We start from the raw sequence: 56,301 nt of genomic DNA, 5'->3' as shown, positions 1-56,301 counted from the left end.
CGCGACGGTGACAGCCGGGTGGCCGGGCACGCGGGCATCGCTGTGGCAGCAGGTGGGGCGCGCCGGACGCGCCGGTGGGCAAGGGGTGTCGGTGCTCGTCGCCTCGGACAACCCTCTCGACGCCTACCTCGTCCACCACCCGGAGGCCATCATGGGGGAGGTCGAGTCCTCGGTCATCGACCCGTCCAACCCCTTCGTCCTGGCTCCCCATCTGTGCGCCGCCGCCGAGGAGCTGCCCCTGACGGCCGACGACCTCCCGGTCTTCGGCCTGAGGGACACGCGGATGCTGGAGGAGCTGGAGTCCCAGGGGTACCTCCGGCGCCGTCCTCGCGGATGGTACTGGGACGCGACCCGCGGGGACCGCGCGTCGGACCTCACGGACCTGCGCGGCTCCGCGGGCGACGTCCAGATCGTCGAGGCCCGCACCGGCGCCGTCATCGGCACGGTCGACGACGGCTCCGCCGACGCCCAGGTGTTCCCGGACGCCATCTACATCCACCAGGGCCGCACCTACCATGTGCTCGAGCTGTCGGCCGTGCAGGAGGGCTCCAGGCAGCGCGTCGCCGTGGTCGAGGAGGTCCGCACGCGCCTGCGCACCCGTCCCGGCCAGCACGTCACGGTGGATGTCGTCGCGGAGCCCGAGCGCACGTGGCGCAGCCCCGATGCGACGGTGACATGGAACGTCGGACCCGTCGACGTCTCGACGAGGGTGACGGACTACGACCTGCTCCGCCTGCCCGGACTGGAGTTCATCCGCAACCAGGAACTCCGCCTGCCCACGCATACGCTGCCCACGAAGGCGGCGTGGTACTCGCTGGGCCCCTCCGCGGCGCGTGCCGCGGGCATCGACGAGGGAGACCTGCCCGGCTCCCTCCACGCGGCCGAGCACGCGGCCATCGCGCTGCTGCCGCTGCTGGCCACCTGCGACCGGTGGGACCTGGGGGGCCTGTCCTCCGCCGATCACGAATACGCGCACGCCCCCACGGTCTTCGTCCACGACGCCTATCGCGGCGGAGCGGGCTACGCCGAGTACGGCTTCGACCATGCGCGGGAGTGGATCCGCGCGACCCTCGACGTCGTGAGCTCCTGCGCATGCGAGGACGGATGCCCGGCCTGCATCCAATCTCCCAAATGCGGCAACGGCAATGAGCCCCTGTCGAAGACGGGGGCGATCCGGCTGCTCACGTATCTGGCGGACCGGTGCCCGCCCGCCCCTGCGAGCGCGGCGGAACCTCGGGACGCCCAGCCCCAGGATGGCGGCCGTCGGGCGTGATCCCCCGCCCGGGAATCTCCAGGAAACTCCGAGGTTCGTCCAACGGTATCCCAAGGGTCGGCTCCTACAGTCTCAGACATCGAGGCAAGAGGTTCCGGGTCACATGGCCGGAGGAACCGGAAAGGATGCTCCTGGGGAGACTCGCACTGTGTTGATGGGATGCTCGGAGGGGCCGGTCGATCGACCGGCCCCTCCGAGTGCGTGCGGGCAGGCCCCGGGAACCGGCGATCGTCCCTCGCGATGGGGCGCCGCCCCTCATCCGTCCTCGGGCCCGGCCCGGGCTCGGGCGGAGACCGTGACGGTCAACGCCCCCAGGTCGAGGCCCCGGCTCACCACCACCCGCGTGTCCGGGCCGACGACCTCGCACTCGGCCAGATCCATCCCGTTCACCGCGCTCACCTGACCGGCCAGATCGCAGGGCCGGTCGCCGACGGGAGACCACTGGGCCGTCGCGCTGACGTCCCCCGCCGCGAGCGCCGCCAGGTCCGCCACGGCCGAGGCCCGGACCGCATGCGCCTGCACGGCGCCGGCCAGCGCGAGCGCCCCTGCCAGGACCGCGGCGACCACGAGCACGCCGATGACGGCCATCGTCCCCGAGCCCTCCTCGCCGGGCGCCTCCCCTCCTGCGGGAGAGGGGATCGGTCCCGCACGGGTCTGCTCCCGGGCGGCGACAGGGGGCCGCCTGGGGGAACGAGGCTTCCGGGGCCGCGCCCGCTCGGTCATGGCACCGCCTGCTCGACGAGGGTCGTCGCCTCACATCGAGCCGTCGCCCCCAGTCCCCCGCCGGGGCCCGCCACGGGCGCCTGCCCTCGGACCGTCACCCACCGGCCGGCCCGGCTGACGGCGAGGTCCACAGAGCTGTCTGAGGCGCGGGCCGCGGCCGCGTGCGCGTCCCCGCCCACGGAGGCCTCACGGGCCGCCTCCCGCACCGCCTGGCATACCGAGGAGCGGGCCAGACCGGCCGCGGCCACGGACACGACGAGCACGAGCATCGCGACGACGGCGAGGAAACCGATGGCGAGTTCGACGGTCACCATGCCGGCGTCGGAGACCGGGCCCCAGCCTGGGCGCGGTCCCCGACACCTCTGGGAAGCGCGCGTCACAATGACAGCGCCCTCTCGATGATGCCCTGGAGCAGCCCCTTGACGGCTCCCGACTTGAGGACGACCACCAGCAGCCCCGCGAACCCCGCTGTGGCGATGGCGCCGATGGCGTACTCGACCGTGGTCGATCCCTCCTCCGGATGGGCCGTCGCGCCGTCCGTCCGCGCGTCGATCGCGCACCACGCCCCGATGACAGCCCGGTCGATCCTGTCCCTGATGTTCATGCGGCTCTCCTCCCGAGCAGTGCCGCCAGCCTTTCCGGCGACCTGACCAGCGTGTCGGCCCGGGCCGTCGCCAGCCACCCGCCCACCGCCTGTCTGTGGACCACCGCCGCTCCCGGCCGCCGACTGTGGACGGGACTGGGCCGCATCGGGCCGCGGCAGTTTGGTGGCACGCCCCGAACCAGGGGCAGAGGCAGCGCTCAGGACAGGCCGGACAGGCCGCCGGCCCCGAGATGGAGGAGCACCGGGACGACCCCGAGGGCCAGGAACGCGGGCAGCAGCAGGGCTCCCAGGGGAACGACCAGCCGGACGGCGAGCTCCTCCGCCTCAGCCCGCGCGTCGGAGATCCGTCTGGACCTCAGCTGCGCCGCTGCCCGGCGCAACAGGGGGACGGGAGACGTGCCGTCCGTCCACGCCGGCTCCAGAGTCCGGCCGACCAGCACCGCCTGAGCGGGGCACGGGTCCCACGCGACGCGCCAGGGCACTCCGAGAACCAGTTCCCGTCCGATGCGCCCGAGATCCGCCAGGCCCGCGGCCTCGCCCAGCGCCTCGAGGGCGGCGGGCGCGGACGCTCCCGACTCCAGTCCCGCCACAACCAGGTCGCACAGGATCGCGGGGTCGATCTCCGAGACCGCGCCGGCGTCGGATCCTCGCGCCGCGTCCCGCCCTTCCGCAAGGCGCAGCATCCGGCGCGACACGAGGTGCCCGGCCGCCAGGCACGCGACGCCGACGACCAGGCAGAGGGTTCCGACGCCGCCACCGGTCAGGCGCTCCAGCGGGCGCGCCCCCAGGGCCTCCCCGGCGGCGACGCCGACCAGCGGCAGGACGGTGAGGACCCGGGCGGAGGCCGCCGGGCCGGAGCGGGCGACCCGTCGCGCCTCCTCTGCGGCCGAGGACTCGTCGATGCCGTCGGCGACGACCTCCAGGACGCCCGCCAGCGGGGCCCCCAGCCGGTGCGTGAACCGGCAGGCGGCGACCAGCGCCGCGGCGGCGCGGCGTCCCGACCGCGAGCGCGCGGCGCCGGCGCGCAGCACGTCCCGGATCCCGAGGGCGAGACCCCCGAGCGACCGCCTCGTCGCGGGGAGCGCCAGATCCCTCCACCGCGGCCGCCGGGCCAGGAGGACCACCCCCTGAGGGGCGCCGCCCTCGTCAAGGGGGCCGAGAGGCCCCAGTCCCGGCGCCCGGGCCCACGCGGCCCGCCACGCCGCCTCCGTGGGCGTCCCCGCGCGCAGGCGCGCGGCGACCTCGGCGACGACGAGGGCGAGCGCCGCGCCGGCATCCCCCGAGCGCCGCGGCCACCGGGATCCGGACCCGGCGCCGGCGGCACGGCGCGCTATCGACCCGCCGGTCTCCGGCTCACCCGGCCGCGCCCATCGGCGCGCCAGGCGGATCCCGTGGCCCCGGTCCGCCGCCGAGATCAGGGCCAGGATGAGCACGCAGGTGCCGGCCAGCGCCGATCCCACCCAGTCGGTCCAGTCGGCGCCGATCACGGCGCCCCGGCGCCCCGGATCGTCTGCTCGTCCAGACCGAGGCGCCGGGCCAGGTCGGGCCACCCCGGTCCGGCGCGGACCCCCGCCGGGCGCACGTCGATCGCGACGACGCACTCAAGCTCCCGGTCGCGGCGGCGCAGCACCCCGATCTGCGCGACGCGACGCGCCCCCGCGATGCGACGCATCTGGACGACGGCGTCGAAGGCGGCGGCGGCCTGGGCGGAGACGGCGGCCTCCCCCATCCCCGCCAGCGCCCCCAGCGCGGACAGGCGGGCGGGGATGTCCTCGACGTCGTTCGCGTGGATCGTCGCCCATCCTCCGTCGTGGCCCGTGTTGAGGGCGCTGAGCACATCGCGGACCTCGCGGCCCCGGCACTCGCCCAGCACCAGCCGGTCCGGACGCATCCGCATGGCGGCGCGCACCAGGTCGGCGAGGGTGACCGCGCCGGCCCCCTGCACGTTGGGGCGCCGTTCCTGGAGGTGGACGACATGGGGATGGTCGGGGCGCAGTTCCGTGACCTCCTCGATGCAGACGATGCGCTCGTCGGGCGGAACCAGGCCGAGCATCGCCGACAGGAGCGTCGTCTTCCCCGCCCCCGTCGCCCCCGAGACCAGCGTGTTCGACCGCGTGGCGACCAAGGCCCGCAGAGGCGCCTCCAGGGCGGCGGGGACGGTGCCGAGTTCGACCATCCGACCCAGGGTCAGCGCCGAGGGCCGCGAGGTCCTCAGTGAGATCAGCGTCCCGCCCTCCGACAGCGGCGGCAGCACAGCATGGAGGCGCACGCCGTCGGACAGCGTGCCGTCGACGATGGGACTCGCCTCGTCGAGCCTGCGCCCGCATGCCGCGGCCATGTGGACGGCGAGGGCGCGCACCTGCGGCTCCGCTCCCAGCGCGACGCGCTCGCGTTCCAGCCCCCGCCCCCGGTCCACCCACACCTGGGTGGAGTTGACGAGCACGTCCGACACGGCCGGATCCGCCACCAATGGGGCCAGGTCCGGTCCGACGCCCCCGGACAGAGCGTCGAGCCGGCCGAGCTCGCGGACCATCTCCCGCGTCCCCGCCCCGGGCCGGGCGTGCCCGAGCACGGCCCGAGCGGGGGCCTCCCCCTCCGCGACCGCGCGCAGCACGCCGTCCGGGGACCCGGCCCGTGCGGGTGCCGGCCCCGCCCGGTCCGCCGCCCTCTGGCGCCCCTCGCGCAACGGCGCCCACCTGGGTCTGCCGGGCATGGTCATGGCTCCTCCCTCCACGACGCGATCCACGCGTCGGCGTCGCGCCGTCTCAGCTCCTGCCAGATCCGGCGGGTGCGCCGGGCGTCGGCGGAGGCGCGCCGGCCACCGGGCATCCGGCACATCCCGATATCCCCGCCCAGGTCGCGCAGCGTCTGCCCGAGGACCGGGGAGGGGCGTCGCATGGCGTGGGCGATGAGGGCCGGGACCACCACCGGGTGGGCGCCCAGGCTTCCCGCCAGGCGGATCGCGGAGTCCTGGTCGCCGCGCCCCGCCAGGCACACCGCGTCGACCGGCGATCCCGCCGAGCAGGCGGAGGCGGCGCGGTCGTCCCACCGTCCCAGGTCGACCACGACGTCGCCCGAGAGGCGGAGCGCCTCGAGGACGGGCCGCAGGCGCGGGTCCCCCGCGTGCGCACCGCCCCGGGGGTCGGGGCCGAGCAGGCGCACCGGTCCGACGCGGGGGAGATGGTCGGCCAGTTGGGCGCCGAAAGCGACCTCGTCGGCACGCAGATCCGCCCACCGCACGCCCTCGGGCGGGTCCGCGCGGGTGCCCCACGCGCCCGGCCCCGCGCCGGCGGCGTCGACCAGCGCGCCGCCGGCTCGGCGGGCCAGCAGCAGCGCGAGGCGCGTCGTCCCCGCCCCTCCCTGCCATCCGGCGACGGCGACGACGAGGGTGCGGAGGGGACCCGCCCCGCCTCTGCGGCCACTTGGGCCGGGAGCGCCTGCCACCAGCTCGGACACGAGGTCCCCCAGCAGGGCCTCGTCCCCGGGGATCCTCAGGGTGCCGCGCTCCCCCAGGACGACCACGGCGGGCGCCGACGGGGCCGGAGCCGTCGCAGCGGGCGTCCCGATCGGCCGGGACGCCCGACCCAGGGCAGCCCGCAGGTCGGGCACCCGCCCCGGATCCGCGGTGAGCGCCAGGACCACGGGACCGCCCGGCGCCCCCGCGGCACACGCCCCGGCGACCGGCCGCGCCCCGAGAAGGCGCACGATCTGCTCCGCGCGATCCGCGGTGGAAGGATCCAGCCCGTCGAGGACGACGCGCGGCGCCGACGGGGTCATCGCACCCCCGTCGCCCCGCGGCGCCTCGGATCGACCGGTCCACATGCTCCCAGCACACCCGCGCACAACCGCCCGCACCAGTCGCCGACCGCCCATCTGTGGAAGACTGGCGTGAGTGCCGGACCTGTGGACAGCCCCCGGAGGGCGGGGAGCCGACGACGAGGTCCCGCGGCGCCGTTGCCGACCAGGAGGATCACAGATGGAGCTGCTCGAGCAGGGGGACGCGATCCGCCGTGCCGGCGGTCCGGGCGGGATCGCGGCCGCGGCCTTCTTCGACCTCGACAAGACGGTCCTGTCGACGTCGTCCACCGTGGCCCTGCGCGAGCCCCTGATGCGCGCCGGACTGGTCACCCGCCGTGACGCGGCCATCGGCATGCTCATCCATCTGCCGTACCTGCTGCACGGCGCCGACGAGGCCCGCATGGAGCATATGAAGGAGGGGCTGGGAGAGCTCGCCCGCGGGTGGGACGCCCAGGTCCTGGAGTCCACCGTCCGCGAGGCCCTCACCCAGGCGATCGATCCCGTGTGCTTCACGGAGGCCCTCGACATGATCGCGCTGCACAAGGACGCCGGTCGCAGCGTCGTCATCGCGTCGGCATCGGTCCAGGAGATGGTTCGCCCCATCGCGGAGCTGCTCGGGGCGGACTTCTCGATCGGCTCCCTGGCCCAGACCGATGGCACCGGGGCCTTCACCGGCCGCATCGAGCGCTACAACTACGGCGCCGCCAAGGCCCGGGCCTGTCTGGCCCTGGCGGAGGCCCAGGGCTGGGACCCCGCTCATTGCTACGCCTATTCCGACTCCGTGACGGATCTGCCGCTGCTGGAGGCCGTCGGCCATCCCGCTGCCGTCAATCCCGACCGCGAGCTGCGCCGCGCCGCCGAGGAGCGCCGCTGGGAAGTGCTCTCCTTCAGCCACACCGTGCGCGTGCGCTCCAAGCCCGCGCGCATCGCCGTCCCGGTCGCCGGGACGGCCGCCGCCGTCGGTGCCGCCGCCTTCGCCCTGGCGCGCGCCCGACGTGCGTGGAAGGCGCGCTGACGCCTCTCCTCCGCCCCTCCTCCGGCACCGGCCGGCCCTCCCGCCGACGGTCCCGTCAGCGCAGCCGGCCCGCCTGGACGTGAAGGGCGACGTCCTCGCCCTCCTGGGCGCCGCGGGCCAGGCCGCGGGCGACGCGCGCGACCCAGGCGGCGGCCCCGTCCTCGTCCCCGCGCATCCAGGCGCCCAGCGCGCTGCCCGCGCCGGCGGGATCCTCCGCGTCCGCCAGTGAGAGGACGGCGACTCCCGTCGGATCGACGCCGCGCTCGACTAGGAGCCACCGCGCGAGGATCCCGCCGACGGCCAGGGAACCCGGGGTGAACACCTCCGCGGCGCGGAACTGCGCGAGCACCGCCGCCGCCGCCAGGATGGCCGGAGCGGGGGAGGCCGCGGCGGCCAGCGCCCGCCGGAGACGGGCAGGGTCGGTGGGAAGGGCGACCGACGAGGGCGCCACCAGGCCCGAGGCCAGCAGCGCCGAACAGACGTCGCGGTGGATGCCGGAGACGACGGCCGGCAGGGGAGGCGAGGTCCGTGCGGCCGGCTGACGGGCGTTGAGCGGTGCGAAGCCGTCGGCGAGCCGCCACTGGGCGCGCCAGATGCCCAGGGCCAGCGCCCGTCCGGGATCCGCGCCCCGCGTCCCCCCGGTGCCCGGCCCAACCACGGCGCCCCGGGGTCCCGCCCCCTCCCCCGCCGAGTCCCGCAGCGAGAGGTCACGCACGTCGTCAGCCGAGATGCGCACGCCCTCCAGCCGCGCCAACGCGGCCGCGTCACGCACGGCGGCCTCCGCGCGGGCCTCCGGCCAGCCGCGGCGCAGGCCCTCGTGGAAGCGCAGATGCGCGAGCGCGTCCTGGGCCTCGCGGACGGCGTCGCGGACGTCCCCGCGCCCCCACAACGCGGCCCACGGCCCGACCGCCTCGACTGGCGCGCCGTCGGGAGCCCCGGCCGCGGACAGCGAGAGGAAGGTCGGCATGCCGCCAGCCTAGATGGGCCCCGCCGCCTGATCGGTCCCGGGCGGCGAGGGCGTCGTCCGGTGGGACGCCGGGCCGGTCCGCACCGGAGCGACGATACTGGCACCATGACAGCCGACGCGACGCGGACCACGTCACCGACCACGGGCATCGGGGTGCCCACCCGGGTCCAGCACCTGCGCTCCGGCCTGTTCGCCTTCTTCTTCACGCCGATCGCGCTGGGCATGCTGGGCCTCGCCGTCACCGACTCGCAGTCCGTGGCGGCCGTGGGACAGCCCCTGTCGTCCTCGGTGAGCATGGCAGGCCTGCTGATCTCGACCGTGCTGCTGGGGCTCATCGCCGTCAACGCCGACGAGTCGCCCACCGGCATGGTCGTCATGACGGCCTGGTCCCTGGCCATCGGGGTCCTCCAGCTCCTGGGGCACACCCCGGTGCCCGCCGAGCTGTTCTCGTCGGTGTCCGGCTCGGACACCAGCGCCTCGATGCTGTGGTGCCTGTACCCGGTCGCCGTCTTCGCGATCTGCCTGGGCGCCACGCTGGCCACCGTCGAGGTCCGCCGGCGCGCTGTGACCGCCCTGAGCCAAGTCGACGCCGGGAACCCGGCGGCCGGGACGGAGGGGGAGGGGGCTCCGGCCCCGCGCGACGCCGACGCCCGTCTGGAGGTGGTGGCCGACGTCTACGCTCCCGGGCCGGCGCACTACCGCGAACGCGTGTTCGTCACCGTCTCCTCCGTGATCCTCGCGTGCGTCGCCGTCACGGCCCTCGTGTGGGCGGCGCCCTCGGACACCCTGCCCGTGGCGGCCCACGGGCTGGCGGGGCTGGTCCCCGCCCACCCCTTCGGGACCCTGGCCGGCCTGGTCGCGGCCGTGTGCCTGGGGGTGGTCGCGTGGGGGACGCGCTGGTCCCTGTTCGGCGCGGAGGTGGTCGCCGTGTTCCTCATGGTGGTCCCCGCCTATCTGGTGCTTCCGGTGTGGTCGACGCTGAGCGGACGGGTCGCGACGCCCGGAGCGTCGGTGCTCACCTCCTTGTCCATGGCGGCTCCGGTCGTGACCGCGCTGGGCCTCACACTGGCGGCCCTGGGCCTGGGGGCGCACTGGACGCGGCGCCGCCTCCGCGAGGACATCGCGCACGCCCTACGCGCCCATCCCGCCGACTGAGCGGAGCCGCGATCCAGCGGCCTGCCGCCCTCCTTGCGCCGTCAGCCGGGCGGCGCGCGCTAAGTTGGGCACCACACACAGGAGGAGCCATGTCTGAGCAGGACCACGATCCCCGTCCGTCGGACGACCAGCCGGTGCCCAGCGACGCCGACCTGGTGCTGGAACCGCAGGTCGACGACGTCCCGCTGCCCGGCGACGATCGGCCAGGCCCCGACGCCTTCTCGGCCGCGGCCCCGGAGGAGGACGAGGGCGAGGCCGCCCCCGCCGACGCCTCAGAGGACCAGCCGCTCCCCGATGCGCCCGACGACGGCTCCGGGGGCGGGATCCCCGCCCCCGAGACCCCGGCGGTCCCCGCCCCACACGAGGACAGCGACGCCGACAAGGCCACGCTCGCGGCGATGTGGGCCGCCGTGCGCGATCGCTCCGCATCGGCTCCCGCCCCCGACGAAGAGGCCCGCACGGAAACCGGCGCCCCGGCCGCCGGACCAGCGGCCGCCGAGCCCGGCCGGCCCCCCGCATCGGACCAGGACGTGCTCACCGGGGAGGAGGTCGCTCTCTCGGCGGGGACGGCCGACACCGCCGACATCGTCGGCACCCGTTCCGTCTCTCCCGTGGACACCTCGCAGGTCGAGCCCGTCGGCGCCGCCCCGCACACCGGCAGCATCCCGAGGATCCCGCCGATCCCCGCGTCCGCCGAGGCCGCCCCCGCGGACGAGCCGCCCGCACCGCCGGCGCCGCCCTCGTCCTCGTTCCCCCTCGCGCCGGAGAGCGACGCCCCGCAGGCCCCGGAACCCCATGATGTGCTGAGCCGCCGCGCCCCGCGCGCCCCTGACGACCTCGGGCCGGCCCCCGCCTCCCCGGCAGGCGGCGAGGCGCGCCCGGCGCCCGAGGCCCTCCCCCCGCGCGCGCCGGAACGGCCGCAGGGCCCCGACGGGGACCTCACGCAGACCGCTGTGCGCCGGCGCTCCCTGGTGACCCCCGCCGGCGGGGGGACCGGCGAGGAGGAGCCCGCCGAGGCCCCGTGGCATCCGCGCCCGGATGGCCCCGGAGACGGGGAGCGCGCTCGGCCCTCCCGCACGCCCACCAGCCTCGACGACGCGATCTTCGAGGGCGCGACCGTCGTGCCGGAGGTCCCCAGCCGCACGGGCGCGCACGTGTGGAGCCTCGTGCTCGCCCTCGTGCTCGTCCCCCTGGGGTGGTACCTGCTGGCAGACGCCGGGGCCCGAATGACACTGGCGACCGACAGCCCGATGACGACCGGGGCCCTCAACATCGCCGCTGTCCTCGAGCTCGCGGCCGGGCTCCTCGCGCTCCTCGTCATCGCGCTGGCGACGGCGCGGTCCTCCCTAGGCGCGCATGTGGCGGGCGCGCTCACCGCCTTGGCCGGACTCCCCTGGGTCGTGGCGCCGGGCTGGACGGCCGACACGATGTTGTCCCCCCTTCAGCGGCTGACCTCGTGGAACACCGTGGGGGCGAACCTGACGCACCACCTGCAGGCCTCCGGATACTCGGGTCGGCTGCTGGTGGTGGGCCTGGCGCTGCTGCTCGTCGGCGCGCTGGCCCACCGGGTGCGGCGCTCGGGCCGGGCGGAGGAGGCGCTGCGCGCCCAGGTCGAGCGCGTCAACCCCGAGGGCGCCTACCTGACCCGCCGCGAACGCCGCCGCGCCGCCAAGGCGGCGCGGTCGCAGGCCCGCCACTGACCCGCCCAATCCCGTCCCGATCCCAGGGAGCCATCCGTGGAGTTCCATCCCGAGGTCCCGCGCTCCGTCCTGGAGCCGCCCGGCCCTTGGACGCATCGCCAGGTCAGCGCGGGCGGCGCGGCCTTCCACGTGGCCGACGCCGGCCCCGAGGACCCGGATCACGCGATCGTGCTGCTCCACGACTTCCCCCTGTTCTGGCGGTCGTGGCGCGCGGTGATCCCGAGGCTCACCGCGCAGGGGCACCGCGTGGTGGCCATGGACCAGCGGGGATTCGGCACCTCCGACCTCCAGCGCGACGAGCCCGACCTCGTCCAGCTGGCCCGCGATGTCCGGGCGGTCGTGTCCGCCATGGGGATCGCGCAGTTCACCGTCGTGGGGGCCGGGATGGGCGGGGCGGTGGCGTGGATGCTGGGAGCGGCGGGCTCCGTGACGCTGCGCTCGGTGGTGACCGTGGCCTCCCCCCATCCTCTGGACCGTCCCGCCCTGCGCATGCCGACCCGGCTGTCGCGGGGCCGCCTCCTCGAGATCCGCATGGACGTCCCCCTGCGCCGCGTCCGCCTCCTGGAGAGCGGCCGGCTCGTCGACGGCCTGATCCGGGCGTGGGCCGCGCCCGCGAACCGGGACCGGCTCCTGGCCCAGGCCGGCCCCTACCGCACCGCCATGACGCGTCCGTTCGCGGCGTCGGCCACCACGGACTCCTTCTCCGCCACGCGGCACCTCAACAAGGCCTCGCGCCGCGCCCTCGCCCCCGCCGTCCGCGTCCCCGTCCTGTCGGTCCAGTGCGCGCAGGACGGCGGCCTGTCCCCCCGCGAGTTCGCCGGCGACGCGGCACGCGCATGCGGGGGGTTCTCCCAAGCGGTCCTGCGCGACTCCGGGCACTTCGCCTCCGAGGAGTCGCCCGAGGAGCTCGCCGACCTCATCCTCCGCCACGTCGCCCGGGTCCCGCCCCGCGCGCAGTGAGGGGGACGGGCGCGCCCCCCTCAGCCCGCCCCTCAGCCCTCCGACCCGGCCGACGGACACAGATCCGCGATCACGCACCGCTCGCACGCGGGCCGGCGCGCGTGGCAGACGGCGCGCCCGTGCCAGATAAGGACATGGGACAGCCTCGTCCAGTCCACCTCCGGCATGAGGGCGCAGACATCGCGCTCAACGGCCCCCGGGTCCGACGCGCGGGTCCATCCGAGACGTCGCGAGAGGCGCCCGACATGTGTGTCGACGGTGAGCGCGGGGATGCCGAAGCAATTGCCGCGCACGACATTGGCGGTCTTGCGGCCGACCCCGGGCAGGGACTCCAGCTCCGCGGACCCGCGCGGCACCTCGCCCTCGAACCGCTCGCACAGGGCGCGCGCGACGCCGACGACCTGCCCGGCGCGACGGTGCTGGAATCCCAGCGGGCGGATGACCGCCTCGACCTCGGCGGGCGGGGCGCCGGCCAGGTCCTCCGGCGCCGGCCAGCGGCGGAACAGCTCGGGGGTCACCGTGTTGACGCGGTCGTCGGTCGTCTGGGCGGACAGGACGGTGGCCACCAGCAGCTCGAAGGGGTTCCGGTGGTCCAGGCGGGTACGGGCGTCGGGGTACTCGGCGCGCAACCGGTCCCAGACCTCCAGGGCCTGCGCCGGGACTGGTGGATGAGGCACTGCGGCATAATAGGACGGCTGGCGCAGCCACACACCGGTCAATGTCTGGTGGCGGAGGTCACAAGTGCGCCACAATGAACGCGAGGACAGAAGAGTCGGCACCACCCCGGCTCGCACGGCAGACACGAACGGAGTTTGGTGAGACATGATCGCTGACGGCAACTTCATCAGTCAGGTGCCCCTCTTCGACGGCCTCGACGAGGCCCAGCAGGAGTCGCTCCAGTCCAAGATGGGCCACACGACGCTCCGCCGCGGGGAGACCCTCTTCGACGAGGGCGACCTGGGCGACCGGCTCTACATCATCACCGAGGGCAAGGTGAAGCTCGGCCACACCTCCAACGACGGCCGCGAGTCGCTGATCGCCGTCCTGGGCCCCGGGGAGATCATCGGCGAGCTCACGCTCTTCGACCCCGGCGCGCGTTCGACCACCGCGACGGCCGTGTCGCCAGCATCTCTGCTGTACCTGGACCACGAGGACCTCATGGGCATCCTCGACGCCAACCCGACGCTGGCCAAACACATGCTCAAGGCGCTGGCCCAGCGTCTGCGCCGCACGAACGAGTCCATGTCGGACCTGGTGTTCTCCGATGTCCCCGGCCGCGTCGCCAAGGCGCTGCTGGACCTGGCCGACCGTTTCGGGACCCCCACCGACGAGGGCGTCCACGTCCCCCACGACCTCACGCAGGAGGAGTTGGCGCAGCTGGTGGGTGCCTCTCGCGAGACCGTCAACAAGTCGTTGGCCGACTTCGTCTCCCGCGGATGGATCCGGCTGGAGGGACGCGCCGTCACCCTGTTGGACGTCGACCGCCTGGCGCGCCGGGCCCGCTGAGGGGATCCCGGCCCCGTCCTGCCCCGCATCGACCGGGGACGTCGCCAGTTCAGTGGCGTCCCCGGATCACCGTCTGCGGGGCGCTGTCCGCCGCGTGCGGACCGGCCGCCGAGTCAGTCAAGCGGACGCTTGAGGTAGGCCACGAGGTTCTCCGACCCGGTGGGCCCGGGGACCACCTGGACCAGCTCCCACCCGTCCTGGCCCCACTGATCCAGGATCGCCTTGGTCGCGTGCGTGAGCAGGGGGATGGTCGCGTACTCCCACTTCGTCATGCCCGCATCCTACCGCCGCAGGTTCCCGGAACGCCGGGCCGCTCCCGCGTGCGCGCTCACCCCTACCGCCGGACGCGGGCGAGGACGCGCGGCACCTGGGGAGAGCGGAGTTCCTCGGCCAGGGGGTCGTCGGAGTCCGCCAGCCACTGCGCCCAGTCCTCCACATCGGGATGGAAGCGCAGCAGCGCGCGGCGCTCTCGCTCGGTGAGCCCTCCCCACACCCCGAAGTTCGCTTGCGACTGCAATGCGTCCGCCAGGCATTCCAACCTGACCTCGCACTCCATGCACCTCAGGCGCACTTGCCGCTGCGAGGCTCCCTGGACGAAGAGCGCATCGGGTTCACCCGAGGCGCATAGAGCGCGAGCCGCCCAGCTCTGGTCGTCATTGACACCGCTCATGTTCCTACTCCGTATCCGGTCACCGCTGACCCTTCACACACTGTGACCATACACACATCTCATCAGCAACTCAAAGCCAGCCGATCGTGCTCGCGATGTCAACCGATGCGCCGGATCCGCGCGGGCACAGGAAACACCCAGCCCCTCCCCGAGCGGCGGCACGTATCCTTGTGCCATGTCGTCTCCACGCTCGCGCGCCGTCACCCCCGTGCAGCTGGTCGCCCTGCTGCTGGCCTTCCTCAGCATCTCCGGGTTGACCGGGGTGCTCGGGGCGGGCCTGTTGGTCCCGGCCGCGGGCTCCGCCGGCGAGGTCGCGAAGGCGGTCCCGACCGTCTTCGACGGGCTTCCCGACGACCTCCAGATCGTCGAGCCGGCCGTCGAGTCGACGATGCTCGACGAGGACGGCAACACCATCGCCACCTTCTTCGACAAGCGCCGCATCGTCGTCCCCTCGGACAAGATCGCCGACATCATGAAGCAGGCGATCGTGGCGATCGAGGACAAGAGGTTCTACGAGCACCACGGGGTCGACCCCGACGGCGTGGCCCGGGCGCTGGTGTCCAACCTGTCGGGGGACAGCGGCACGCAGGGCGCCTCGACGATCACCCAGCAGTACATCCGCAACATGCTCATCGAGAAGGGATACCTCGAGGGCGACGCGCAGATCGTCGCCGACGCCACGGCGCAGACACCCGAGCGCAAGCTGCGCGAGATGAAGTACGCGCTCACCCTGGAGACGAAGATGTCGAAGGACGAGATCCTCACGGGCTACCTCAACATCGCGCCCTTCGGCCCCACGACCTACGGCGTGGAGGCCGCCAGCAAGCTCTACTTCTCCAAGTCCGCCAGCCAGCTCACCATCTCCGAAGCCGCCCTGCTGGCGGGGCTGGTCCAGGCCCCCACCGACTACGACCCCCTCACCTATCCCGATGCGGCGCAGTCCCGCCGCGACACGGTGCTCGGCGTGATGCTCGACCAGGGCGTCATCACCCAGGAGGACTATGACGCGGCCGTGGCCGTCAACGTCTCCGACATGCTCCACCCGGACGTGCAGACGTCGGGATGCTCGGGGGCGACGACCACGATGGAGTACTTCTGCCAGTACGCCATCGAGCAGTTCCTCAACGACGAGACCTTCGGCGCCACTCAGGGCGAGCGCAACCAACTGCTCCAGACCGGCGGCATCGAGATCCGCACGACGATCAACGCCTCGAAGCAGCAGGACGCCTGGAACGCGCTGACGGCCGCCCTGCCGGTGGACAACGCGAACGGCGGGGTCGGCCTGGACGACGCGCTCACCTCGGTGGAGCCCTCGACCGGGAACGTCCTGGCGATGGCCCAGAACACGACCTACGGCCAGGGGGAGTCCACGCGGGAGACGATGGTGAACTACAACGTGGACAGCAACTTCTCGCCGGGATCGACGTTCAAGCTCTTCACGCTCATCCAGTGGTTCAAGGAGGGCCACGGCGCCTACGACACGGTCGGGCGGGCGAACCGGACGTACACCACGGGCGAGTTCAAATGCTCTGACGGCACGTACGTCCCCGTGGACAACGGCGCGTGGACGGTCAACGACCTGACGGGCAAGGACGGCCCGATGCAGGCGATCCGCGCCCTCGGCCTGTCCGTCAACCAGGCGTTCATCAACATGTCGACGAAGGTCGACTTCTGCGCGATCTTCCAGGACGCGAAGGACTTCGGGATCACGAAGGCCGACGGTTCTGCGATCGACCCGCTCCCCTCGAACATCATCGGCTCGGGCGAGGCCTCCCCCCTCAAGCTCGCCACCGCCTACGCCGCCATCGCGAACAACGGCGTGCTCTGCCAGCCCAACGCCATCACCACGGTGACGGACCGCAACGGCAACGTCCTCAAGGAGTACAAGCCGAACTGCAGCCAGGTCCTGGACTCGACCGTCGCTCAGAAGGTCTCGACGATGCTGCGCAAGGCGAATGCGCAGTACTACGACTTCGCGCTGGACGGCGGACGGCAGTTCGCCGCGAAGACCGGAACGACGGACAACAACTCGAACACCTGGACAGCCGGTTTCACTCAGGAGATCGCGACCGTGGCGTGGATGGGGTACGCGAACAGCTCCTCCCAGCAGGTTGAGAACTTCTCCATCGCCGGGACGACCCTGGCCGTGCCCTATGGCTCGACGGTGGGGGCCTACATCTGGGCCCCGTACATGAACGCCGCTCTCGCGGGGACCACGGGCACGCCGATGGCCGACGTCTTCATCGGCGACGTGCCCCGGCCCTCCCCCAGCCCCACGCCGTCGGCCACGGACACCGGGTCCTCCTCCGACAAGCCGGACACCGACACCGGCGACAATGGCCAGGGGCAGGACAATGGCGGCGACTCCGGATCCGACGGGAACGACCGGTGATCCCGCCTCTGCCGCCCGGCCTGGACGCTCTGGCCGACCAACCCTCGATCGCGCCGCGCGGCGTCATCGCCCGGGGCCGGGCCCTGGGGCTGTCCGCCGCCATGCTGGCCGCCACGGGCGCTGCCACACTCGCCTGGGGCCAGGTCGAGCGTCGGCTGCCGGCCGTCCGCCACGTCCACGTCCCGGTCGAGGCCTCACGCGGCACGCGGGAGCTGCGGATCCTCCAGATCTCCGACCTGCACCTCTACCCCGGCCAGGAGTTCCTCGTCGACTTCCTCACCCGCGTCGCCCGCACGCAGCCGATCGACATGGTCCTGTCCACGGGGGACAACTTCGGTTCCGCCGACGGCCTGCCCCTGGTCCGAGCCGCCCACGCGCCCTTCCTCGGACTGCCCGGCGCCTTCGTCCTCGGATCGAACGACTACTACTCCCCACGTCACAAGAACTGGGCGCACTACCTGCGCCGCGACCCGCGTGTCTCGGGAGACCCGCGGCTGGGCCTGTGGAACGGCTCCGAGGACGAGTTTGGCACGCCCTCCCGCGGTCTGCCGCACTCCCTGGACCTGGGCCACGACGACCAGATCCCGGACCTGCCGTGGCGGGCCTTCGTCGCGGACCTGGACGCCGCCGGATGGGCGGACCTGTCGAATCGCGCGGCCACCCTCGACATCGCGACGCAGGGAGGGGGCGGCGTCCAGAGGGTGAGCCTCATCGGCGTGGACGATCCCCACCTGGGACGCGATCGCCTCCCCGCCCCCGACGCCTCGTGGACCGATCCGCGAGCCCTGCGCCTCGCGGTCACGCACGCGCCGTACGTCCGCGTCGTCGACGCCTTCGCCCACCGCCATCCCGATGTCATCGTCGCCGGTCACACCCACGGCGGCCAGGTCGCCCTCCCGTTCCTCGGGGCGATCGTCACGAACTGCGACCTGCCCCGCCGTTTCGCCAGGGGGCTCCACATGTGGACCGCGGGAGACGACGCCGCCCTCCTCCAGGTCTCCGCCGGCCTGGGGACCTCGCCGTTCGCCCCCGTGCGCGTCGCCGCGCGCCCCGAGGTCACCGTCATCCATCTCATGCCCGTGTGACGGAACCGGCGCCATGCCGGTTTGGTCGGCCCAGCCGCCCACCGGTATACTCGTCGGGTCACACGGGGTGTGGCGCAGCTTGGTAGCGCGCTTCGTTCGGGACGAAGAGGTCGTGGGTTCAAATCCCGCCACCCCGACTCGTGTGAGTGCCCCCGGTCTGCGAAGACAGGCCGGGGGCTCCGCTCATCCCGGAAGAACGGCGAGAAGGCCCGCCCGGTCTCGGCGCCAGGCCCCGCGCTCTGACGCGGGTTCGACGCGACCGGCAGCGCCGAGAGCGAGGTTCAGTGCAATATGAGGGCCCTGACGGGTCCGTTCCGGCGCCGAACCTCGCGACGGGCGCCCTCGACGCGCGCGAACCACGCCTTCAGCGCCCTCACCGGGTCCGCCCCGCTGCGGGATCATGCTGCAGGAGGCCCGTTAGGGTGGGCCCATGACCCCTCCCGGACCGCGGCCGCACCGATCGACCAGGCGGCGCCTGGTGGCCCGGGGCTGGATCACGGATCAGCATGGCGCCTGGCCGATGGCCACCGTGCCCATCGTCGTCGGCGCGTTGACGGGCGGCGCGCGCTGGGAACATCTGGCGCTGCTGGCCGGGTGGGTCGCCGGCTTCCTGTTCTTCAACGCCGCCAGCCTGTGGCTGAGAGCTCCCCGCCGGGCACGGTACCGGCCCGCCCTGCTGGCGTGGGCGGGGGTGGCCGCGGGATTCGGCCTCCTCCTGGTGGTGCTCGCCCCGCGGCTCCTATGGTGGGTTCCCGTGTTCGCCCCCCTGGTCGCCGTGGCCCTCGTGGAGGCGTGGCGACGACGAGGGCGTTCCCTGCCGTCGCGCCTGAGCGCCGTCATCGCCTGCGGACTGACATGCGCGGTGGCCTACGACTGGGCGACGGGACTGGTCCGGCCCGAGGGCGCCTGGCGGGCCGGCGAAGCGTGGCCGTGGCGCGACGCTGCCGCCCTGACGGGTTCCGCCCCGGCCCCCTCCACCGGGTGGACCCATGCGTGGATCGTGACGGCGCTGCTCACAGCCTATTTCATCGGATCCGTGCCCTATGTCCGATCCCTGATCCGGGAACGCGGGGACCGGCGATGGATCGCAGGCTCCGCGGCCTGGCACGCCCTGGCGACCGGAGGCGCGGTGTCGGCCGCCGCGCTCGGAGCCGTGTCCTGGGCCGCCCCCGCTCTGTGGGCACTGCTCACCGCGCGCGCCCTCCTGGTCCCGTGGGACCAGGCGCGGCGGGGCCCCTGGAAGCCGCTCTCCATCGGGCTGGGCGAGGTCGCCGCCTGCCTCCTCACGGCGGCCGCGCTGCTCCTCCCCGCCTGAGACGGGTCTCGGCGCCGACCGGCTCCCACTGCCGCGCGCCGCTCGGTCCGCCTCCTCAGGACCCATCCCCCAGCGACGAGGTCTCCAGGTCCGCCGTGAGCTCGTCGACCACCAGGTCCGCCCCGCCCCCGGTGCGATAGGCGGCCCGTCCGACCAGGTGGGAGGCGACGGGGGCCGTGATGAACTGGAGGATCAGCACCGTCGCCGCCAGGACGACCCACCGCCACTGCCACGACTCCAGCCCGATGCCTGCCAGGACGAACATGAGCCCCAGGAATTGCGGTTTGGAGGCCGCGTGCATGCGCGCGTAGACATCCCGGAAGCGGACCAGCCCGATGGCCGCCACCAGCGTGAAGAACACGCCGACGAGCAGCAGGACCGCCCCGGCCACGTGGGCGGCGTCCTCGACGTTCATTCGTCCTCCTCCTCCGTGTTCGGCAGGCCGGCCCCCGGCGCCGTCAGGTCGGCCTCGCGCGCCGCGTCGCGGGCCGCCTGCTCCCGCTCGGCCCGATCCGCGTCCCGCGCCGCCTGCTCCCGCTCGATGCGCTGGCGCTCCGCCTCCTCCGCCGTCAAGATGCGCCGCGCATCGGAGCGCTCGCGCACCGCGAACCGGGAGACGACGACCGCGCTGATGAACGCCGTGAGGGCCAGGACCACGAGCAGGACGGACAGGTCCTGGCGCCCCCATCCCACGATCATGACGCCGACCAGGCTGATCCCGGCGGCCGTGAGGACGTCGTTCGCGATGCTGCGGTCCAGCAGCGAGGGCCCGGCGGCCACGCGCCACAGGGCCAGAAGACCGGCGGCCACGGCCAGGCACGCGGTCGCCAGGTGGAGGATGTCCAGCACGCTCATGACGGCCGCTCCTTTCCGGGGCGCGCCCGCCCGCGCCTCAGGGGCAGGGCCACACCCGCGGCGCGCAGGTCCGCGTTGGAGCCGATCGCCAGCAGGATCCGCCGCTCCTGGTCCAACACGGAGGAGCGGACGGCCTCCACGCCGCCCTGGCGCTCGAGGTCGAGCACATGGAGGTAGATCGTGCCCGTGAGACGGTCCACCCGCACGACGATCGTGCCCGGGACCAGCGAGGTCATCGCGGAGACGCCCGTGAGGTGCACGGGATCCGCGCTGCGCAGGTCGACGCGCACGATCGCGGAGCGGACCGGTCTGCCGGACAGCACCAGCCAGGAGACCTGCAGGCCCGCGCGGATGACATCGGCGACGAAGCGCGCCAGCAGCACGGTGACGGCCCCAGGCCGAACATGCCATCGGGAGGAGCTGTGGGGCAGCGGGAACGCCCACTGGACGGCCAGAGAGGCCAGGATCCCGCCGAGCACCGTCATCCATGAGAGGTCTCCGAACACCATCACCCACAGGAACGTCAGCCACACGGTGAGCCCGGGCGAGAGCCTCCCCCGGGCGCCCGGGCCCCGCGGCACCGAGTTGCCGCGCCACACCGGCACGGTCCGGGCCAGCGCCCTCCACATCAGTGTCCGCCCCCTTCGGAGTCCGTGTCCGAGGTGCCGGTCCCACGCCCGTCGTCGGGCAGCACCGACTCGATGTAGGGCGAGCGCATGATGAGGCTCTCGGCGGCCCGGTCGACATACCCCCAGATCGGGCCCGACAGGGCCGCCATCGCCACCTGCACGACGATGAGGACGCCGACCGTGGCCGTCATGAGCCGCGACGTTCCGAGGGCCCGCTGCTCGGCGCCGGTTCGGGAGGCCTCCGCCGCGCGCTCGGCCCGGTGGGCGGCGGGGGCTAGCACCTGCTCGGCGCGGGCGACCTGGCGCACCACGGCCGCCCTCGCCCTTGCCGAGGTGTCGGGGCCGGTCACGGGCTCCATCAGCACCGGGGACGGCTCCCCGGGGGCCTGCCAGAAGGCCTGGTGCCACCACTTGACGACCACGTAGAGCGTGAGGAAGGACGTGGCCAGGCCGCAGCCCAGCAGGATCCACGCCGCGGGCGTCCCCGCCTGCACCGAGGCCCGGGCGAGGCCGAGCTTCCCCACGAAGCCCGTGAGAGGGGGCATGCCCACCAGGTTCATGCCGGCGACGAAGAACATCATCGCCAGGACGGGGGCGGAGCGGACCAGCCCGGAGAGCCGGGACAGCGAGGTCGTCCCGGTGCGCCGCTCGATGAGGCCGGCGATGAGGAACAGGGACGTCTGGACGAGGATGTGGTGGGCCGCGTAGTAGATCGCGCCGGCCAGCCCCCACCGCAAGGACAGGGACAGGCCCCACAGCATGAACCCGATGTGCGAGACCAGGGTGAAGGACAACAGCCTCTTGATGTCGTCCTGGGCGACGGCGCCGACGATGCCGACGAGCATCGTGGCCGCCCCGACCGCGGCGAGGACCCCGTCCAGCCGTCCCCCGGGGAACAACAGGACCTCCAGCCGGATCAGCGCGTAGACCCCGACCTTCGTCATGAGGCCCGCGAACACGGCGGTCACCGGGGCCGGGGCCGTCGGGTAGGAGTCCGGCAGCCACGCCTGCAACGGCACCACGGCCGCCTTGATGCCGAAGGCCACCAGCAGGACGACGTTGATCACCAGGGCGACGCCCGGGTCGATCCCGGCCAGCCTCTCCGCCAGTTGCGCCATGTTCACCGTCCCGGTCGCCGCGTAGGTGAGCGCGATGCCCGCCAGGAACAGCGCCGAGGACAACAGGGAGACGACGACGTAGACGCTCCCGGCGCGCACCCGCCCGCGCGTCCCGCCGATCGTGATGAGGACGAAGGAGGCGGCCAGGAGGATCTCGAACCCGACGTAGAGGTTGAACAGGTCGCCGGTGAGGAAGGCGTCGGACACTCCGGCGGACAGGATGAGGAACGTCGGGAAGTAGACGCTGATCGGCGCCCCCGGGCTGTCGTCCGTCAGGTTCTGGACCAGCGAGTAGACGAGGACCGCCAGGGTGACGATCTGGCTGACGACCAGCATGAGCGCCGCCAGGCGGTCCGCCACCAGCGTCACGCCGATCGGGGCGGCCCAGGAGCCGACGTCCAGGACGACCGGCCCCCGGTCGGCTGCGAGCGCCAGCACCACGGAGACGGCCGTCGTCGCGGCCAGCACCGTCAGGGCGATGAGCTGCTGGAGCCGGGGACGGCGCCCGACCACGAGGGCGAGCCCCGCCCCGAGCAGCGGCAGCAGCACCGGGATGGGAAGCATCCATGCGACGTCGTTCATGCCCCGCCCCCGTTCACGTCCTGCCCGCCCGCCGCCGCGGGCTCCTGGGCGTCCGGAGCGTCGACGTCCAGCCCGTCCGCCCTGAGGTCCGCCTCCGTGTCCTCGGTGTCGTAGTCGATGCCGGCGTCCTCCGTGCCCGTGGCGGCCTCGTCGTCGGCCAGGGCCGCAGCCCGCTCGGCCCGCTGGGCCAGGACGCGGTCCTCGATGTCGTCGACCACCTCGTCATGGCCGGACAGCTTCCACGAGCGGTAGGCCAGCGCCAGACCGAACGCCGTGGTCCCCAGGGACAGGACGATCGAGGTGAGCATCATCGCCTGCGGCAGCGGGTCAGCCATGGCCGCCGGGTCCTCGCCGCCCAGCAGCGGCGGGCGGCCGGCCGGCCCCCCGGAGGCGAGGATCAGAACGTTGATCCCGTGGGTCATCAGGCTCAGGCCGATGAAGATCCGCGTCAACGTGCGCTCCAGCAGCAGGTACACGCCGGCGCCCACCAACACTCCGGCCACGATCAGCAAGGTGAGGGAGGGAACGGTCATGACGGTCCCCCGTTCTCCTCGGGCCCGGGCCGGTCCGGGCCGGGCGGGCCGTCCTGGACGAGGGCGGCGCCGCCCTCGTCGGCCCGGCCCCCGGAGAGCGGGCGTCGACCGGGAGAGGCTGGCGTGGCGGACTGCCGATCGACCTCGGCGCCGACCGAGGCCACGAGGTCGAGGACCAGGCCGACGACCAGCACGTACACGCCGACGTCGAGGATCATGGCGGTCGTGAAGTGGAGTCCGCCCAGCGCGCCCAGATGGATGTCGACCGGGGTCGACTGCAGGACGGCGTTGCCGAACGCGAGGGGGGACAGGGCGCCCGCGCCGGCGATGAACAGGCCGAGCCCCATGATCCGTCCGGGGGCGACCGGCATGGCCTCCGCCAGCTCGTGGCGGCCCCCAGCCAGGTAGCGCAGGACGAACGCGATGCCGGCCACGACGCCTCCGGCGAAGCCGCCTCCGGGGTTGTTGTGCCCGATGAGCAGGAGCCACAGGGACAGGATCAGCATCGTCGGGAAGAGGAGGCGGGTCGTCACCTCCAGCACCGTGGACCGGTCCTGGGGGCGCAGCGCCGCGACCGAGGGCAGGAACGCGCCCTCGTCCCCGCCCGCGGCCCCGGCCGCCGGCCCGCCCCAGGCGCGGGAGCGCCTCTCCGGGCGGGGGCGGTGCCCGGCGGCGTAGACGAGGGAGGCGACGCCCGTGGCGGTGACGAGCAGCACCGACAGCTCGCCGACCGTGTCCCAGGCGCGGATGTCGACCAGGATGACGTTGACGATGTTGCGGCCGTTGCCGAAGGAGAGCGCCTCGGTGGGCATGAGCTCCGACACCGGGGCGTCGACGCGCGCCGAGGTCGCCGCGAGCCCGGCCGCGACCACGCCCGCGCCGACGGCGACCGCCAGCAGCAGGTGGCCCCACCGCGCGGAGGCCAGCGGCCGGTCCGAGAAGAACGGGGGGAGCTTGCGCAGGACGAGCACGAAGACGACGATGCTGACCGACTCGACGACCAGCTGGGTGAGCGCCAGGTCGGGGGCGCCTTGGGAGGCGTAGAGCAGGGCGACCCCCAGGCCGACGGCGCCCAGCGCGAAGGCGGCGCGCATCCGCCGCCGCGAGCGGGCCGTCAGCACGGCGGCGGCGACGACGAGGACGGCGATGCCCACCTGCGCGAACGAATCCCAGGCGCGCACGGTCACCGAACGCGGGGGATCCGCGACGGCTGCGATGCCTCCGGCGACGACCAGGGTGAGGAGGATGGTCGTCAGGTCCCAGGGCAGCGATCCCCGCTGCGACAGGCGCGTGACGCGGGTGGCGAGGATCTCGAGTTCGCGCAGGCTCCAGGAGAAGACGTCCGTGATGGCGACGGGCGGGGCGATCCTCGACTGGAGCGCGCGGAAACGGTCCGCCACCGCGACCAGGGCCGCGCCTCCCAGGAGGATGAGGGCGGTGAGGGCGGCAGGCTCCCATCCGGACCACCACGCCAGGTGCGCCGCGCCCGGCAGCCCGTCCGCCCCGTGGAGCTCCATCACCGACTGCATCGGGGAGGGCGCCCAGCCGAGCAGCGCTCCCAGCGAGAGCACGACGATGGGCACGGTCATCAGCAGCGGCGTGGGAGCGGGGTGCTCGGTGGACCGTTCCGACGCGGTTGCGGGGCGGCAGGCCGGGTCGATGGGCCGAGTGCCGAAGGCCCCCCACCACACGCGCCACGAGTAGGCGACGGTGAGGACGCTGCCTGCGGCGATGACGAGGGCGAGCGCCACGTCGAGGGTGCGGGCCCCCGCCGCGGTGCCCCACGCCGTCGCCCACGAGGCCTCCGAACCGTGGAGGAGGGCCGCCAGCAAGGCCTCCTTGCCCAGGTACCCGGTGGTCAGCGGCACGCCGGCCATCGACAGGGCCGCCAGCCCCGAGGCGGCGGCCAGCACCGGCTTGCGGCGCCCCAGGCCGCTGAGACGGCGCAGGTCGCGTGTCCCCGTCGCCGACTCGACTGCGCCGATCGTGAGGAAGAGCGTGGATTTGAACAGGCTGTGGGCCACCAGCATCGTCAGGCCCGCCGCCATCGCGCCGGCGCTCCCCTGGCCGACGGCCGCCGAGATGAGCCCGAGCTGGGAGACCGTGCCGTAGGCCAGCACCAGCTTGAGGTCGTCCTGGCGCAGGGCCCTCCACCCGCCGACCAGGAGCGTCGCCAGCCCCAGGGCGACGATGAGCGGCGACCACACGGGAATCTGCGTGAAGCCGGGCGTCAGGCGCGCGATGAGATAGACGCCGGCCTTGACCATGGCCGCCGCATGGAGGAAGGCGGACACCGGCGTGGGCGCCGCCATCGCGCCCGGCAGCCAGAAGTGGAAGGGGACCAGCGCCGACTTCGAGAAGGCACCGGCCGCCACGAGCACGGCCGCCACCGCGACCTGCGGGGAGGAGGCGTCCATCCGCCCGTCGGTGAGGGCGGGGACCAGCTCCGACAGCCGGAAGGAGCCTCCGGGAGCCAGTCCCAGCATGACGAGGCCGGCGAACATCGCCAGCGCCCCCGACGAGGTCACCAGCAGGGCCTGGCGGGCGGCGGCACGGGCGGGGCGTCGTTCATGGTGATGGCCGATGAGGAGGAACGACAGCAGCGAGGTCGCCTCCCAGAACACGTAGACGCCGATCGTGTGGTCGGAGGTGACGACCCCCAGCATGGCTCCGGCGAAACCCGTGAACACGGCGGCGAAACGCCCCAGCCCCGCCGACGTGGAGGAGAAGTAGCCGCCGGCATAGACGAGGACCAGCGCTCCCACGCCGCCGACGATGAGGGTCATCAGCCACGACAGGGTGTCGAGGCGGAACCACAAGTCCATCTGCAGGCCGGGGATCCACGGGAGGTGCTCCACCGTGGATACGCCCGAGCGCACCGCCTCCGTGTGGACGAGCGCCCATACCGCCGACGAGGCCGGGACCAGCGCGAGGACTGGGAGCGCCCGGCGGCCCAGGCGGGCCACCAGCCACGGCGCCAGCATCGCCGCGCACAGATGCGCGGCGAGCAGGGCGACCATGAGCACCTCCGGATGTTGAGTTGGCACGTGACGGGAGCGGGCGGCCGACGACCGCTCTCAGGGTATCGGCATGGCGGGGCTCGCGCCCGTCCACGTCCGCCCGCCGCCCTGCCCCTTCGTCCCCGGGCGCCGTCCGGATCAGGGACGATAATGGGGAGGGACCCGTCCCCGTCGGGGACGTCGTCGGACTCCCGCCCGCCGCTCCCCGCACCAGCCACAGCCCCAGCCCCAGCCCCAGCCAAGGAGATCCTCCCGATGGCCTCACCCCTGCTCTCGACCGTGTCGTGGGCCGCCGCGATGATCGCGACGCTCTTCGGGCTGATCTCCTTCGGCCGGGGCATCGCGCATCTGTGGCGTCAGGTGGCGGGGGGCGCGCCCGCCCCGGGGCGGTGGCGTCCAGTGGGCCGGCGGCTGGGCGGGATGCTGACCGCCGTCCTGTCCCACCGGGAGTTCAAGGGGCGCCGGGCGGTCAAGATCGCCCACTGGTTCGTCATGATCTCCTTCCCGCTGCTGTTCCTCACCCTCGTCACGGGATACGCGCAGCTGCGGAACCAGACCTGGTCCCTGCCTCTCATCGGCCATCTCGCCGCGTGGGAGTGGCTGACGGAGCTGTTCGCCTGGGGAGGGCTCATCGGCATCCTCCTGCTCATGGCGATCCGCACGCGGGCGGGGGCGGGAGCCCCCGGGGAGGCCGCCCTCAGCGGCGACGGCCACGACGTGGAGGCCGCCACGACCTCGACGGCCACCGGTGACGCCGCGGACGGCGGTCACTCCCCCCGTGATGGGTCGCCCCGGGGGATGGCCTCGCGGTTCCTGGGATCCACCCGATGGCAGGCGCGTTTCGTCGAGTGGGTGATCCTGCTCGTGTGCCTGTGCGTCGTCGTGCTGCGCGGGCTGGAGAACGCGTTGTACGCCGCCTCCCCGGATGCGGCCCTGGCGTCCCTGGCCACGCCCTGGCACTTCCCGACGACGACGTGGATCGGCGCCCTGGCGGGCGATGGCGGCGCGAGCCCCCAGACGGTGGCCGACCTCGTCGTCGTCGTGTCGGCCGTCAAGATCTGCGTGTCGATGGCGTGGATGATGGTCGTGGGCGTCCAGACCACGATGGGGGTGGCGTGGCACCGTTTCCTCGCGGTGGTCAACCTGTACGCGCGACGCGAGCCCTCGGGCGCGAAGGCCCTGGGCCCGGCCGCCCCGATGCTGGTGGGGGGCGAGCCGGTCACCGACGTCGAGCAGATCCCCGACGACGCCGACCTGGGCGCGGGGACGGCCGCCGATCTCACGTGGAAGGACCGGCTGGATTTCTACTCGTGCACGGAGTGCGGGCGCTGCCAGGAGCTGTGCCCCGCGTGGAACACGCAGAAGCCCCTGTCTCCGAAACTGCTGGTCCTGGCGCTGCGGGACCATATGGACGCCGTCTCCGGCACCGAGGTCACCGAGGAGTCGGTGCCGGAGGACCTGGTGCCCGGAGACGGGCGCGTGCTCCTGGAGAAGGGCCTGGACCCCGTGGCCCACACCGCCGACGTCCTGGGCGCGCTGGCCGCCTCGGGGGCGACCGGCCCCCAGGGCGCGCCGGTGGTGGCCGGCCCGCTGGTGCCCGATGTGGTGAGCGAGGAGGCGCTGTGGGACTGCACGATGTGCGGCGCCTGCGTCGACCAGTGCCCCGTCGACATCGAGCACGTCGACCACATCCTGGACCTGCGACGTCACCAGGTCCTCATGGAGGGCGCGTTCCCGCAGGAGCTCGGCCGCGCCTTCCGCGGCATGGAGACGAAGGGCAGCCCCTACAATCTGCCCGCCCGCAGGCGCCTGGACTGGGCGAGGGACCTCGACTTCGACGTCCCCGTCATCGGCGAGGACGTCGAGTCCGCCGAGGACGTCGACTACCTGTTCTGGGTCGGGTGCGCCGGCGCGTCCGATGACCGGGCGAAGAGGACCACGGCCGCCGTCGCGGAACTGCTCCACACGGCGGGCGTGACCTTCGCGGTCCTGGGGTCCGCCGAGTCCTGCACCGGCGATCCCGCCCGGCGGGCGGGCAACGAGGTCCTGTTCCAGATGCTGGCCTCCACCGCCATCGACACCCTCCACGAGGCGAAGGCCCAGAGGATCGTCGTCACCTGCGCCCACTGCTTCAACACGATCGCCGGCGAGTTTCCGCAGCTGGGAGGGCGCTTCGACGTCATCCACCACACGCAGCTGCTCAACCGCCTGGTCCGCGACGGCAAGCTCCGGCCCGTCGCCCCGCCCGCCCCCGACGAGGGCGCTCCCACCGTCACCTACCACGACCCCTGCTTCTTGGGTCGCCACAACCGCGTCTACGAGCCGCCCCGCGAGCTGCTCGGCGCCCTGCCGGGCCTGGATCTCGTCGAGATGCCGCGCAACCGGGACCGGGCCATGTGCTGCGGGGCGGGCGGCGCCCGCGCCTGGATGGAGGAGACCCGCGGCATCCGCATCGCCGACGCCCGCATGGCGGAGGCCGCCTCCACCGGCGCCCAGGTCGTGGCCACCGCCTGCCCGTTCTGCTCCCAGATGCTGGGGTCCGCGACCGGCTCATCCGCCGGGGCCGGCGAAGGCTCGGGGACCGGACAAGGCGGGGCGGGAGGCCTCCCGGAGGTCAAGGACGTCGCCCTGCTGCTGCTCGACGGCGTCCGGCGCGGCCAGGCCGCTCCCGGCTCCCCCGGCCCTACCGCCGGGAGCTGATCCCGTCGGCCGGTCGGCCGATGGTCACCATCCGGCGGAGCGGGTCCTCCGCAGAGCGTCCCGGGCCTCCAGCGCGGGTGCGAACCAGCGGTTCCACGCCGCCGCGCCCAGCAGCACGGACACGACGCCGACGACCACCGAGCCGACGCCCGCGACCAGCGTCGAGAACCCCGCCAGCACGAGCGCGACGGAGACCGCCACGACCACCGCCGCGGAGATCAGTCCCGTGGCCAGACGGCTCTCCCGCGGAGCGGTGACCGTCAGGCCGGCCGCCAACGCCGCGGCGAAGGCAGAGGCCTGGACGACGAAAGGAACCGTGCCCGCGGTGACGGTGGCGACCAGCCCCTCCAGCATCCAGGCGGTCACCATGACCGAGAGGAACGCGACGGAACGGCGGCTCCCCATGAGCGCGCGAACCGGGCCGCCTCCCATCCGGAGTCCCCGGCGCGCGAGCAGGAGGGCCGCGCCCAGCGTCACCGCCACGGCGCACAGCGGCCCGAACAGGGTCGTCGCCAGGCGCGCCAGGGCGGCCACGGCTGCGGGGGCTCCCAGGTCCGCGGCCGTCGTCACCCCGGCGAGGCTGAACGCCGGCGCCAGGTTCACGACCAGGATCCCGAGGACGGCCACGGCGCCGAGCACGACTCCCAGCGCAGCCGGCGCCACCCGGCCCTGGGGCAGGTGATGGCCGACATCCGCGCCGTCGCGGTGCACCGACGCCGCCTCTCCGGACCGGCCCTGCGGACCGGTGCGCGCGGAGCGCGCGCCGCCTCCGGGCGGGTCGTCCTCGAAGACCAGGGTGACCTCCGGGATGTCGGCATGATCGCTGTCAGTCGGTGGGGAGTCCATCGTCCGTCGTTCCTTTCCTTCTGTCCCCCTCAGCCAATCGCATGGACCTGGGTCCTTGCTGGGCATGGGCTGTGCCGGCCCACAGGATCGAGGCCCGGGTTTCCGCTCAGCGTGAAACGGATGCGTCCGCCCCTCCTCATCGGACGGGCGCGCCGGCGAGCGGGTCGCCGTCCTGGCCGACCAGGAACCCGTCCTCGTCGATGACCGAGCCGCCGACGGCGTCCACGACCAGTCCCGCGGCCCGTTCGACGTCGCGGGCGGCGCGCAGCCGTTCCAGTCGCGAGGTGCGCGACAGCCGCTCGGTGGTCACGTCGATGCCGGGGCCGGGCAGCCACCGGACCCGGTACTCGACGATGGCATTGTCGGTCCAGGCCTCCCAGCGCAGGACCTGGGGCGGGCGCGGGACGACGCGGACCTCGACCATCAGCTCGGACCGGTTGCCGGCGGGGGCGACCGCGGCGTAGGCGTCGACCGTCTGCGGTTCGGACTGGGCGCGCCGACGCGACTCCTCCAGATGGCGGGCGACGTCCTCCGGGAGTTCGGCGACCGACTGCGCGATGGTCTGGATGCGTTCGACCTCGCGCGCATCCGGGTGGGGCTGGGGCGCCAGCGGAACGTCCCGGGAGTCGATGACCGTCGGGAACTCGGCGCGCAGGACGGCGAGGAGCTCCTCGGGGCCGATCCACCGGGGCGAGTACGCCGTGAGGTTGACGGCCGAGTCCGGGTCGGGGGCCAGGATGTCACCCGTCCCCTGGATGCGCAGCGCCCCGCACAGGCGCCGGGCCATGCGCCGGAGCGTGAGCAGGATCCGCAGCTCGACGCCGACGGGCATGCCGTCGGGGAAGGCATGGGCCCACGGGTCGCGCGCCATGAGCCTCGGATCCGGGGCCGCCCCGCGTGAGGGCGGGCACACCACCAGCCAGGCGTGCGTGAGCGCGGCGGAGGCGCCCAGGGCGCGGCGGGACTGCGCGTCGATCGCCCACGGCCCCCGCAGCGCGGCCCCTCCGCCCAGGCGGAGCATCCCGGGGCCCGCCCATCCGGATTCGTCCCACACGGAGACCGCGAGCGCCTCCAGCTCGTCGGCATCGACCTCGTCGGACACCAGGAGGAGATGGTGGGACAGCGCCTCATCGAGGTCGATGACGCTCTCCTGGTCCATGCGCCGCAACGGGGCGGCGATCGGGGCGGCCGACTGGTCGGCGACGACCCCGCCGTCGTGGCGGACGCGGAAAGCCGTGTTCAGCGTGTCCAGGCCGCTGATCGACGTCATCGTCGTGTCGGTGAGCGGGTTGACGGGACGGCGGGGCGGGGGGACCAGCCGGTCGCGCATCGACCGACGTTCGGGCCCGGGGCTCCCGCCGGCGGAGGCTCCCGCCGCGGGCTCCGCTCCCGGGCGGCCGGCGGCCTGGTCCTCCGGCGAGGACTCACTCATCGGGGCCCGGCTCCAGGTGCAGGCGCGAGAAGCGCAGATGGCTGCGCGAGGCCGTGGGGCCGCGCTGGCCCTGGTAGTGGGAGCCCAGCCCGTCGGATCCGTAGGGGTGCAGGGCGGGCGAGGACAAGTGGAAGAAGCACAGCTGGCCGACCTTCATCCCCGGGTAGAGCAGGATCGGCATGGTGGCGGTGTTCGACAGCTCCAGGGTGACGTGGCCGGAGAACCCGGGGTCGATGAACCCCGCTGTCGAGTGCGTGAGCAGGCCGAGACGCCCCAGGGACGACTTCCCCTCCAGGCGGGCCGCGATATCGTCGCCCAGGGTGACCTTCTCGAAGGTGGCGCCCAGCACGAACTCGCCGGGGTGCAGGACGAAGGGGTCGTCCGGGCCCACGTCGACCAGATGGGTGAGGTCCGGCTGATCCGAGGCCGGGTCGATCACCGAGTACCGGTGATTGTCGAACAGGCGGAAGAGGCGGTCCAGCCGGATGTCGATGCTGGCGGGCTGGATCAGGTCGAGCTCCAGCGGATCCAGTTGGATGCGCCCGCCCTCGATGCCCGCGCGGATGTCCCGGTCACTCATCAGCATGGCCTAATTGTGGCACGACGTCTGCCGCCGCGGGCACCGGGGCGCGGTCCCGGAGCCGGCCGACGCGGCGGCGGCGGCGAGGGCGGGCTAGCCTGTCGTGCGTGTTCGACGCCCTGCTCCCTTGGTACGCGCTCCACCGGCGCGACCTGCCGATGCGCGCGGAGGGCGTCTCCCCCTGGGGGACGCTCGTGTTCGAGGTGATGAGCCAGCAGACCCCCATCCCCCGCGTCCAGCCCATCTGGGAGCGCTGGATGCGCGACTGGCCCGGGCCCGCCGATCTGGCCGCCGCCCCGACCGCGGACGTCTTGATCGCCTGGGACAGGCTGGGCTACCCCTCGCGCGCGCTGCGCCTCCAGCAGTGCGCGGCCGCCGTCGCGGCCCGCCCGGGGGGGCGGGTCCCCGCGGACATGGACGAGCTGATGGCGCTGCCCGGCATCGGGCCCTACACGGCGTCCGCCGTCTCCTGCTTCGCCTACCACCGACGGGTCGCCGTCCTGGACACGAATGTCCGCCGCGTCCTCGCCCGCACGCTCGACGGCCGCGAATTCGCGCCCTCGTCCTCCCCGGGGCGCCGGGAGCGCTCCCGCGCGGAGTCCCTGCTCCCCGATGACGGCGAAGCCTGCGCGGACTGGAACGTCGCTCTCATGGAGCTGGGCGCCCTCGTGTGCGACCAGCGTGCGCCGCGGTGCGAGGCCTGTCCGCTGGCGTCCGAGTGCGCATGGCTCGCGGCGGGCCGGCCCGCCGCCGAGGTCCGTCCCCGCGGGCAGGCCTGGGCGGGCACCGACCGTCAGGCGCGTGGGCGCGTCATGGCGTCGCTGCGCGCCGCTCATGTGGAGGGACGCCCCTTGACGAGGGCGGATGCCCTGTCCGCGGCGACCCTTCCCGGGGCGGACCCGGCCCAGGCGTCCCGCGCGGTCGACGGCCTGGTCGCCGACGGCCTGGCCGTCGCCGACCCCGTCACGCGGGATCTCGGCCTGCCCGGCTGATCACCGCCCGACCGGCTCGTTCCCGCTGCCCGCGAGCGACGCCGCGCGGAAGGCCCGCCCGTCCTCGCGCGCGGCGCGCCCGTCGGGCGACAGGCCCGCGCCGACGACGACGAGCAGCGTCACCGCCCCAGCCGCCACCAGCAGCGTCTCGACCCGCACGACATCGGCGAGCGGCCCGAACACGATCATCCCGATCGGCATCCCCAGCGCCAGAACGACCGACACGAAGCTGAAGACGCGGCCCATGTACTCCGGCGCGACCTTCTCCTGGAGCAGCGTCGTCGCCGGCGTCGAGAAGAACGGCACCGCCACCCCGGTCGCAGACATCAGCGCCAGGAACACCCACAGGTCCGTCGTCAGCCCGATCGCGATGGCCAGCAGCCCGAAGACGACCGCCGCGGCCAGGATCATGTGCTCACGCGATCGCCGCTGGAACCACAGGGCGACCGCCGCCCCGCCCAGCAGCATCCCCGCGGAGAACGCGATCTCGAGGGCGGTGAGCCGCCAGACCTCGTCCCCCCAGGTCTCGTCCGCGAAGCTGCGGGCCATCATCAGCGGCGTGAGCAGCGACGGCGCGACCGTCAGCACGAAGATGATCGCGTACACCATCAGCATCCAGCGCACCAGGCGGTGCCCGAACGTGTAGCGCACCCCTGCGACCAGGTCCTGGAGGTACGAGGACGGAGCCGCCGTCCCGTCCCCCGCGGTTCCCCCGCCTCCGGCGGGGGCGCCCTCGTCGGAGACGGCGCGCGACAGGCGCGGGATCGGCAGGGAGGCGAGGACGCCGATGCCGATGGCGGCGGTGGCGACGTCGATCCACAGCGTGGGCACGATCCCGCCGGCGGCGTAGACGGCGCCGGCGGCCGCGGGCGCCAGCAGGGACATCGCCGACTGGATCGTCGTGTTGACGCCGTTGACGCGCAGGAGCCGGTCGCCCGGGACCAGCTGGGGCAGGACGGCGGACACGGCGGGCGTCTGGAAGCCCGCGCCGATGGACCGGATCGTCAGCGCCGCGTAGATCAGCCACAGGTCGGTGCGCCCGGCGCCCATGACGGCGGCCAGCACGGCGGTGGTGGCGGCGATCGTGGCGTCGGAGGCGATGATGAGGGCCTTCCGGTTGACGCGGTCCGCCAGCGTGCCCCCGAACAGGGAGACCAGGGCCTGCGGCACCATGCCGAACAGGGCGTAGAGCATCAGCACGGCGCCCGACTTCGTGGTGAGCGTGAGATACCACATGACGGCGTACTGGACCAGCATCGAGCCGAAGAGGGAGACGGTCTGCCCGCCCAGGAACAGGCCGACGCGCCTCACCCAGGCGGTGTCGCGCGCGGAGGTCGCGCCGGTGGCGGCGGAGGCGTTCCCGCCGCCGGAGGGGTCGTGATCGTCGGGCCCAGGGCGGCCCTCGAGAGGGGTCGTCACGCGACAACTCTACAGACTGCGCGCCCGGGCGCGAGCGCCGGGACCGCGCGCCAGTGCGCGCTCAGTAGCGGATCGCATCGATCGGCCTGACGCGCACGGCCGCGAAAGCCGGGATGATGCCGCACAGAGCGCCGACCGCCGAGGCGATGCCGACGCCCGCCACGGCCGCGGACATCGGGAAGGGCGGCTGGTCCTGGAGGTAGATGCCCATGGACTCCATGGGGAGGACCCTCAGGACGAGGATCGCCAGTCCCACGCCGATGACGCCGGCGGCGAAGGTCGCCACCACGGACTCCATGAACACGGAGAAGAAGACCCTCCTCGCCGAGGCGCCGACCGCGCGGCGGATGCCGATCTCGCGGATGCGTTGGCGGACGGTGACGATGGAGACGTTGAGCAGGCCCAGCGCCCCCAGGGTGATGACGATCGCGCCGATGACCATGACGATCAGCCGGATCGTCGCCATCTCGTCCTGGCCGGCGTCCCACTGCTCGCCGCCGTAGACGTCGACGGACCAGCCCTCGCCCAGGACGGCCCCCAGGGCGGAGGGCAGCACCTGCCGGGCCTGGTCGGCCTGGTCCTCACCGGCCCACACGATCATCTGGGCGTTTCCCGTCGGGGCGGCCTGGGAGGGGTCGGCGGGCTGCATGAGTTTCCACGAGTCGTAGGGCATGTAGACGGTGGGCTGATCCCACTCGCTGGTGGCCTGGACGACGCCGACGACGCGCAGCTGCTCATGGGTGTCGCCCAGCGTCTGCAGCACGAGGGGCTGGCGGATGTCCGGGGACCCGAAGTACTCCCACATCACGGAGTTGATCACGACGGGCGTGGCCCGCTGGTTGACGTCGCCCGAGGACAGCCAGCGCCCCGCGGCCAGCTCCAACCGGTAGATCACCTGGTAGTCGGGGTCGACGGCGAGCACCTGCGGGCTCGAGTACCCGTTCTGGGGCGGCGCCATCGGCACGCCGCGGAAGGTGCCAGAGGTGGAGAGCTCCTCGACCTCGCGGATGCGCAGGCTCCCGGACTCCAGACGCGACCAGTACGGGATCTGGAACCTGTCGGCCACCGTGACCATCGCCCCGCCCAGGGGATCGTTGACCACGCCGGTGGCCTCCGGGGACCACCCGGTGTCCTGGGCGTCGGGATCCGAGCCGTCTCCCGTGTCCTCCCCCGTCCCGGGGACCGCGATCTGTTGGGCGGCGCCGTCGGAGGAGAACACGACGCCCCCTCCCCCGGCGCCTTCCGAGGAGCCGTCGGACGACTGCTGCGTCGCGGAGAGCGTGAGGGTGACCGCCCGCCCGGAGTAGGCGTCCTGCATCTCCTGGTTCGACTGGACGATGAGATCGCCCATGGCGATGACCGTGGACATGGCTGCGACCGCGGCGACGACGCCGACGAGGGAGAGGATGACGCGGGCCTTCTGCACGCGGACCTCCCCCCAGGCCTCGACGAGGGCGCCGACGATCTGGGTGAGCACGTTCATCGCCGGGCCTCCTCGCGGTGGGTGGGGACGCCGTCGGAGGCGCCGCCCTCGTCGGGGGAGGGACCCAGGGAGAGGACCCCGTCGGAGGAGGCGGCGACGGCGGGGGCGAGCCCCTCATGGGTGGCGTCCACGGGGTGCAGCACGCCGTCGTGGAGGGCGAGGACCCGGTCGGCCCGCACGGCGACGTTGAGGTCGTGGGTGATGACGACCAGGGCCGCGTCGTTCTCTCGGGCGACGGTCTCCAGGAGCGTCATGATCCTCCGGCCGGTGTCGGGGTCGAGGGCGCCCGTCGGCTCGTCCGCCAGGATGATGCGGGGGCGGCGCACGAGGGCGCGGGCGATGGCGATGCGCTGTTGCTCCCCGCCCGACATCTGGGTCGGCGAGGACTCGAGCCGGTCGCCGAGCCCGACGCGCTCCAGCATCTCCGCCGCCAGGTCGTGGCGGCGCCAGAACGGCGAGCCGCCGGCGTAGAGGAGGGGGACCTCCACGTTCTCCTGGGCGGTGCGCTCGTTGAAGATGTTGAACTGCTGGAAGACGAATCCGAACATCGAGCCCCTCAGGCGGGCGCGGCGGCTCTCACGCAGGCGCACGGCGTCCTGCCCGGCCAGCAGGTAGGTGCCCGACGTCGGCTGGTCCAGCAGGCCGATGATGTTGAGGAGCGTGGACTTGCCGGTGCCCGAGCGTCCGACGATCGAGACCCTCTCTCCGGCCTCGACGCTCAGGTCCGCGCCGCGCAGGATGTGCAGGTCGCCGCCGTCGGGCAACGGCACGTCCCGCGTCACCGCGCCGAGTTCCAAGAGGGCCACCTCAGCAGCCCTCCCCGGTCATCGGATCGCAGGTCATCTGGGGTTCCTGGCCGGGCACGAACTCCAGCACCTCTTCGCCCTCGCTCAGTCCGCCGGTGATCTCCACGGTCGTCCCGTCGGTGACGCCCAGGGCGACGTCCACCTTCTCCGGGTTGTCGGGGTCGCCGGTGGGCCGGTAGACGACGCCGGTCTGGAAGCGTCCCTCGACGGCGGTGACCGGAAGGGTGAGGACGTTGTCAGCCGCCCCCGCGGTGATGCCCATCGTCACCTGGAGCCCGGGGAAGACCTTCTGGCCGTCCGGGATCCGGCAGCGCGCCTCGATGGACGTCGAGGAGGAGGAGCCTCCGTCCGGGGTGTCGGCGCCATCCGCGGCACCCGAGGAGCCGCCGGTCTTCTGGCCCGTGCGCGGGGTCGTGATGGACAGGCCCGAGCAGTCGAAGGGCGCGGGGCCGTCCTTGATCGTGATCGTGGCCGCGTCCGGGACGTCCTGGATCCGGTACATCTGGTCGGCGGTGAGCGTGGCCACCGCCGAGAACGTCGGCGGCTGCACGGCGCCCAGGACGTCGCCGACGGAGAATTGCTGGTCGAGCATCGCGGACAGGTCGAGCGTGCCGGTGGCGGGGGCCGTGATCCACTCGCTCTTCCACCAGGACTTCCCTGGGACCACGGTGGTGGCGCCGGACTCGTCGGTGGTCTCCGTGTCCTCCCCGGGCATCTCCTTCTGGATCAGCAGGATCGTGTCCCCCTGGTTGACGGCCTGCCCGTCGAGCACGTAGATCTCGGTGACCTGGCCGTCCATCGTCGCCTTGATCTCCGGCGCCGGATCCGGCTGGATCGTCCCCTCCAGGTCGATCTGGCTGGAGATCGACCCCTTCTGCGCGCTCACCGTCATCTGGCCGTAGGACGCGGTGGGGTCCAGGGACTGCGCCGCGTCCAGCGCCTGCGCCGCCGGGAAGAACGCGAGCTTGACCAGGGCCGCGGCGATCACCGCCCAGACCAGCAGCTTGAGGAGGGTGAGGACGGTTCGGGCTCTTGGACGGGGCGCGCTCATGGGGGCTCCTGGGATCGGGTGACGGGCGGCCCCGAGCGGGCAGGCGGTGTCGCGGGGCGGCCGGTGCCCTTGCCGGGGCACTGTCAGCTTATCCGGCGCCACGATGGCGCAGGAGCGGGCGGGACCGGGATCAGGGACGAATCAGGGTGTCCCCCGGTCCGGGCGCCGTGCCCCGCGCGGGGCGTCGGCGGATCCGGCCCCGGAGACGGCGAATGCGGGCCGTCGACGACGGCCCGCATCTGGAGCGGGCGACGGGAATCGAACCCGCCTTTGAAGCTTGGGAAGCTTCCGTTCTACCGATGAACTACGCCCGCATCGCCCTCCCGCGTCCGGAAGGACTCGTTGATGATACCCGGTCCCCACGGGGACGCGCAAAGCCGTGCCCCGACCGCCCCCTGCGCGCCTCCTATCATGGGCGGCGTGGCACACCGACCCGTCGTCGCCGCGGCGATCCTCGATTCGCTCGAGTCCCCGACGCGGCTGTTGTGCGCGTCCAGGGCCTACCCCGCGGCGCTCGCCGGCCTCTTCGAGCTGCCGGGGGGCAAGGTCGAGCCGGGGGAGTCCCCTTCCGGCGCCCTCGGGCGCGAGATCGCCGAGGAACTGGCCACCTCCCTCATCCTGGGCCCCGAGGTCGCGGCCCCGGACGGCGGATGGTGGCCGGTCCTGGAGGGGCGGCGGATGGCGGTCTGGCTGGCGCGCATCGCCGACGGGGCGCCGGCGCCGCGCCGCGGCCCCAGCCATCGCGAGCTGCGATGGGTGCCCCTGGACCGGCTCGACGCGCTGGACTGGATCGGGGCGGACCGCCCCATCGTGCGGGCCGCCGTCCGCGTGGCGCGGACCCGGTCCGCGAGCTCCGAGGCTGGCCCGGGCGCTCATGGGTCTGCCCTCGGCCGCGGACGCATTTGACGACGCGCACGCCCGATCTGTCAGAATGTGTCTATGCCCAAGATCATCGGCTCCACGCTGGCCGACCACCGCGAGCTGACGCGCCAGCATCTGTTCGACGCGTTGTCCGAGCTCATGGCCGAACGGCCCTTCGATTCGCTCACCATGTCCGAGATCGCACAGCGCGCCGGAGTGGGGCGCACCGCCGTGTACAACCACTTCGCGGACAAGGAGTCTCTGCTGCTGGCCTTCATGAACCAGACGGTGGCCCAGTTCGCGGATCTGCTCACCGACGCGCTGGCCGGCGAGGACGACGTCATCGAGCGGCTGCGCATCTACATCCGCGCGCATTTGGAGTGGACCCGGCGGTACCACCTTCCCCAGACGATGAACCTCCGTTCCGAGATGTCCGCCCAAGCAGGCTCCCACCTGCGCGATCACGCGCACCTGGTCGGCAGGGTCCTCGCTGGCATCCTCCAGGAGGCCATGGACCAGGGCCGGATCCCCTCCCAGGACACCCGGACGCTGGTCAGCCTCGTCCACGGCACGCTGACCGGCCAGCGCCTGCCGGAGGACCCCCGGAGGCGCGAGCGGGCGGTCCTCCTCATCCAGGCCTTCGTCCTGCGGGGCATCGGCGCCGAAGCCGCCGAGCAGCCGCTGCCCGCCCTTGCGCCCGCCTTCCCGGCGGGCACCCCCGTCGGCTCCCCGACCGGGGCCCGGGGGAGCGTCCCGGGAATAGTCCCCTCGCGCGCGGCGTTGAGCATCTGACAGCAGCACATCCGCATCCGACCGACCTGGAGAGGCCCGCATGAGCACCGTCGAACTGACGAATGACACTTTCGAGAAGACCGTCCTGGACAACGGCATCGTCCTGGTCGACTTCTGGGCGACATGGTGCGGCCCGTGCCGCCAGTTCGCCCCCGTCTTCGACGACGCCTCGCAGAAGAACACCGATATCGTCTTCGGCAAGGTCGACACGGACGCGCAGATGCAGCTGGCGCAGGCCGCGCAGATCAGCTCGATCCCGACGCTGATGGCCTTCCGCGACGGCATCGCCGTCTTCCGGCAGGCGGGCGCCCTGCCGTCCTCCGCGCTGGAGGACCTCATCCGCCAGATCCGCGAGCTCGACATGGACAAGGTCCGCGCCGACATCGCCGCCCAGGACGCGACGAAGGCCTGACACCGCAGCGCTGGGGGGCGGCGTCCGATCGGCGCCCCGCGCCCTGGCGCCTGCCGGGAACACCGCCCGCTCAGGCCCCCAGCAGCTCCTCGGCCACGAGCTCCGCGATCTGGATCGCGTTGAGCGCCGCGCCCTTGCGCAGGTTGTCCCCGGCCGCCACGAGCACCAGGCCGCGCCCGTCCTCGACCGCCTGGTCCTGCCGGATCCGCCCGGCCAGGACGTCGTCGATGCCGGCGGCGGCCAGCGGGGTGGGGACGTCGACCAGCTGGACGCCGGGCGCGCCGGTCAGCAGGTCGCGCGCCCGATCCGGCGTGATCGCCGCCGGGAACTCGGCGTGGATCGTCAAGGTGTGGCCGGTGAACACGGGGACCCGCACGCAGGTGCCCGAGACCCTCAGGTCCGGGATGTGGAGGATGCGCCGGGACTCGTTGCGGAGCTTCTGCTCCTCGTCGGTCTCCTCCGAGCCGTCGTCCACGATCGCCCCGGCCAGCGGCACGACGTCGAAGGCGATGGGCGCGACGTAGGCCTGAGGCTCCGGGAACGAGACGGCCCGCCCGTCCAGGGCCAGCCCCGTCAGCGCCGGGTCGTCCGCGACGGCGCGGACCTGGCCGGCCAGCTCCCGAACCCCCTTCACCCCCGAGCCGGACACGGCCTGGTAGGAGGACACGAGCAGCCGGTCCAGCCCGCCGGCGGCGTCGACGAGCGGCTTGAGGACGGGCATCGCGGCCATCGTCGTGCAATTCGGGTTCGCGATGATGCCCTTGGGGCGGTCGGCGATGTCCGCGCCGTTGACCTCCGAGACCACCAGCGGGACGTCCGGGTCCTTGCGCCAGGCCGAGGAGTTGTCGACGACGACGGCGCCGGCCTGCGCGAACAGCGGCGCGTAGGCGCGCGAGGCCGTGGCGCCGGCCGAGAAGACCGCGATGTCGATGCCGCGCAGATCCTCGGCCGTGGCCGCGGAGACGTCCTCGACGACGACCTCACCCCCCCTCCACGGGAGGGTCGTCCCGGCCGAACGCGGGGACGCGAAGAACCGGACGCGGCGGGCCGAGAAGCCCCTCTCCTCCAGGAGGGCGCGCATGACGCGGCCGACCTGGCCGGTCGCCCCGACCACGGCGACGCTCAATCCCTCTGCGGCCCTGCGGGCCTGTGATGCCACCACCGCGTTCTCCTCCCTGCGCGCGTTCATCGTCCCGTGCCCCCATAGACGACGGCCTCCGACTCGGTGGCGTCCAGCCCGAAGGCCGTGTGCACCGCCTGGACGGCGCGGTCCAGGTCCTCCAGCCGGGTGACCACGGAGATGCGGATCTCCGAGGTCGAGATCAGGTCGATGTTGATCCCCGCCTTCGACAGCGCCCCGAACAGCTTGGCGGACACGCCGGGGTTCGTCCGCATCCCGGCGCCCACCAGCGAGAGCTTGCCGATGTCGGGGTTGTAGCGCAGCTCCTTGAAGCCGATCTCGTCCTGGTGGGCCTCCAGGGCGTCCAGCGCCTTGCGCGCGTCTCCCCCTGGCAGGGTGAAGGAGATGTTCGCGCGGGCCTTGTCCTCTCCGGGCACGTTCTGGACGATCATGTCGATGTTCGCACCGACCTCCGCGACGACCTCGAAGACGCGCGCGGCGGTGCCCGGCGTGTTGGGGACGCCCCGGACCGTGATCTTGTCCTGGGAGCGGTCGTGGGCGATGCCCGAGATGATCGGTTCCTCCATCGGTTCCTCCTGTGGGTCGACCAGCGCTGCCTCCGGGACCAGCCCGGCGAGTTCCGGGTTGGCGGGCCTGTCGGAGATCCAGGTGCCCTCCTTCTCGGAGAAGGATGAGCGCACGTGCAGCGGCACATGATAGCGGCGCGCGAACTCCACCGCGCGCAGGTGCAGGATCTTCGCTCCGTGCGCGGCCAGCTCCAGGGTCTCCTCCTGGCTGATCGTGCGCAGCCGGTGGGCCAGGGGCACGATGCGCGGGTCCGCGGAGAACAGGCCGTCGACGTCGGTGTAGATCTCGCAGACATCGGCGTGCAGGGCGGCGGCGAGCGCCACGGCGGAGGTGTCGGAGCCGCCGCGCCCCAGCGTCGTCGTGTCCTCCTCCTCGGAGACGCCCTGGAAGCCGGCGACGATGGCGACCTGGCCCTCCCGGACGGCCCGGGCGATGCGCTCGGGCACCATGCCGATGATCTGCGCCCGGCCGTAGTGGGAGTCGGTGCGGATCCCGGCCTGGGCGCCCGTGTAGGACTGGGCGGGCACCCCGAGTTCGTTGACGGCCATCGCCAGCAGCGCCATGGAGATGCGCTCGCCGGCCGAGAGCAGGATGTCCAGCTCGCGTTCGGGGGGCTGCGAGGCGATCTGTGCGGACATGTCCAGCAGGTCGTCGGTGGTGTCCCCCATCGCGGAGACCACGACCACCACCTGATGGCCCGCGTCGCGGGTGTCGACGACACGCCGGGCCACGCGGCGCACGGCCTCGACGTCCGCGACGGACGAACCGCCGAACTTCTGCACGATCAGTGCCACAGATCCCCCTCCGCCCGCGCGGCCGTGTGGTCGCCGCCCCTGGGTCGTGCCCCATCCTAGGGACGGGGCGCGCGAGCCGGAGCCGCGCCCGGCATGCGGTCCCCGGTGACCGATCCGGGGGGGGCGAGGACGCCCGCACCCGAGACGCGTTCCGGCGCCCCGGGCCCCGGGGTCAGGAGGATCCCGGGTCCACCTCGAGATGCGGGAGCACGACGGTGAAGGTCGTGCCCCTGTCCGAGGAGATGACGTCGACGCGGCCGCCGAGCCCGCGGGTGATGGAGGCGACGATCGACAGCCCCAGGCCGGAGCTTCCCGTTCCCGATCGCGTTCGCGAGGCGTCGCCGCGGACGAAGCGGTCGAACACCTTGGCCCGGACGTCCGGAGGGATCCCCGGCCCGTCGTCGGCCACCGTCAGCGACACCGACCCGGCCGGGCGCGCATGCACGCCGATCGTGACGTGGGTGCCGGGCGGCGTGTGGACTCGCGCGTTGTTCACGAGGTTCGCCAGGACCTGGCGCAGGCCCATCTCGTCCCCGTTGACGACGCAGGAGTCGCCGGGGTCCTCGTCGATGTCCAACGCCCACATGTGGTCCGGTCCTGCGGCGTGGGCGTCGGAGACGGCGTCGATGACCAGGGGCACCAGATCGACGGGGGTGAGCCGCAGCTCGCGTCCGGCGTCCAGGCGGGCCAGCAGCAGCATGTCCTCGACCAGCCCGGACATCCGCTGCGACTCCGAGCCGATGCGGGACAGCGCGAGGTCCGGCTCGATCGAGTCCTTGCGCAGCAGCTGCGTGTATCCCTGGATCGAGGCGAGCGGCGTGCGCAGCTCGTGCGAGGCGTCGGCGACGAACTGGCGCAGACGCTGCTCGGACCTCACGCGCTCGGTGAGCGCGGACTCGACGTTGTCGATCATCGTGTTGAGGGCCTGGCCGACGTCGCCGACCTCCGTGCCGGGCTGGGCGTCGGAGGCGTCCACCCGGTCGAAGGGCTCGATGCGCGTCGACTGGAGGTCGAGGGCGCCGATACGGCGCGCCGTGGAGGACACACGCGCCAGCGGCCTCATCTCCCGGCCCACCCACCGCCGGCCGACCACGGCCACCACCGCGGCCAGGAGCACGGCGAGGGCGCCCTCGACCCACATCAGAGTGGTGACGGTGCGGCTGCTCGGCGCGAGGGACTGCCCCACGACGACGCGCGCGGCGCCAGTGTCCTCCGCCATGACGCGGAAGGACCCGACATCCGCCAGACGGACCGTGTGCCCGCGCCCGTCGGCGTCGACGCCGAGCAGCTGCTCCTGCGCGGCGGCGTCCAGAGCGACGACGTCATAGTCCTGGACGACTCCGGCCTGGACCTGCCCGCCCTCGGAGATGAGCAGCAGGGCGCCCTTGCTGAACCCCGGTCCCCCCAGGCTGCGCGGCGCCCCGGACTGGCTCTCGGAATCGGAGGACGTGTCCGCCACCGGGGGGACGCCCGGTCCCAGGGGACCCGGGTCCGTCTGCCGGCCCCGGCAGACGGGGTCCCGTCCGACCGCGCTCTGGCCGTTCGACTCCCGCGACTCCCTCTGGCTGGCCACGCGGTGGAGGCTGTCCTGGAGATCCCCGTCGACGTTCCCCGTCATCCATCGGCTCATCGCGTAGCCCGAGGCCGCGACCATGACCAGCAGGGCGACGCTGACGACGATCAGGACGAAGAGGCTGATGCGCCAGGTCAGCGAGCGCTGTCGGCGCGCGGGGGCGCCGCGGTCCGACGGGGGCGTCCCCGCCTCCCCCATCAGGGCTCCTCAGCGGGCCGGATCATGTAGCCCGCTCCCCGGACGGTGTGGATCATCGGCGGACGGGCGGCCTCGATCTTCTTGCGCAGGTAGGAGATGTAGAGCTCGACCACATTGGCCTGGCCGCCGAAGTCGTAGGACCACACACGGTCGAGGATCTGGGCCTTGGACAGCACCGTGCTGGGATTCTCCATGAGATAGCGCAGCAGCTCGAACTCGGTGTTCGTCAGCTGGATCGGGTCTCCGCCGCGCTGCACGTCGTGGGAGTCCTCATCGAGCTCGAGGTCGCCGACGGCGAGGACGTGGCGCACGGTCTGCGCGCTCATGCCGGCCCGGCGCAGCAGGGCGTCGATGCGGGCGGTGACCTCGTCGAGGTCGAAGGGCTTGGTGACGTAGTCGTCCGCGCCGGCGCGAAGCCCGGTGACGCGGTCGGCCACGGCGTCGCGCGCGGTGAGGAAGAGGACGGGCAGGTGCGGGTCGGTCTTGCGCAGGCGGTCGAGGGTCTCCATGCCGTCGAGGCCGGGCATCTGGATGTCGAGGACGACCGCGTCGGGGTCGAAGTCGCGGGCGGCGTCCAGCGCCTCCCAGCCGTTCGAGGCCGTGCGGACCTCCCAGCCCTGGTGGCGCAGCGCGGCGCCCAGCAGCTCGGCCAGGACCTCCTCGTCGTCGACGACGAGGATGTGTGCGCTGGACCCGTCTGCGCGGACGAAGGTGGGATCGGCGTCTGTCACGGGCCCATCCTCCCACCCGCGCGGCCCGCGCGGCTGTGTCCGGGCTGTGAGGACCCCCGTCGGAGGGTGGCGGGGGCGACCGCCGGCCCGCCGAGGCCCCGGCCGGTCTCAGCTCATCGAGCGGCGGCCCTCCATGGCGCGTCCCAGCGTGATCGAGTCCGCGTATTCCAGGTCCCCGCCCATGGGGAGGCCCATCGCCAGCCGCGAGGTCGAGATCCCGATCGTGTTCAGCGTGCGGGCCAGGTAGGAGGCCGTGGCCTCGCCCTCGACGTTGGGGTTGGTGGCCAGGATGACCTCGGTGACCTGACCGTCCCGCAGGCGCGTGAGCAGCTGCCGGATCCGCAGCTGGTCGGGGCCGACGCCGTGGATCGGGTCGATCGCCCCTCCCAGCACGTGGTAGCGACCCCGGAAGACGCGCGCGCCCTCGATCGACTGGATGTCCTTGGCGTCCTCGACCACGCAGATCATCGTCGGGTCGCGCCGGACGTCGCGGCAGATCGAGCAGAGCGGATCCTCGGTGAGGTTGCCGCACACCTCACACACGTGGACGCGCTCGCGGACGGCCCGGATGGCGTCGACCAGGGCGGTGACGTCGTCGGGATCGGCGGCCTGCAGATGCAGGGCCATGCGCTGGGCGGATTTCGGGCCGACGCCCGGCAGCATGCCCAGCTGGTCGATGAGGTCCTGCAACGCTCCCTCGAACACCGGCTCTCAGTCCTCCTTCTCGTCGATCTCCTCGACGACGGTGCCTCCCAGGATGTCCAGGACGGCCGGCAGCCCGATCAGTGTCGAGCTCTCGAGATCCGCGTCGTCGATGCTGGCCGACATGTCCTGGGCGGCTGCCACGGCCGGGTGGTCGGCGTCGGGCGCGCTCTCCTCCGCATCCTCCGCCTGCCGCGCGCCCTCCGGCGCGGAGCGTCCGGACGAGGGCGTCCCCGGGACCCGGCCCGCGGGCGTCTCGCGGTGCGCCGGCGGTTCGGCTCGGCCGACCGGGACGGCCTCGTCGTCGAAGACGGGAGCGGCTGCGGGGCCGGAGGCGGATCCCGGGATGACGGCGACGGGTTCGGTCCATCCGCCGGTCCAGACGGGATCGGGAGCGGACGCGCAGGCCGCGGCGGCGGGAGCATGCGCGTCGGCCCGGGCTGACGGCGCCGCATCCGACGGCCTCCGGGGCGCGGAGGCGGCGTCCTCGTGATCTGTTTCCTCCGGGACGGGCTCCCGGACGGCGGCGTGGCCGTCGAAGACGGGCCCGTCCGGCGCCGGGGCCTGGAGTCCTGGGCCCTCGCGGCCCATCCGCGCGGGCACGGGAGACGGAGACGGCTCGCGGGCTCCGCCCGCAGGGACGCGGGCCTGGGGCCGCCCGGGCGCATCGGCCGGTCCGCCTGGGCGGGGCTCCTCCTCATCGTCCCCGGCATCGGGGGTGTCCTCCGGAGGGTCCTGGGACCCCGCGCTCCGGGCGGGCGCGGGGCGGCGAGAGGGCTCGGGAGGCCGGGGGAGCGCCGTCGGCGTGGTCACGGAAGCGCCGCCGCCGGCCTGCCCGACCTGGGCGTGCACGCTGAGGGACAGTCCGGTGGCCTCGTGGATGGCGAGTTCGACGTCCACGCCCCGGCGCCCGTTGACGAACGCCCCGACCAGGCCCTCCGTCGGGAAGACGACGACGGCCACCGCGCCGTCGACGCCGCCCAACTGGGCGTTCTGGTCGACGAGGGACCACGTCGCGCGGCTGATCGAGGCCAGCCTCTGGATGACCTCGGGCCAGCGCTGCCGCAGCATGTCCGCGTCGCGTCCGGCCGGGACGGCCGGCTCCTGCGGGGCGGGTTCCCCTGATGGCGGCGCGGACGGAACGACGGGGGGGGCCGCGGCCGTGGGGGAATCCGCTCCCCGCCCGCCCGTCTCCCGGCCCGCCGGGGGTGTCTCCGAGCCGGGGACGGGGGCGACGGGCTCGTCCCATCCGGACAGCGCGCGCCCGGCTGCCCCGATGGACGGCTCGGGAGCCCCGATCCCCGCCCGGGCGCCGTCCGGTGGGCGGCGCGCGACGGGCCCCGACGGAACCGGCGTGGCGGCTCCCGCGTCCGGGCGCGTCTGATCCGCGCGGGCGCGTCGCAGCTGCTCGCGGGCCTCCGCCGCTCCGAAGCGATGACCGGCCGGACCGTCCTGCCCCTGTGGAGGCTGCGCGGCCCCGCCGGCTGTCCCGGAACCGCTGTGCGGCGCGCCCCCGCCGGCCATGCCGACCGTGCCCGGGAAGGCGCCGTCTCCCGCACCCGGCTGGCCGCCCGCGGCGGTCAGCCCGGGCGCGGGCACCAGGATGCGCCCGATCAGCAGTTCCAATTGCAACCTCGGAGAGGTGGCGCCCGTCATCGACCGCAGGGCCTGGTCGGTCAGATCGGCGGCGCGCGACAGGGGGCCCGGCCCCCAGTTCCTGGCCTGGACCCGCATCCGCTCCAGCTGGTCCGCCGGCGTCCCCGCCAGCACGTCGTCGGCGCCGTCCCCGGCGACCGCGATGATGAGCAGGTCCCGCAGGCGCTGGAGCAGGTCCTCGACGAAGCGACGGGGTTCGTGGCCGGACTCGACCATGCGCTCGATGACGCGGTACACGGCGGCGCCGTCCCCTCCGGCGAGCGCGTCCACCGTCTGGTCCAGCAGGGCCGAGTCCGTGTAGCCCAGCAGGGCCACCGTGGTCGCGTAGTCCAGCCGTTGGTCGGCCGCACCCGCCATCAGCTGGTCCAGGACCGACAGCGTGTCGCGCACCGATCCCCCGCCGGCGCGGATGACGAGGTTCAGCACGCCATCGCCGACGGCGATCCCCTCCTGGTCGCACAGGGACCTCAGGTAGGGCTCCAGGATGTCGGGCGGCACCAGCCGGAACGGGTAGTGGTGCGTGCGCGAGCGGATGGTGCCGATGACCTTGTCCGGCTCCGTGGTGGCGAAGACGAATTTCACATGCTCGGGGGGTTCCTCGACGAGCTTGAGCAGCGCGTTGAAGCCCTGGGTCGTCACCATGTGGGCCTCGTCGATGATGAACACCTTGTAGCGGTCGCGCACGGGCGCGAAGGCGGCGCGCTCACGCAGGTCGCGGGCGTCGTCGACGCCGCCGTGGGAGGCCGCGTCCATCTCGACGACGTCGAGTGAGCCGGGGCCGCCGGTGGCCAGCTCGCGGCAGGAGTCGCAGTGCCCGCAGGGCGTGTCGGTGGGTCCCTCCGCGCAGTTGAGGCAACGGGCGAGGATGCGCGCCGAGGTCGTCTTCCCGCACCCCCTGGGCCCGGAGAAGAGGTAGGCGTGGGTGACGCGATTCGCCCGCAGCGCCGCCCGCAGGGGAACGGTCACGTGGTCCTGCCCGATCACCTGGTCGAAGGTGTCGGGTCGGTACCTGCGGTAGAGAGCTGTCGTCACACCTGCACCTTACGGGCACCCATGGGCATCTCGCATCGCCCCGGGCCTCCATCCACAGGCGCCCTCCGCAGCCGCCCCGGGGTGCATGAAAAGGACCCTCCGCGCACCCGGCAGCGCGCCCTTATCCTTGCTGCCTTCCGGCCCTGGGGAGGTTCGGACGATACCGTCACGCGGAGGATCGGGAACAGTCTACACGGCGAGACGCCCGAGACTCCTGGGACCGCAGGCGCGCAGCCATCGTGGCATCCCGGTCCCGGGCCGCCGATCTGCGCAGATGTCCGGGCAGAGACCGGGTCATCGGGATCGGGACGACGCAGGATCCCCCGGGCCGGGCGCTACTGGCCGACCTGCCGGAGCAGACTCCTCGCGATGTTCGCATGAGAGCCATGATTCTCTCTGACCGTCTCTGCTCCGTTGACGTCGACATGGCGCCGATCCTTTGCCTCGGGGAGAGCCGCTGCCCGAACACGCTGACAAGGACGCCGAAAGCGACCAGCGCGATGAGTCCGGTGGGATGTCGCGGGGCATCCGGTATCAGGGCCCGACGGCAGCCTCACCCCGACATCCGCTCCATGAGCCTCGCGGGCAGCTGCACGGGCTGCTGCGTCTCACGGCCCGCCATGAGGTCCCGCAGCATCCGGATCGCCGCGACCCCCATCTCGGAGACAGGGTTGTCGACCGTGGTGAGCGGCGGGTCCGTCCGCTCAGCGTCGATGTCGTCGAAGGACACCAGCGCCACGTCGCCCGGCACCGCCACCCCCAGCTCGTGCCACGCGTCCAGCACCCCCCGGCTCATCAGGTCCGAGCAGCAGAACACGCCGTCCACCTCGCCGCGCCGGATCAGCGGCTCCAGCTCGCGCGCCGCGCGCGCCCCCGACTCCCGGGTGTAGTCGCCGTCCAACTGGGCCACCGGGATCCCCTGCCCCTCGAACACCGAGGTGAACCCCTCCAGCCGGTCCTGCGCCGCCACCATGTCGAGCGTGCCGGTGATGATGGCGGGGCGGCGCCGGCCTCGTTCCCCCAGCCTGCGTGCGGCGATACGCCCGCCCTCCCGGTTGTCGACGTCCACCCACGACACCGACGAGGTCGCCATCGCCGGGCGGCCGATGAACACCACGGGGATCGGCGCGCGCATGAACGTCTCGATCTGCCCGGGGATCTGGTGGTGGGACACGACGATCGCCCCGTCCACGTGGCCGTCCCCCAGGAACGCGCGCAGCCGCTGGTGGGAGCCGGCCCGGTCGGCGAAGGCCATGACGAGCTGGATGTCCGTGTCCTCCAGCGCCCGCGAGACCGTCTGGATCGTCAGGAAGAAGAACGGGTCGGAGAAGATCCGCTGGTCCGGTTCGGGCACCACGACGGCCACCGTGTCGGTCCGCCGGGTGACCAGGGACCGGGCGGCGCGGTTCGGGATGTACCTGAGCTCGGCGACGGCTCCGCGCACGGCCTGCGCCTTCTCCGCGGACACGCCGCTGTCGCCGCGCACCACCCGCGAGGCCGTCGCCCGGGAGACCCCGGCCCTGCGCGCCACGTCCTCGAGGGTCACCGCTCCGCTGGACTCCACCGACATGCCCGCGCCTCCCTTCCTCCGCCGGCGGCATCCGTCCGCCTGCGCCATTGTCACCCGGATGAGGGTCCGCCACCGCCGCGTCCGCGGACGGCCCTCACTCCGTCGTCACCGCATTCGCCGCGATGACGTCGCGGTACCACAGCGCCGAGGCCTTCGGCGTGCGCTCCTGGGTCTCGTAGTCGACGTGGACGATCCCGAACCGCTTCGTGTACCCCAGCGCCCATTCGAAGTTGTCCAGAAGCGACCAGACGAGGTACCCGTCGACGTCCGCTCCCTCCTGGATCGCCCGGTGCACGGCGGCCAGATGGTCGCGGATGTAGGCCGTGCGGCTGTCGTCCGGAGCGGCGTCGTCCACGAAACCGGCCGCGTCGGGCTGATCGGCGTAGGCCGCGCCGTTCTCGGTGACGACCAGCGGGATCCCGGCGGGACCCGTGTAGTCGCGGTGCAGGCGCACCAGCAGCTGGCGCAGGTCGTCGGGCTCGACCTCCCACCCCATGTCCGTGCGGGGCAGGCCGCGCGGCACCGATCGCACCCATTCCGACCCGATGTTGGCGGAGCGGTGGGGGAAGCCGAATCGGTCGTGGCGGACGAGGGGGTCGGGCGCGGGCGACGAGGACGCCTCCGCAGCGCCGGCCACCATCTCCCCGTTGTAGAAGTTGACGCCCAGCACGTCGATCGGCGCGCCGATGAGCTCCAGGTCGCCGGGGCGCACGAACCGCGCGAGGTCCGCTCCCGCGCCGGAGCGCATGTCCTGGAGGACGTCCTCCGGGTACTCGCCGCGGAAGACCGGGTCGGTGAACAGCCGGTTGCGCAGGCCGTCGATGCGGCGCGCCGCGTCACGGTCCGCCTCCGATGAGGGGTCGGCCGGGTGGGCGACCGTGAAGTTCAGCGTCAGCCCGATCTCCGGCGACTCCCCGGCCCGTGCCGCCTTCTCCCGCAGGACTTCCACGGCCTTGCCATGGGCCAGCAGGAGGTGGTGGACGGCGGCGACCGCCTCGACGGGGTCGGCATGCCCGGGCGCGTGCTCGCCCGCCGCGTAGGACAGCATCGAGGAGCACCACGGCTCGTTGAGCGTCGTCCAGGTGGGCACGCGCCCGCCCAGCCGGTCGTACACCGCGCCGGCGTAGTCGGCGAACAGGGAGGCCGTGTCGCGGTTCACCCACCCTCCGGCCTGCTGGAGCCGTTCGGGCAGGTCCCAGTGGTACAGGGTCAGCCAAGGCCGGATCCCGGCCTCGGCGAGCCGGTCGATCAGCCGCGAGTAGAAGTCCAGGCCCGCCGGGTTGACCGCGCGCCCGTCGGGCATCACGCGCGCCCACGACACGGAGAACCGGTAGGTCCCGATCCCCAGTTCGCGCATCAGCGCGACGTCCTCGGGCATGCGGTGGTAGTGGTCGCAGGCGACCTCGATGTCGGAGCCGTCGGCGATCGCGCCCGGCCGGCGGCACAGGGCATCCCAGATGGAGTCCCCTTTGCCGTCCTCGCGCCCGGCTCCCTCGATCTGCGCGGCGGCGGTGGCCGCGCCCCATCGGAATCCCCGCGGGAAGTCGAGTCTGTGGCTCATCCCTTGACAGCTCCTTGCATGATGCCCGACACCAGCTGGCGCCCGGCGACGACGAACAGGATCAGCAGCGGCACGGTCGCGACGACCACGCCCGCCATGATCAGCGAGTAGTCCTTGAAATAGGAGGCCTGCAGCAGCTGCAGGGCCACCGGCAGGGTCGGGTTCTTCGCGCCCAGCACGATGAAAGGCCAGAAGAAGTTCGTCCACGACCCGACGAAGGTGAACAGGGCGAGCATCGCGGCCGCGGGGCGCGCCGAGGGGAGGGCCACCGACCAGAAGGTGCGGAACATCGAGGCCCCGTCCACGCGGGCCGCCTCGATGAGCTCATAGGGCAGCGCGTCGCGGATGTACTGCGTCATCCAGAACACGCCGAACGCGGAGACCATCCCCGGCACGATCACCGAGATCAGCTCCCCGGTCCAGTTCAGCTTCGCCATGACGATGAACAGCGGGACGACGCCCAACTGGGCGGGGACCGCCATCGTCGCGATGACGAAGGTCAGCAGCCCGTCCCGCCCCCGGAAGCGCAGCTTCGAGAACGAGTAGCCCGCCAGGGTCGAGAAGAACACGACCGAGACGGACACGACGGTCGAGACGATGACGGAGTTGAGGAAGGCGCCCCAGAAGTCGATCCCGGAGTCCAGGACGCGCTGGATGTTCTCCCCCAGGTTCCCCTGCAGCGCCAACGGCGGGATGGGGTTCCGCGCGATGTCGGCCGCCGTGGAGGAGGCCAGCTGCAGCGCGAAGTAGAGGGGGTAGGCGGAGATCAGGACCACCAGCGTGAGGATGACGTAGGTCGTGCGGCCCGGGCGGCGGTTGCGCCCGAAGGACCTGTGGGCGACCCGCCCGGAGCCGGCGCGGGCCCTGCGACGCTTGGCCGCCCTGGCCGCCCCCTTGCCCGCGCGCTGCTCGATCATGGCCGCCGATGGCGTGCTCGCGCTCATCTCTGCTCTCCTTCCCCTGCGGTCCCGGGTCTGCCGGGGTCATCGGCGAGGGCGGCCCCGGCGGACCGGGCCGCCGCGCCCGGCATGCCCCGCACGGCCCCCGGGGCGACCTCCTCGTCGATCGGCGAGGGCGTGGCGCGCCGGCGCCCGCGGCCCTGCTGCCGCTCCTTCATCCCGGAGCTCGCGATGCGCTGCGTGAGAAGGAAGTTGACCACGGCCAGGACGATGATGATGAGGAACAGGATCCAGGCGACGGCCGAGGCCCGCCCGAAGCTCTTCTGCGGTCCCCAGCCCAACCAGTAGAGGTACATGGTCAGGGTGAGCCACTGCTTGTCCGCCCCGCCGTTGCCCATCGTGTCGAACATGCGGGGCTCGTCGAAGATCTGCAGGCCGCCGATCGTGGAGGTGAGGACCACGAAGATGATGGTGGAACGCAGCTGCGGGATCGTCACCGAGAAGAACTGGCGGGCACGCCCGGCTCCGTCCACGGTGGCCGCCTCGTAGAGCTCGCCGGGGATCGCCTGCATCGCGGCGAGCATGATCAGGGCGTTGTACCCGGTCCACCGGAAGTTCACCATGTTCGCGATGGCGATGTGCGAGGCGAAGGCGTTGGCGTGCCAGCCCACAGGATCCACGCCGATGCCGGCCAGCAGGGTGTTGACCATGCCCGACTGGTCGGCGAAGACCTTGGAGAAGATCAGCGAGACGGCCACCGGCGCGACGACGTAGGGGAGGAGAACGCCCATCCGCCAGAAGGTCCGGGCCCGCAGATTCGAGTCCAGGACGTAGGCGATGAGCACCGCCGCAATGATCTGGGGCACCGAGGAGAGCAGGAAGATCGAGAACGTGTTGCGCAGCGCGATCCAGAAGGTCGGCTGCTGGATGACGTCCGCGTAGTTCTGAAGGCCCGCGAACCCCTGGTCGCCGCCGATCAGGTGCCATTTGTGCAGGGACACCCAGGCCGTATAGAGGAGCGGGTAGAGCCCGGTGATCGCGAAGACGACGAAGAAGGGCGCGATGTAGAGGTAGGGCGACCAGCGGTACTCCATCCGGCCGAGCCGGTCACCCCGGCTGACGGCCGCGCCCCTCGGCGTGGTGGTGCTCATGATGTGGGAGTCCTTCTCTCCCCGGCGGGGCGGCGGGCGCCTCGGGGAGTCGATGTGGTGTCGGGGGCGCCCGGCGGGCCGGGACGACTGGCGTCCCGGCCCGCCGGGGCGGTCTCACTGGAGTCCGAGCTGGTCGAACTCGCTGAGAGCCTTGTCCCACGAGGAGGACGCGTCATCGGTCTTGTCGACGTCGACGCGGGTCATCGCGTCGGTGACGATCTGGGTGATCGTGAAGAAGTTCGGGCCCTTGTACGGCTGGACCGTCACAGCCTTCGCACGGTCGGAGTAGATCTGGCCGACGGGGGCGTTGTTGAAGAACTCGTTCGTGTAGGACGTGAGCTCGTCGGAGTCCAGGGCTTCGACCTGCGAGGGGAAGGTCCCCTTGTTCTTGAAGGCCTGGATCTGCTGCTCAGGAGCCGTCAGCCAGGCGGCGAGCTCCTTAGCCTCCTCGGGGTGCGCGCCCTGGGCGGGCACCGTGAGGTAGGACCCGCCCCAGTTGCCGCCACCCCCGGGGAAGACCGGGGCGACGTCCCATCCGGTGACCCCTTCCGCGTTGCCCTCGATGACGCCGAGCATCCACGGCGGGCACAGCATCGTGGCGAAGCCGTCCTTCTGGAAGGCATTGACCCAATCCTCGGACCACTGGGAGAGGTGGGCCGACAGCTCGTTGTCCACCGACTGAGTGAGCACGGTGTCGTAGACGCCCTTGATGGTCGAGTTGTCCTTGAGCGGGATGACGGTGTCGTCGTCATTCTCGAAGGGGTTCTCGACCTGGTTGATCATGCCCTGGTACGTGGCGGTGGCGCCGTCGTACCACGGGATGCCGGTCTTGTCGACGAACTGCTTGCCGACCTGGAAGTAGGTGTCCCAATCGCCCTTGAGGAGGGCGGCGACCTCGTCGCGGTCGGTGGGCAGACCCGCTTTCTCAAACAAGTCGGCGCGGTAGCAGATGGCCTCCGGGCCGACGTCGGTGCCGTAGCCGATCAGCTTGCCGTCGGAGGTCGTCGCGGCGGTGGTCTTCCACTCCAACCACCGGCCGTTGGTCTCATCGGAGGTGAGGTCGACGAACTCGTCCGGGTACTGCATGAGCTCGGGGAGCCAGTCGACCTCGATGGCCTCGACGTCGGACAGGCCGGAGCCCGCGGCGAGGCGCGTGTTCATGTTGTCGCGGGCCTCGTTGGAGGTCGCGGCCTTCTTCTCCTTGACGGTGATCCCGGGGTGGTCGGCCTCGTACTGGTCGAACATCTCCTGGGTGTAGCCGAACTCGTTGAACGTGGCGACGGTCAGCGTGATCGTGCCGTCACTGTCCCCCGAGCTGCTCGAGTCCGCGGATTCTCCGCTTGAACTGCCGCTAGAGCACGCGGTCAGCGCCAGCGCGCCGGCCGCCGCGAGGCTGAGGGCGGCGAAGCTCTTCCTGGTCGTCACAACTACTCCTTCGTGCGTGAACTCTGTGTGCGATCCCGCGTCTGCACGGGAACGGATGGAATGTCGGGCCCAAGTCCGAGAGCGCTCTCATAGCGTATCTCTCTCATCGAGAGCGCTCTCAAATGGGTTGCCTCCATGGTGCCACGCCTCTCGGAGGCCGGGCCGCTTCTCCGGACACAATTCGATAACGACGAGGACGAGGGAGGCGGAGGAGACCCGGGCGCGCGGAGATGAAGCGGGAAAACGAGGACGACGGCCACGGCGCGCCCCCGCGCCCGACCGCAGCGGTCACGACCGACCACACTGCGACCTCGGCCCGCGCCCGATCACCCGGTCGCGGCTACGGTGGGGGCACTGTGAGTTGGACGAAAGGATGGAGGTCATTGTGGCCGTTCCCCTGGCCGAACCCGCGATCCCGGGCAGCGGCTCCCTGCGCACCGCGGCGGCCCTGGACCGCCTGGAGCTGGTCGCCCCGCCCGTGGCGGCGGCCCTGACCGCCCTGGCGTCGACCCGCCCCGAACTCGCCGCCCAGGCCCGCGTCACCGCCATCGACCCGGACCTGGCCGACACCGAGGACATGACGGCGGCGTTCGGAATGGACCTGGCGCTGTCGTCGAACTGCATCCTGGTGGCCGGCAAGCGCGCGGGAGAGGAACGAGTCGCCGCCTGCGTCGTGCGCGCCACGACCAACGCCGACGTCAACCACGCCGTCAAGAAGCTGCTGGACGTGCGCAAGGCGTCGTTCTGGCCGCAGGACCGGGCGGTCGAGGCCTCCGGCATGGAGTACGGCGGCATCACCCCGGTCGGCGTGCCCGACGCCTGGCGCCTGCTCATCGACGCGCGATGCGCCACCGGGTGGTCGTGCATCGGCTCGGGGCTGCGCCGCTCCAAGCTTTTCGTCCCCGGCGAGCTGCTGGCGGCCCTCCCCCGAGCCGAGGTCGTCGAGGGGCTGGCCGTCCCCGCCTGACGGCCGTCCGAGCTACTTCTTCAGCGACGCCCGCGAGGCGCCGGGCGTCATGTCCGCGGCCTCGGCGAGCAGGTCCGCGGCGGGCTCCTCGTAGGTGATGCCGACCAGCGTGGAGCCCTCGAAGGTGAAGGACGTCACCGACGCCAGCGAGCACACGCGCGACGTCGGGCTGTGCGGCAGCGGCTGGCGGCGTGCGAAGCGGGTGAGCGTGACGATGGGCATCTGGTGGGAGACGACCAGGGCCTCGTGCCCGTGGGCGGCCCCCAGCGCCGCTGACACGGCGGCACGCATGCGGGAGGCGACGTCCCGGTAGGGCTCGCCCCACGACGGCTCCAGAGGGCGGATGTAGAGATGCCAGTACCGCGGACTCGCCAGAGCCAGGCGGTCCGCATTGACGGGGACGCCCTCGAAGGCGCTGGACGCCTCGATGAGGCGCGGATCCGACTCCACGGCCAGTCCGAACGCCTGCGCGGTGGGAGCCGCGGACTGCTGGGCGCGCAGCAGGGGCGAGGCGATGACCCGGGTGATGTCGCTTCCCCGGGCCGCCAGCCGGTCCGCCACGCGGCGCGCCATCGCATGGCCCCTGACGGTCAGGCCGAACCCGGGCAGGCGCCCGTAGAGCAGGCCGTCCGGGTTGTCCACCTCTCCGTGGCGCATGACGTGGACGATCGTGGTCTCCATGCGTCCAGTGTGGCACGGGCCCTCAGCCGATGACGGGGCGCTCCGCGGGCAGCCGGATCACCCGGCGGCGCTGGCGCAGCGCCAGGGCCGCCGCGACCGTCATCGTGCCCGTGCGCCCGGCGAACATCAGCACGATGAGGACGCACTTCGCGGCGTCCGGCAGCAGCGACGTGATGCCCGTGGTCAGTCCGACCGTCGCGAAGGCGGAGATCGCCTCGAACAGGACGACGTCCAGGGAGAAGTCCGTCATGGAGAGCAGCAGGAGGACGGAGACCCCCACCATCGTCATCCCGATGAGGCTGACGACGACGGCGAGGCGGACCACCGTCGTGGGGATGCGCCTGCCGAAGGCCTCGATGTCGCGGTCGCCTCGGGCCTC

General features: G+C 73.1%; 51 protein-coding genes, 2 tRNA genes and 1 other RNA gene (2 of these 54 running past the window's edge). 16 read left to right on the top strand and 38 right to left on the bottom strand.

Annotation, left to right across the window (positions count from 1 at the left end; genetic code table 11):
- A protein-coding gene (locus ACFQWG_RS13330; protein ID WP_380976357.1) for a DEAD/DEAH box helicase crosses the window boundary here: on the top strand, positions 1–1,273 show its 3' portion. The gene continues 1,193 nt to the left of window position 1, outside the view; only the last 1,273 of its 2,466 coding nucleotides appear in the window; its start codon lies beyond the left edge, outside the window; its stop codon occupies positions 1,271–1,273.
- 255 nt (positions 1,274–1,528) lie between these two features.
- Here the strand turns inward: ACFQWG_RS13330 and ACFQWG_RS13325 are convergent, their stop codons facing one another.
- From ACFQWG_RS13325 to ACFQWG_RS13300, 6 genes are all read right to left on the bottom strand, one after another.
- A complete protein-coding gene (locus ACFQWG_RS13325; protein ID WP_380976355.1) occupies positions 1,529–1,912 on the bottom strand; it encodes an Rv3654c family TadE-like protein in 384 nt (127 codons plus the stop codon).
- 80 nt (positions 1,913–1,992) lie between these two features.
- Positions 1,993–2,310, bottom strand: a complete 318-nt coding sequence (locus ACFQWG_RS13320) for a pilus assembly protein TadE (RefSeq protein WP_380976063.1) — start codon at positions 2,308–2,310, stop codon at positions 1,993–1,995.
- Positions 2,311–2,372: 62 nt separating this feature from the next.
- Complete coding sequence (locus tag ACFQWG_RS13315) at positions 2,373–2,600, bottom strand: DUF4244 domain-containing protein (RefSeq protein ID WP_380976061.1); 228 nt, start codon at positions 2,598–2,600, stop codon at positions 2,373–2,375.
- Positions 2,601–2,797: 197 nt separating this feature from the next.
- Entirely contained in the window at positions 2,798–4,087 is a 1,290-nt protein-coding gene (locus tag ACFQWG_RS13310) for a type II secretion system F family protein (protein ID WP_380976059.1), read from the bottom strand.
- Positions 4,084–5,313 (bottom strand): TadA family conjugal transfer-associated ATPase, encoded by a 1,230-nt coding sequence (locus ACFQWG_RS13305; protein WP_380976057.1) that lies wholly within the window; start codon positions 5,311–5,313, stop codon positions 4,084–4,086. Before ACFQWG_RS13305 ends, ACFQWG_RS13310 begins: the two co-directional genes overlap by 4 nt.
- A gap of 2 nt (positions 5,314–5,315) precedes the next feature.
- On the bottom strand, positions 5,316–6,377 hold the full coding sequence (locus ACFQWG_RS13300) for a hypothetical protein (RefSeq protein WP_380976055.1): 1,062 nt from the start codon (positions 6,375–6,377) through the stop codon (positions 5,316–5,318).
- 199 nt (positions 6,378–6,576) lie between these two features.
- Between ACFQWG_RS13300 and ACFQWG_RS13295 the strand changes: the two genes are divergently transcribed.
- Positions 6,577–7,413, top strand: coding sequence for an HAD family hydrolase (locus ACFQWG_RS13295; RefSeq protein WP_380976053.1), 837 nt, complete (start codon positions 6,577–6,579; stop codon positions 7,411–7,413).
- 55 nt (positions 7,414–7,468) lie between these two features.
- Here the strand turns inward: ACFQWG_RS13295 and ACFQWG_RS13290 are convergent, their stop codons facing one another.
- Complete coding sequence (locus ACFQWG_RS13290) at positions 7,469–8,380, bottom strand: hypothetical protein (RefSeq protein ID WP_380976051.1); 912 nt, start codon at positions 8,378–8,380, stop codon at positions 7,469–7,471.
- 105 nt (positions 8,381–8,485) lie between these two features.
- On the opposite strand from ACFQWG_RS13290, the gene ACFQWG_RS13285 reads away from it, so the two are divergent.
- The 3 genes from ACFQWG_RS13285 to ACFQWG_RS13275 all read left to right on the top strand — a co-directional run bounded on the left by ACFQWG_RS13285 (position 8,486) and on the right by ACFQWG_RS13275 (position 12,195).
- Complete coding sequence (locus ACFQWG_RS13285; protein ID WP_380976049.1) at positions 8,486–9,535, top strand: hypothetical protein; 1,050 nt, start codon at positions 8,486–8,488, stop codon at positions 9,533–9,535.
- An 89-nt stretch (positions 9,536–9,624) separates the two neighbouring features.
- Positions 9,625–11,235 (top strand): hypothetical protein, encoded by a 1,611-nt coding sequence (locus ACFQWG_RS13280; protein ID WP_380976047.1) that lies wholly within the window; start codon positions 9,625–9,627, stop codon positions 11,233–11,235.
- Positions 11,236–11,271: 36 nt separating this feature from the next.
- Complete coding sequence (locus tag ACFQWG_RS13275; protein ID WP_380976045.1) at positions 11,272–12,195, top strand: alpha/beta fold hydrolase; 924 nt, start codon at positions 11,272–11,274, stop codon at positions 12,193–12,195.
- Between the two features lie 32 nt (positions 12,196–12,227).
- Here the strand turns inward: ACFQWG_RS13275 and nth are convergent, their stop codons facing one another.
- Positions 12,228–12,872, bottom strand: coding sequence for an endonuclease III (gene nth / locus ACFQWG_RS13270; protein ID WP_380976043.1), 645 nt, complete (start codon positions 12,870–12,872; stop codon positions 12,228–12,230).
- Between the two features lie 145 nt (positions 12,873–13,017).
- On the opposite strand from nth, the gene ACFQWG_RS13265 reads away from it, so the two are divergent.
- Positions 13,018–13,701, top strand: a complete 684-nt coding sequence (locus ACFQWG_RS13265; RefSeq protein ID WP_291495971.1) for a Crp/Fnr family transcriptional regulator — start codon at positions 13,018–13,020, stop codon at positions 13,699–13,701.
- 113 nt (positions 13,702–13,814) lie between these two features.
- On the opposite strand, the gene ACFQWG_RS13260 is transcribed toward ACFQWG_RS13265, so the two are convergent.
- Positions 13,815–13,973 (bottom strand): DUF4177 domain-containing protein, encoded by a 159-nt coding sequence (locus ACFQWG_RS13260; protein WP_291495969.1) that lies wholly within the window; start codon positions 13,971–13,973, stop codon positions 13,815–13,817.
- Positions 13,974–14,035: 62 nt separating this feature from the next.
- Complete coding sequence (locus ACFQWG_RS13255; protein WP_291495967.1) at positions 14,036–14,371, bottom strand: WhiB family transcriptional regulator; 336 nt, start codon at positions 14,369–14,371, stop codon at positions 14,036–14,038.
- 175 nt (positions 14,372–14,546) lie between these two features.
- Here ACFQWG_RS13255 and ACFQWG_RS13250 point away from each other — a divergent pair, with 175 nt between their 5' ends.
- From ACFQWG_RS13250 to ACFQWG_RS13235, 4 genes are all read left to right on the top strand, one after another.
- Positions 14,547–16,763, top strand: coding sequence for a transglycosylase domain-containing protein (locus ACFQWG_RS13250; RefSeq protein ID WP_380976040.1), 2,217 nt, complete (start codon positions 14,547–14,549; stop codon positions 16,761–16,763).
- Positions 16,760–17,848, top strand: a complete 1,089-nt coding sequence (locus tag ACFQWG_RS13245) for a metallophosphoesterase (protein WP_380976038.1) — start codon at positions 16,760–16,762, stop codon at positions 17,846–17,848. Before ACFQWG_RS13250 ends, ACFQWG_RS13245 begins: the two co-directional genes overlap by 4 nt.
- 63 nt (positions 17,849–17,911) lie before the next feature.
- Positions 17,912–17,985: transfer RNA gene (locus ACFQWG_RS13240), tRNA-Pro, on the top strand.
- 293 nt (positions 17,986–18,278) lie between these two features.
- Positions 18,279–19,163, top strand: a complete 885-nt coding sequence (locus ACFQWG_RS13235; protein WP_380976036.1) for a YwiC-like family protein — start codon at positions 18,279–18,281, stop codon at positions 19,161–19,163.
- 55 nt (positions 19,164–19,218) lie between these two features.
- Here the strand turns inward: ACFQWG_RS13235 and mnhG are convergent, their stop codons facing one another.
- The 6 genes from mnhG to ACFQWG_RS13205 are packed head-to-tail and all read right to left on the bottom strand — an operon-like array spanning position 19,219 to position 25,900.
- The gene (mnhG, locus tag ACFQWG_RS13230; RefSeq protein ID WP_291495959.1) at positions 19,219–19,578 is read right to left on the bottom strand and encodes a monovalent cation/H(+) antiporter subunit G; all 360 of its coding nucleotides are present in this window, start codon (positions 19,576–19,578) and stop codon (positions 19,219–19,221) included.
- Entirely contained in the window at positions 19,575–20,018 is a 444-nt protein-coding gene (locus ACFQWG_RS13225) for a monovalent cation/H+ antiporter complex subunit F (protein WP_380976033.1), read from the bottom strand. Before ACFQWG_RS13225 ends, mnhG begins: the two co-directional genes overlap by 4 nt.
- Positions 20,015–20,647: a Na+/H+ antiporter subunit E gene (locus ACFQWG_RS13220; RefSeq protein WP_380976032.1), complete on the bottom strand. Its 633-nt coding sequence runs from the start codon at positions 20,645–20,647 to the stop codon at positions 20,015–20,017. The genes ACFQWG_RS13225 and ACFQWG_RS13220 overlap by 4 nt, the downstream gene beginning before the upstream one ends.
- Complete coding sequence (locus ACFQWG_RS13215) at positions 20,647–22,347, bottom strand: Na+/H+ antiporter subunit D (protein ID WP_380976030.1); 1,701 nt, start codon at positions 22,345–22,347, stop codon at positions 20,647–20,649. Before ACFQWG_RS13215 ends, ACFQWG_RS13220 begins: the two co-directional genes overlap by 1 nt.
- The gene (locus ACFQWG_RS13210; protein ID WP_380976028.1) at positions 22,344–22,880 is read right to left on the bottom strand and encodes a Na(+)/H(+) antiporter subunit C; all 537 of its coding nucleotides are present in this window, start codon (positions 22,878–22,880) and stop codon (positions 22,344–22,346) included. The genes ACFQWG_RS13215 and ACFQWG_RS13210 overlap by 4 nt, the downstream gene beginning before the upstream one ends.
- Complete coding sequence (locus tag ACFQWG_RS13205) at positions 22,877–25,900, bottom strand: Na+/H+ antiporter subunit A (protein WP_380976353.1); 3,024 nt, start codon at positions 25,898–25,900, stop codon at positions 22,877–22,879. Before ACFQWG_RS13205 ends, ACFQWG_RS13210 begins: the two co-directional genes overlap by 4 nt.
- 255 nt (positions 25,901–26,155) lie before the next feature.
- Here ACFQWG_RS13205 and ACFQWG_RS13200 point away from each other — a divergent pair, with 255 nt between their 5' ends.
- Positions 26,156–28,600 (top strand): (Fe-S)-binding protein, encoded by a 2,445-nt coding sequence (locus ACFQWG_RS13200; RefSeq protein ID WP_380976026.1) that lies wholly within the window; start codon positions 26,156–26,158, stop codon positions 28,598–28,600.
- 24 nt (positions 28,601–28,624) lie between these two features.
- Here ACFQWG_RS13200 and ACFQWG_RS13195 read toward each other — a convergent pair whose 3' ends face one another.
- The 3 genes from ACFQWG_RS13195 to dcd form a co-directional block, all read right to left on the bottom strand.
- Complete coding sequence (locus tag ACFQWG_RS13195) at positions 28,625–29,446, bottom strand: hypothetical protein (protein WP_380976024.1); 822 nt, start codon at positions 29,444–29,446, stop codon at positions 28,625–28,627.
- 136 nt (positions 29,447–29,582) lie between these two features.
- Entirely contained in the window at positions 29,583–30,878 is a 1,296-nt protein-coding gene (locus tag ACFQWG_RS13190; RefSeq protein ID WP_380976022.1) for a hypothetical protein, read from the bottom strand.
- On the bottom strand, positions 30,871–31,464 hold the full coding sequence (gene dcd, locus ACFQWG_RS13185) for a dCTP deaminase (RefSeq protein ID WP_291499426.1): 594 nt from the start codon (positions 31,462–31,464) through the stop codon (positions 30,871–30,873). The genes ACFQWG_RS13190 and dcd overlap by 8 nt, the downstream gene beginning before the upstream one ends.
- A 152-nt stretch (positions 31,465–31,616) precedes the next feature.
- On the opposite strand from dcd, the gene ACFQWG_RS13180 reads away from it, so the two are divergent.
- Positions 31,617–32,450 (top strand): A/G-specific adenine glycosylase, encoded by an 834-nt coding sequence (locus ACFQWG_RS13180; protein WP_380976351.1) that lies wholly within the window; start codon positions 31,617–31,619, stop codon positions 32,448–32,450.
- Here the strand turns inward: ACFQWG_RS13180 and ACFQWG_RS13175 are convergent, their stop codons facing one another.
- The 5 genes from ACFQWG_RS13175 to ACFQWG_RS13155 form a co-directional block, all read right to left on the bottom strand.
- Positions 32,451–33,869 carry an MFS transporter gene (locus tag ACFQWG_RS13175; RefSeq protein ID WP_380976019.1) on the bottom strand — a complete coding sequence of 473 codons (1,419 nt, stop codon included), beginning with the start codon at positions 33,867–33,869 and terminating at the stop codon, positions 32,451–32,453. It lies immediately after the preceding gene.
- A gap of 61 nt (positions 33,870–33,930) precedes the next feature.
- Positions 33,931–35,352: an ABC transporter permease gene (locus ACFQWG_RS13170; RefSeq protein WP_380976017.1), complete on the bottom strand. Its 1,422-nt coding sequence runs from the start codon at positions 35,350–35,352 to the stop codon at positions 33,931–33,933.
- On the bottom strand, positions 35,349–36,158 hold the full coding sequence (locus tag ACFQWG_RS13165; RefSeq protein ID WP_380976015.1) for an ABC transporter ATP-binding protein: 810 nt from the start codon (positions 36,156–36,158) through the stop codon (positions 35,349–35,351). The genes ACFQWG_RS13170 and ACFQWG_RS13165 overlap by 4 nt, the downstream gene beginning before the upstream one ends.
- A 1-nt stretch (position 36,159) precedes the next feature.
- The gene (locus ACFQWG_RS13160) at positions 36,160–37,209 is read right to left on the bottom strand and encodes a biotin/lipoyl-binding protein (protein WP_380976013.1); all 1,050 of its coding nucleotides are present in this window, start codon (positions 37,207–37,209) and stop codon (positions 36,160–36,162) included.
- A gap of 240 nt (positions 37,210–37,449) precedes the next feature.
- Positions 37,450–37,523: transfer RNA gene (locus ACFQWG_RS13155), tRNA-Gly, on the bottom strand.
- A 106-nt stretch (positions 37,524–37,629) separates the two neighbouring features.
- Here ACFQWG_RS13155 and ACFQWG_RS13150 point away from each other — a divergent pair.
- The 3 genes from ACFQWG_RS13150 to trxA are packed head-to-tail and all read left to right on the top strand — an operon-like array spanning position 37,630 to position 39,274.
- The gene (locus ACFQWG_RS13150; protein WP_380976011.1) at positions 37,630–38,115 is read left to right on the top strand and encodes a (deoxy)nucleoside triphosphate pyrophosphohydrolase; all 486 of its coding nucleotides are present in this window, start codon (positions 37,630–37,632) and stop codon (positions 38,113–38,115) included.
- Between the two features lie 33 nt (positions 38,116–38,148).
- Positions 38,149–38,862 (top strand): TetR/AcrR family transcriptional regulator, encoded by a 714-nt coding sequence (locus ACFQWG_RS13145; protein ID WP_380976009.1) that lies wholly within the window; start codon positions 38,149–38,151, stop codon positions 38,860–38,862.
- 40 nt (positions 38,863–38,902) lie between these two features.
- The gene (gene trxA / locus ACFQWG_RS13140) at positions 38,903–39,274 is read left to right on the top strand and encodes a thioredoxin (RefSeq protein WP_380976007.1); all 372 of its coding nucleotides are present in this window, start codon (positions 38,903–38,905) and stop codon (positions 39,272–39,274) included.
- Positions 39,275–39,344: 70 nt separating this feature from the next.
- On the opposite strand, the gene ACFQWG_RS13135 is transcribed toward trxA, so the two are convergent.
- The 12 genes from ACFQWG_RS13135 to ACFQWG_RS13080 form a co-directional block, all read right to left on the bottom strand.
- The gene (locus ACFQWG_RS13135) at positions 39,345–40,436 is read right to left on the bottom strand and encodes an aspartate-semialdehyde dehydrogenase (protein WP_380976005.1); all 1,092 of its coding nucleotides are present in this window, start codon (positions 40,434–40,436) and stop codon (positions 39,345–39,347) included.
- Positions 40,437–40,459: 23 nt separating this feature from the next.
- Positions 40,460–41,776 carry an aspartate kinase gene (locus ACFQWG_RS13130; RefSeq protein ID WP_380976003.1) on the bottom strand — a complete coding sequence of 439 codons (1,317 nt, stop codon included), beginning with the start codon at positions 41,774–41,776 and terminating at the stop codon, positions 40,460–40,462.
- Between the two features lie 172 nt (positions 41,777–41,948).
- Positions 41,949–43,547: a sensor histidine kinase gene (locus ACFQWG_RS13125; protein ID WP_380976001.1), complete on the bottom strand. Its 1,599-nt coding sequence runs from the start codon at positions 43,545–43,547 to the stop codon at positions 41,949–41,951.
- Positions 43,547–44,278 (bottom strand): response regulator transcription factor, encoded by a 732-nt coding sequence (locus ACFQWG_RS13120; RefSeq protein WP_380975999.1) that lies wholly within the window; start codon positions 44,276–44,278, stop codon positions 43,547–43,549. Before ACFQWG_RS13120 ends, ACFQWG_RS13125 begins: the two co-directional genes overlap by 1 nt.
- Before the next feature lie 108 nt (positions 44,279–44,386).
- Positions 44,387–44,983, bottom strand: coding sequence for a recombination mediator RecR (gene recR, locus ACFQWG_RS13115; protein ID WP_291497588.1), 597 nt, complete (start codon positions 44,981–44,983; stop codon positions 44,387–44,389).
- Positions 44,984–44,989: 6 nt separating this feature from the next.
- Entirely contained in the window at positions 44,990–47,668 is a 2,679-nt protein-coding gene (locus tag ACFQWG_RS13110; protein WP_380975997.1) for a DNA polymerase III subunit gamma and tau, read from the bottom strand.
- 87 nt (positions 47,669–47,755) lie between these two features.
- Positions 47,756–47,851, bottom strand: an RNA gene (gene ffs / locus ACFQWG_RS13105) — signal recognition particle sRNA small type.
- A 370-nt stretch (positions 47,852–48,221) separates the two neighbouring features.
- Positions 48,222–49,238, bottom strand: a complete 1,017-nt coding sequence (locus ACFQWG_RS13100) for a LacI family DNA-binding transcriptional regulator (RefSeq protein WP_380975995.1) — start codon at positions 49,236–49,238, stop codon at positions 48,222–48,224.
- Between the two features lie 94 nt (positions 49,239–49,332).
- On the bottom strand, positions 49,333–50,799 hold the full coding sequence (locus ACFQWG_RS13095; RefSeq protein WP_380975993.1) for a GH1 family beta-glucosidase: 1,467 nt from the start codon (positions 50,797–50,799) through the stop codon (positions 49,333–49,335).
- Positions 50,796–51,743: a carbohydrate ABC transporter permease gene (locus tag ACFQWG_RS13090; RefSeq protein ID WP_380975991.1), complete on the bottom strand. Its 948-nt coding sequence runs from the start codon at positions 51,741–51,743 to the stop codon at positions 50,796–50,798. The genes ACFQWG_RS13095 and ACFQWG_RS13090 overlap by 4 nt, the downstream gene beginning before the upstream one ends.
- A complete protein-coding gene (locus ACFQWG_RS13085; RefSeq protein WP_380975989.1) occupies positions 51,740–52,849 on the bottom strand; it encodes a carbohydrate ABC transporter permease in 1,110 nt (369 codons plus the stop codon). Before ACFQWG_RS13085 ends, ACFQWG_RS13090 begins: the two co-directional genes overlap by 4 nt.
- A gap of 114 nt (positions 52,850–52,963) precedes the next feature.
- On the bottom strand, positions 52,964–54,274 hold the full coding sequence (locus ACFQWG_RS13080) for an ABC transporter substrate-binding protein (protein ID WP_380975987.1): 1,311 nt from the start codon (positions 54,272–54,274) through the stop codon (positions 52,964–52,966).
- A 373-nt stretch (positions 54,275–54,647) separates the two neighbouring features.
- Here ACFQWG_RS13080 and ACFQWG_RS13075 point away from each other — a divergent pair, with 373 nt between their 5' ends.
- Positions 54,648–55,241 carry a YbaK/EbsC family protein gene (locus ACFQWG_RS13075; RefSeq protein WP_380975985.1) on the top strand — a complete coding sequence of 198 codons (594 nt, stop codon included), beginning with the start codon at positions 54,648–54,650 and terminating at the stop codon, positions 55,239–55,241.
- 12 nt (positions 55,242–55,253) lie between these two features.
- On the opposite strand, the gene ACFQWG_RS13070 is transcribed toward ACFQWG_RS13075, so the two are convergent.
- Together ACFQWG_RS13070 and ACFQWG_RS13065 are read right to left on the bottom strand one after the other, a co-directional pair.
- A complete protein-coding gene (locus ACFQWG_RS13070; RefSeq protein WP_380975983.1) occupies positions 55,254–55,922 on the bottom strand; it encodes a histidine phosphatase family protein in 669 nt (222 codons plus the stop codon).
- Between the two features lie 22 nt (positions 55,923–55,944).
- On the bottom strand, positions 55,945–56,301 hold the end of the coding sequence (locus tag ACFQWG_RS13065) for a TrkH family potassium uptake protein (protein WP_380975981.1). 1,191 nt of this gene lie beyond the right edge of the window; 357 of the gene's 1,548 nt are visible here — the last part of the coding sequence; its start codon lies off the right edge, out of view — the gene reads right to left on this strand; its stop codon occupies positions 55,945–55,947.

It is taken from the genome of Schaalia naturae, assembly GCF_042665795.1.
Taxonomy (GTDB): domain Bacteria; phylum Actinomycetota; class Actinomycetes; order Actinomycetales; family Actinomycetaceae; genus Pauljensenia; species Pauljensenia naturae.
The sequence above is the reverse complement of the archived record's forward strand: the minus strand, read 5'-3'. Positions and strand labels throughout refer to the sequence as shown.

What these genes read in the sequence shown, in the direction of transcription:
- ACFQWG_RS13320 (WP_380976063.1), bottom strand. Translation starts at nt 2,310, where the DNA reads ATGGTGACCGTCGAACTCGCCATCGGTTTCCTCGCCGTCGTCGCGATG.
- ACFQWG_RS13315 (WP_380976061.1), bottom strand. Translation starts at nt 2,600, where the DNA reads ATGAACATCAGGGACAGGATCGACCGGGCTGTCATCGGGGCGTGGTGC.
- ACFQWG_RS13305 (WP_380976057.1), bottom strand. Translation starts at nt 5,313, where the DNA reads ATGCCCGGCAGACCCAGGTGGGCGCCGTTGCGCGAGGGGCGCCAGAGG.
- ACFQWG_RS13300 (WP_380976055.1), bottom strand. Translation starts at nt 6,377, where the DNA reads ATGACCCCGTCGGCGCCGCGCGTCGTCCTCGACGGGCTGGATCCTTCC.
- ACFQWG_RS13295 (WP_380976053.1), top strand. Translation starts at nt 6,577, where the DNA reads ATGGAGCTGCTCGAGCAGGGGGACGCGATCCGCCGTGCCGGCGGTCCG.
- ACFQWG_RS13290 (WP_380976051.1), bottom strand. Translation starts at nt 8,380, where the DNA reads ATGCCGACCTTCCTCTCGCTGTCCGCGGCCGGGGCTCCCGACGGCGCG.
- ACFQWG_RS13285 (WP_380976049.1), top strand. Translation starts at nt 8,486, where the DNA reads ATGACAGCCGACGCGACGCGGACCACGTCACCGACCACGGGCATCGGG.
- ACFQWG_RS13280 (WP_380976047.1), top strand. Translation starts at nt 9,625, where the DNA reads ATGTCTGAGCAGGACCACGATCCCCGTCCGTCGGACGACCAGCCGGTG.
- ACFQWG_RS13265 (WP_291495971.1), top strand. Translation starts at nt 13,018, where the DNA reads ATGATCGCTGACGGCAACTTCATCAGTCAGGTGCCCCTCTTCGACGGC.
- ACFQWG_RS13260 (WP_291495969.1), bottom strand. Translation starts at nt 13,973, where the DNA reads ATGACGAAGTGGGAGTACGCGACCATCCCCCTGCTCACGCACGCGACC.
- ACFQWG_RS13255 (WP_291495967.1), bottom strand. Translation starts at nt 14,371, where the DNA reads ATGAGCGGTGTCAATGACGACCAGAGCTGGGCGGCTCGCGCTCTATGC.
- ACFQWG_RS13250 (WP_380976040.1), top strand. Translation starts at nt 14,547, where the DNA reads ATGTCGTCTCCACGCTCGCGCGCCGTCACCCCCGTGCAGCTGGTCGCC.
- ACFQWG_RS13235 (WP_380976036.1), top strand. Translation starts at nt 18,279, where the DNA reads ATGACCCCTCCCGGACCGCGGCCGCACCGATCGACCAGGCGGCGCCTG.
- mnhG (WP_291495959.1), bottom strand. Translation starts at nt 19,578, where the DNA reads ATGAACGTCGAGGACGCCGCCCACGTGGCCGGGGCGGTCCTGCTGCTC.
- ACFQWG_RS13225 (WP_380976033.1), bottom strand. Translation starts at nt 20,018, where the DNA reads ATGAGCGTGCTGGACATCCTCCACCTGGCGACCGCGTGCCTGGCCGTG.
- ACFQWG_RS13220 (WP_380976032.1), bottom strand. Translation starts at nt 20,647, where the DNA reads ATGTGGAGGGCGCTGGCCCGGACCGTGCCGGTGTGGCGCGGCAACTCG.
- ACFQWG_RS13215 (WP_380976030.1), bottom strand. Translation starts at nt 22,347, where the DNA reads ATGAACGACGTCGCATGGATGCTTCCCATCCCGGTGCTGCTGCCGCTG.
- ACFQWG_RS13210 (WP_380976028.1), bottom strand. Translation starts at nt 22,880, where the DNA reads ATGACCGTTCCCTCCCTCACCTTGCTGATCGTGGCCGGAGTGTTGGTG.
- ACFQWG_RS13205 (WP_380976353.1), bottom strand. Translation starts at nt 25,900, where the DNA reads ATGGTCGCCCTGCTCGCCGCGCATCTGTGCGCGGCGATGCTGGCGCCG.
- ACFQWG_RS13200 (WP_380976026.1), top strand. Translation starts at nt 26,156, where the DNA reads ATGGCCTCACCCCTGCTCTCGACCGTGTCGTGGGCCGCCGCGATGATC.
- ACFQWG_RS13195 (WP_380976024.1), bottom strand. Translation starts at nt 29,446, where the DNA reads ATGGACTCCCCACCGACTGACAGCGATCATGCCGACATCCCGGAGGTC.
- ACFQWG_RS13190 (WP_380976022.1), bottom strand. Translation starts at nt 30,878, where the DNA reads ATGAGTGAGTCCTCGCCGGAGGACCAGGCCGCCGGCCGCCCGGGAGCG.
- dcd (WP_291499426.1), bottom strand. Translation starts at nt 31,464, where the DNA reads ATGCTGATGAGTGACCGGGACATCCGCGCGGGCATCGAGGGCGGGCGC.
- ACFQWG_RS13180 (WP_380976351.1), top strand. Translation starts at nt 31,617, where the DNA reads ATGCGCGCGGAGGGCGTCTCCCCCTGGGGGACGCTCGTGTTCGAGGTG.
- ACFQWG_RS13170 (WP_380976017.1), bottom strand. Translation starts at nt 35,352, where the DNA reads ATGAACGTGCTCACCCAGATCGTCGGCGCCCTCGTCGAGGCCTGGGGG.
- ACFQWG_RS13160 (WP_380976013.1), bottom strand. Translation starts at nt 37,209, where the DNA reads ATGAGCGCGCCCCGTCCAAGAGCCCGAACCGTCCTCACCCTCCTCAAG.
- ACFQWG_RS13145 (WP_380976009.1), top strand. Translation starts at nt 38,149, where the DNA reads ATGCCCAAGATCATCGGCTCCACGCTGGCCGACCACCGCGAGCTGACG.
- trxA (WP_380976007.1), top strand. Translation starts at nt 38,903, where the DNA reads ATGAGCACCGTCGAACTGACGAATGACACTTTCGAGAAGACCGTCCTG.
- ACFQWG_RS13125 (WP_380976001.1), bottom strand. Translation starts at nt 43,547, where the DNA reads ATGGGGGAGGCGGGGACGCCCCCGTCGGACCGCGGCGCCCCCGCGCGC.
- ACFQWG_RS13100 (WP_380975995.1), bottom strand. Translation starts at nt 49,238, where the DNA reads ATGTCGGTGGAGTCCAGCGGAGCGGTGACCCTCGAGGACGTGGCGCGC.
- ACFQWG_RS13095 (WP_380975993.1), bottom strand. Translation starts at nt 50,799, where the DNA reads ATGAGCCACAGACTCGACTTCCCGCGGGGATTCCGATGGGGCGCGGCC.
- ACFQWG_RS13090 (WP_380975991.1), bottom strand. Translation starts at nt 51,743, where the DNA reads ATGAGCGCGAGCACGCCATCGGCGGCCATGATCGAGCAGCGCGCGGGC.
- ACFQWG_RS13085 (WP_380975989.1), bottom strand. Translation starts at nt 52,849, where the DNA reads ATGAGCACCACCACGCCGAGGGGCGCGGCCGTCAGCCGGGGTGACCGG.
- ACFQWG_RS13075 (WP_380975985.1), top strand. Translation starts at nt 54,648, where the DNA reads ATGGAGGTCATTGTGGCCGTTCCCCTGGCCGAACCCGCGATCCCGGGC.
- ACFQWG_RS13070 (WP_380975983.1), bottom strand. Translation starts at nt 55,922, where the DNA reads ATGGAGACCACGATCGTCCACGTCATGCGCCACGGAGAGGTGGACAAC.